Source organism: Streptomyces sp. NPDC002817, assembly GCF_053592055.1.
The window spans coordinates 1-56,988 of the sequence record NZ_JBSFUY010000004.1 but is presented as its reverse complement, the minus strand read 5'-3'; the positions used below and the strand labels follow the sequence as shown (position 1 = coordinate 56,988).

The window sequence follows — 56,988 nt, the reverse complement described above, 5'->3', positions numbered from 1 at the left end:
CCGGCCGGCGCGGTACGAGGACCGGACCAGCGGGCCGGACATCACGCCGGAGAAGCCGATCCGGTCGGCCTCCTCCTTCAGCTCCACGAACTCGTGCGGCTTGACCCAGCGCTCCACGGGGTGGTGGCGGACGCTCGGGCGCAGGTACTGCGTGATGGTGACGAGTTCGCAGCCGGCGTCGTGCAGCTGCCGGAGCGCCTCGCTGACCTCCTCGCGGGTCTCGCCCATGCCGAGGATCAGGTTCGACTTGGTCACCAGGCCGAAGTCACGGGCCTCGGTGATGACCTTCAGGGAGCGCTCGTAGCGGAAGCCGGGGCGGATGCGCTTGAAGATCCGCGGGACCGTCTCGACGTTGTGCGCGAAGACCTCGGGGCGGGACTCGAAGACCTGCTGGAGCAGCTCCGGTACGGCGTTGAAGTCGGGGGCGAGCAGCTCGACCTTGGTCTGGCCGCTCTCGCGCCCGGCGGTCTGCTGGTGGATCTGGCGGACCGTCTCGGCGTACAGCCAGGCGCCGCCGTCCTCCAGGTCGTCGCGGGCGACGCCGGTGATGGTGGCGTAGTTCAGGTCCATGGTGACCACGGACTCACCGACGCGGCGCGGCTCGTCGCGGTCGAGCGCCTCGGGCTTGCCGGTGTCGATCTGGCAGAAGTCGCAGCGCCGGGTGCACTGGTCGCCGCCGATGAGGAAGGTGGCCTCGCGGTCCTCCCAGCACTCGTAGATGTTGGGGCAACCGGCTTCCTGGCAGACCGTGTGGAGCCCCTCGCTCTTCACGAGTTTTTGCATCGCGGTGTACTCGGGACCCATTTTCGCCCGGGTCTTGATCCACTCGGGCTTGCGCTCGATGGGGGTCTGGGCGTTCCGGACCTCCAGGCGCAGCATCTTGCGTCCGTCGGGTGTGACTGCGGACACATCGGCTCCCTGTAGCTTCGATTCTTCGGCGTACACCAGGGTACGCCCCGTGTTTTGTAGGGCCCCACCGGTGAGGCCAACCTCTGGACTCCGGGCTCCATTCCCCACCTGGGGGCGCGGGGCTGTATCGATATGCGGCTCCGCCGCGTGAGCGCGACCGGCCCCACCGGCCCGCAGGTGACGACGGTCTTCCGGCGGCGCGACTACGCCGTCGCCTTCTCGATCTCCCGCGGCTTCAGATCCGCGTTCTCGAGTACGTCCCTCAGATGCCGCTCGGCAACCGGCAGCACCTCGGAGATGGCCACGTCCCGCCCGAGTTCGTCCGCCAGGGACGCGACCCCCGCGTCCCGGATCCCGCACGGGATGATGCGGTCGAACCAACGGTTGTCCGGGTTCACGTTCAGCGCGAAGCCGTGCATCGTCACGCCCTTGGCGACCCGGATGCCGATCGCCGCGATCTTGCGGTCCTCGCGGCGCTGGCCGGCGTTGGACGGGGCGTACTCGGGGCCGTTCATGCGCGGGTCGAACTCCTCGTCGTGCAGACGGGGGTCGAGGTCCAGCGACAGGCCCCCGATGGACGGGCGCCGCTCGACCGGATCGCCGAGCACCCATACGCCACTGCGGCCCTCGACCCGGCTGGTCTCCACGCCGAACTCCGCGCAGGTGCGGATGAGGGCTTCCTCAAGGCGTCGTACATGCGCCACGACGTCCACCGGACGCGGCAGCTTCTGGATGGGGTAGCCCACCAGCTGACCCGGACCGTGCCAGGTGATCTTGCCGCCGCGGTCCACGTCGACGACCGGGGTGCCGTCCAGGGGGCGTTCGCTGTCCGCCGTGCGCCGTCCGGCCGTATACACCGGCGGATGTTCGAGCAGCAGGACGGTGTCGGGGGTCTCGTCCGCGAACCGTGCCGCGTGCACCCGGCGTTGCTCGTCCCATGCCTCCTGGTACTCGACGGCGTCCGCGCCGAACCCCATACGGACGAACCGCAGCTCACTCACGGCAAGCGCCTCCCCGGAGAGTCGTAAGGCACGAAGTGTGCCTACGCCACTGTACGACTCGCCGTCTCGCGTCAGCCGTGCGGCCAATCCTCACACGATCGGATGAACGAACGTCGAAGTGTGCGATCGCCTGCTCACTCTCCGCTACATTCGCGCCGTCCTATAGAGGCCATAAGGGCTGCTCACAGGCAATCCGGGCAGGAGACACCACCCCAGATGACGGAACGACCCGCGCAGCGCACTCCCAACCGCCAGCTCGCCGCGCTCATCGCAGAAGCGGGGTTCTCCAACGCGGGGCTCGCCCGTCGGGTGGACCAGCTCGGTCTCGAACACGGGCTTGATCTGAGATACGACAAGACATCCGTGACCCGGTGGCTCCGCGGACAGCAGCCGCGGGGCACGACACCCGCTCTCATCGCCGAGGTCTTCACCCGACGGCTGGGGCGCCGGCTCTCCGCGCAGGACCTCGGGCTCGACGCCTGTGCGCCGGTGTACGCCGGTCTCGAGTTCGCAGCGACCCCCGAGGAGGCCATCGACATCGTCAGCGGGCTGTGGCGCAAGGACTCCGGCAGCCACGCCGAGCTGCGCAAGATCGCGTTCACCCCGGCGGGGCTCGTCGTGCCCAGCCGGGACTGGCTGATCGGGCGGGCCGACGACAAGGTGGCCCGCGGCGAGCCGCCCGTCCGTGTCCCCACCCAGGGCCGCCCGGCGGTGCCCCGGCAGCGCGGCGCGGAGCGCGGCCCGGGTCAGAGGGTCACCGGCGGCGACATCGCGGCGCTCCGCTCGGTCGGCGACCTGTTCCGCTCCCTGGACGACATGTACGGCGGCGGTCACGCCCGGCAGGCCCTCGTGCGGTACCTGGAGCACGAGTGCGAGCCGATGCTGCGCGGCATGTACGGCGAGCAGACCGGCCGTCGGCTGTTCTCGGCGGCGGCCGACCTCACGAGGCTCGCGGGCTGGACGTCGTACGACATCGCGGCGCACGGGCTCGCGCAGCGGTACTTCGTGCAGTCGCTGCGGCTCGCGCAGGCGGCGGGGGACCGGGCGTACGGCTCGTACGTGCTGATCACGATGAGCCGGCAGGCGGTGTACCTCGGGCACGGGCGGGAAGCGGTGCAGCTGGCGCGGGTGGCCCAGCAGGGCGTCGGCACCAGTGCCCCGCCGGTGGTCCAGGCCCTGCTGCACGCGGTCGAGGCGCGGGCGCACGGGGTGCTGGGCGAGGTGCGGGCGTGCACGGGGGCACTGGTGCGGGCCGAGCGGGCGCTGGAGGCGGCTCGGCCCGGTGACGAGGTTCCCTACTGGGCGCGGTTCTTCGACGAGGCGCAGCTGGCGGACGAGTTCGGTCATGCGCACCGGGACCTGCAGCAGTTCCGGGCGGCGGCCCAGCATGCCGAGCGGTCCCTGCAGTTGCGGGCGCCCGCGTACGCCCGCAGCCGTCTGTTCTGCCGTGTGGTGTTGGCCTCCGCCCGGCTGGGGCTGGGTGAGCTGGATCAGGCGTGTGCGTTGGGGGCGGAGGCGGCGGGGGCCGCTGTGGAGATGCGGTCGGTGCGGGCGATCGAGTATGTGCGGGACTTCGAGAAGCGGTTGGAGCCGTACAAGGACGCTGCGCCGGTGAGGGGGTATCGCGACAAGGTCGCGGCGCTGGGGTGAGAGTCTCGCCGTGACTTCGGAGGTTGTGGGGGTCTGCGCGCCGGCGCTCTGGCTGGTCGCGCAGTTCCCCGCGCCTCCAGGTGGGTTCAGGCAGCCTGCGTTGTCGGGATCGGTTCCGCCCTGTGCATCGGGGTCGCCGAGCCCAGGTCCGTCAGGATCGCCGTCGACGCCCTGTGGCCCGAGTGCAGCGCGCCCTGGACCGTGCTGGTGTCCCTGTGGTCGCCGCAGACGTACAGGCCCGCCAGCAGGCGTACCGGGCGGCGCAGGTCGTGCGGGGCCCGCATCGCCGGTACCGCTTCGGGTGTGTGGTGGACGGCGAGAGTCTCCCAGCGGGTGGTGGACGTGCCGTACAGGCGGGACAGGTGCATGCGTACGGCCGTCTCGACGTCCGGTGGGGGCGGGCCCAGGACCGTCGACGAGATCAGGGAACGGCCCGCCGGGGCGCGGGACGGGTCCACCCGGCTGACCACCGCCGTGTGGGCCACCGGGCCGCCCCGGTCCGCGTCCAGCAGCAGTGCGGCGCCCGTCTCCGGGGGCTCGTCCGTCGTGTGGTGGACCACCGTCACCGGGTGGAAGTCCGGTACGCGCAGGCCCGGGAGGAGGTCCGCCGCCGTGCGGGCGTCCGTCGCCAGCAGGACCGCCCGGCAGCGGAACTCGCCGTGCTCCGCCGTGGTCACCGAGCTCGTCGACACCGAGGTGACCCGCACCCCCGTGTGCACCGTCCCGGCCGGCAGCGAGCGCGCCAGCAGCTCCGGCAGCACCTCCGCGCCGCCCTCCGGCACACACAGCCGCCCGGCCGCGAAGGCGCGCAGCGCGAGGTCGGCGCACCGGCTGGACGTGGTCAGCTCCGGGTCGCACAACAGGGCGGCGAGCAGCGGGCGCAGGAAGCCGTCGATCGTCCGGGCGGGCAGACCGCGGGCGGCGAGGGCCTGGGCGGCGGGCGACTCGGTGCGGCACAGCAGGCGTTCGATCGGGGTGTTCGCGATCCGGGTGAGCGCGGTCCCGAGACGGGCCTGGTCGACGCCGCTGCCCAGGGGGGCGACTCCCCGTGGCGCGCTTCGCGGAACCGTCGGCCTCGGGGCGCTCGCCAGGGCGCGCACCGCGTGGAGTGCGCCCCTTGCGCCCCCTGCGCCGGGGGGCGCGCTCGCGCGATGGTGGCGCCCGTCGCTGTGCAGCAGGACGCCCGGCGCGAACGGGCGCAGGACGAGTCCGCCGAGCCCCGGTGTCCTGCGTAGTTCCGGATACGCCGTGGACAGCAGCTGTCCGATCCGGTCGAGCCGGAATCCGTCGACCTTCTCCGTCGACATACGGCCGCCCACCCCATGGGCGGCCTCCAGCACCGCGGTCGTCACTCCTGCGCTGTTCAGCCGATGCGCGGCGGAGAGCCCGGCGACCCCGGCTCCCACGATCACGACGTCCGCCTGGTACGTGGGCTCAAGCACGTGCCCCTCCTCGAGGTTGCGCGGCCGGTGGAGACGTCATGCCCCCAACTGGCTCCGGGGATACCCGAGTTCGGCTTGAGGTTAAGGCGGTAGTCGGTCAGGAACAGTCGCGCATCAACAGGGCACGGTCGCACGCCGGTCGCATACGGTCACGCGGCGGCTCGGACGGCTCCTTCGATCTCCGGGAACGCGAAGGTGAACCCCGACTCCAGCAGCCGCTTGGGCACCACCCGTTGGCTGCCCAGGACGTCTCCGGACATCTCACCGAGCACGGTCCGCAGCACGGGCGAGGGCACCGTGAAGAGTGTCGGCCGGTGCAGCACGCGCCCCATGGCGGCGGTGATCTCCTGGTTCGTGACCGGGTTCGGGGCGGTCAGGTTGAACGGCCCGGACAGCCCGTCGGTGTCGATGAGATGCCGGATCGCGGCCACCTCGTCGTGCAGCGCGATGAACGACCAGTACTGCCGCCCGTCGCCCAACCGCCCCCCGAGCCCGGCCTTGAACAGCGGGAACAGCCGCCCCCAGGCACCCCCCTTGCGCGCCACCACCAGCCCGGTCCGCGTGAACACGGTCCGTACGCCCGCCTCCTGGGCCGGCGCCGCCGCGCCTTCCCACTCCACGCACAGCTCGGGCAGGAACCCCTCCCCGGCGGGCGCGCTCTCGTCGACGACCCGGTCGCCCGTCTCGCCGTAGAAGCCCATCGCGCTGCCGTTGACGAAGACCCGCGGCGGCTTGTCCAGCGAGGCGACGGCCTCGGCGAGCGCGGAGGTGCCGAGCACCCGGCTGCACCGGATCCGCGTCTTGTACGCCTCCGTCCAGCGCCGGTCGCCGACCCCGACACCCGCGAGGTTCACGACGGCGTCGCACCCGGTGAGGCCGCCCGTGTCCACCCGCCTCCCCTCGGGGTCCCACCGGACCTCGTCCGCGTCTCTCGGCGCCCGGCGTACCAGGCGCACCACCTCGTGTCCGTCGGCGAGAAGGGACCTGACCAGGGCACCGCCGATGAGACCGGACGCGCCGGCCACCGCGATTCGGGAACGCTGCATGGCGTCAATTCTGCTCCGAATTCACGCAAAGGCCCGGTCTTGTGCGCCGTAGGGTGGCCGACATGCACATACGCCACGCCACCCTCGACGACGAGGACACGCTGGGACGCCTCGACCGCGCCACCTGGTCCACGCTGCACGCCGTCTCGCCGCGCCCCCAGCCGCCGTACGAGCCCTTCTACGGCGAGCGGTTCGGCCCGCGCGACCATCTGGTGGCCGAACTCGACGGCGTGCTCGTCGGCTACATCCGGCTCGGCTTCCCGACCCCGTTGGCCTGCAACGCGCACGTCCGCCAGATCCAGGGCCTGGTCGTCGCCGAGGAGGCGCGGGGTGCCGGAGTGGCGCGGGCGCTGCTGCGGGCGGTGCAGGAGGAGGCCAGGAAGCTGGGCGCGCGCCGCATCACGCTGCGCGTCCTCGGGCACAACGCCCCGGCCCGCAAGCTCTACGAGTCCGAGGGCTTCGTGGTGGAAGGCGTCCTGCCCGAGGAGTTCCTGCTGGACGGCGAGTACGTGGACGACGTGTTCATGGGGCGCAGTCTGTGACCTGGTCGGCCTCGGCGGCCGTACGACGCCTGCGGACGACCAGATAGAGCGCGGCCCCCGCGACGAGCAGGGAGATCAGGAAGAAGACGGGCACGGAAGCCTCCTGCGGACGAGTCGGTCGGTGAGAACACTGCCCATCCTGACGATCAAGGCGCTGATCGGCGGGCAGGCCACGTCGACGCGTTCGCAATCGCCGCCGTCAGCCCGTCAGCAGTCGCATGCCGCCCACCAGTTCCCGCAGGCACCGCACCGCCAGCTCCGCGGGTGAGCCCGGGCCGCTGGTGTCCGCGTCCGTCTCCGCCCAGGTCTCCAGCGCCACCCGGATGGCGTCCGTCGCGGCCGCGGCCGTGAGACGTACGTCGAGCGGGTCGGCGTCCGGCCCGGCCAGCCTCGCCACCACCGGGATCAGCTTCTCCTCGGACTCCTGGTTCACCCGGTACCACACGGCCCGCAGCGCCGGGTCGGCCACGGCTGCCCGCAGCAGTGCCCGCGTCTGCCGCAGGCCCTCCGCCGCGTGCGCGTCCGGCACGGACAGCGACTCCCCGATCGCCCGCTCCAGGGCCCGCGGCAGCCCGGCGGTGCCCGGCTCCGACGCGGCGAGGAGCTCGCGCCAGCGGTCGGCGCCCCGGGCCAGCAGCGGGCCGACGGCGTCCTGCTTGTTGCGGAAGTACCGGTAGAAGGTGCGCAGGGCGACCCCGGCCCGCTCGGCGATGTCCTCGGCGGTCGTGCCATCGGGTCCGTGCTCGGTGAACAACGCGGCGGCGGCGCGTGCGATGTCGAGCTGGGTCGCCGCCTTGCGGCGCTCGGTCAGTGAGAGGGGCTTGGTGCTCACCGGGGAAGCCTACGCCGGAGCTCCGACATTGGCACCTTTCGCCTTGATGGCAAAACGTGCCACCCAGGCGTACCGTGAAGGCCATGAACCGTTACGAGAACCGACGCGCCCTCATCACCGGCGGCGGCTCCGGCATCGGCCAGGCCACCGTGCTCCGGCTGCTCGCCGAGGGCGCCACCGTCGTCGCCGCCGACATCAGCGAGGCCGGCCTGAAGGACACCGTCGAAAAGGCGGGCGCCGGCGCGCGGCGGCTGACCACGGTCCTCGTCGACATCGCCGACGAGGCCTCCGTACGACAGGCCGTGGCCCTCGCCGTCGAGGCGCTGGGCGGGCTCGACGTGCTCGTCAACGCCGCCGGCATCCTGCGCTCCGCCCACACCCACGAGCAGAGCCTCGCCGACTTCAACCGGATCATCGCGGTCAACCTCACCGGCACCTTCCTGATGATCCGCGAGGCGATACCGGCGCTGCGCGAGGGCACCGGCCCCGCCGTCGTGAACTTCAGCTCGACCTCGGCGACCTTCGCCCACCCCTACATGGCGGCGTACGCGGCCAGCAAGGGCGGCATCCAGTCCATGACCCACGCGCTCGCGAGCGAGTACAGCAAGCAGGGCATCCGCTTCACCGCCGTGCAGCCCGGCTCCATCTCCTCCGGCATGACCGACGGCTCTGGCGCCAGCGGACAGAGCACCGGCCCGGGCCTTCCCGAGGACACCGACTGGGACCTCTACACCAAGCTCGCACCCGCCCTCGGCCAGGGCTTCGCGGGCCCCGAGACCGTGGCCGGCGTCGTCGCGATGCTGGCGAGCGAAGATGGCCGGTTCATCACCGGTACCGAGGTCCGCATCGACGGCGGGACGCACTTCTGACGTCGCGACCGGCTACGACGTGACCAGCTCACCCGTGTCCACCGGCGCCGTCGCCTGCGCCGCCCGCTCGGCGTCGGACGCGACCTCGTCGGCGGTCAGCACGTACCCCGTCTCGTCGTCCGACGTGGACCGGGCGAAGACGACTCCGTACACCTTGCCGTCCGTCGTCAGCAGCGGCCCGCCGGAGTTGCCCGGGCGGACCGTCGACCGGATCGAGTAGATCTCGCGGGTGACGGTCCCGTCGTTGTAGATGTTCTGGCCGTTCGCCTGGACCCGGTTGGCGACGGTGGCCGCCTGGAGGTTGAGGTCACCGTCCTGCGGATAGCCCGCGACGACCGCGGAGTCGCCACGCGTGGCGTCGTCGTCGAAGCGCAGCACCGGGGCCTCCAGGTCGGGCACGTACAGCACCGCCACGTCCTTGTCCGGATCGAAGAGCACCACACGTGCCTCGTACGACCGTCCGACCCCGCCCACCCGGACGGTCGGCTCGTCGATGCCGGCCACCACATGGGCGTTGGTCATGACGTGCTCGGTGGAGTAGACGAAGCCGCTGCCCTCGCGGCCCTGGGTGCCGGAGATGCCCTCGATCTTCACGGTGCTGCGCTTGGCCGCGTTCGTGGCGCTCGCGGTGACGCTGTCGCCGGTGGGCTTGGCGACCCGGGCCGTCGACTCGTTCTCGAACGGGTTGAAGACCTGCGGGAAGCCCGCCTCGGTGAGCGCGGACGTGGCCCGGGAGAACCAGGCCGGAGTGGTGTCCGGCATGGCGTTCTGCACGGCGCCCAGCAGCCGTGAGTCCTGGATCGCCGTGGTGAGCACCGCGGACGAGGACGCGCCCAGCACGCTCGCCGCCACCCACGCCACGATCAGCACGGCGATCGAGTTGGCTGCGGCGCCGCCGACCCCGTCGGCGACCCGCAGCGGCCCCTGGTCCAGCTCCCGGCGCAGCCGCAGCGCCAGACGCCCCGCGAGTTCGTGCCCGACGACGGCCGGGAGCAGCACCGTGAGCACCGCCGTCACCGTCGCCGAAGTGCTGCCCGGGGTCACCAGGTCCATCATCCAGGGCAGCACCCACACGCCGATGATCGCGCCGCCCACGAAACCGGCGAGTGAGACACAGCCGGCCACCAGGCCGCGCCGGTAGCCGGATGCCGCATAGGCCAGGATCACCAGCACCAGCAGGATGTCGAGCAGGTCCACGGAGCCGCCTTTCTCTTGGACCCCTTATTACGGAGGGGACGGGCCCAGTGATCAGCAGACACGCGCGTGTGACACCCGGAACCGGCCACGCGTGCGTGCACACGCTGTGCGTGCATCCGGAGAAACGCCCCGGACCAGGACGATGGTTCCACCGGGTGGCACACCACACATCGCGGACGCGGAGGATCCGGCCGAGAGTGGGACCATGCGTGTCCGAAGAGCGCGGGGGATACGACGGCGGCGAGCGGTCCGAATACGGACCGGGGCGCCGCGCCGGAGGATCCACCTGCCCACCGGAGTGCTGCTGCTGCTCGCCTGTGTCCCCGGGCTGGCGGCCGTCGTGGTCCTCGTGCTCTGCGCGCACGGCGTCGAGCGCCGGGCCGAGGCCCGTTCCGCAGACCCCCTCGCGGCCCGCCCCGCCGCACTCCACCACGCGGCGAAGCCGCGCATCGTGCCGAGGTCGGTCTGGACAACGGACACGGGCGAGGCCAACACGGCCGCCCTCACCCCGCCCCCGGCCCGTTACGACGACAAGGTCGTCGCCGTCTTCATCCACCACACCGACTCGCCCAACACCTACGACTGTGCCGACGCGCCCCGCATCATCCGCTACCTTGCCGCCGGCCAGACCGGCGCCCGAGACTGGGACGACATCGGCTACAACTTCCTCGTCGACCGCTGCGGCACGATCTACGAGGGCCGCGCGGGAGGTGTCGACCGCCCCGTCACCGGCGCCCACACCCAGGGCTTCAACCACCGCACGTCCGGCATCGCGGCCCTGGGCACCTTCACGGCGGGCGTCCCCGTACCGCAGGCGATGACGGACGCGATCGCCTCGCTGGCGGCCTGGAAACTGGGCCTCGCGGACGTGGACCCGCGCAGAACCGTGAAGCTGACATCGAGCAACGGCCTCAGCCGCTACGCCGCCGGCACCGCCGCCGCCCTCCCCGCCATCGCCGGCCACGAGGACGGCTACATGACCAGCTGCCCCGGCGCGGCCCTCTCGGCCCGCCTCCCGGAGATCAGACAGACGGCGGCGAGACTCCAGGGCAGGTACCCGCCGTCGACCTCGCCGCGGAGCGGCCTCCCGACGACGGGCGACCGGGTGGCGTTGCCGCAGCGCGGCTTCTCCGCCCCCGGCGACCGGACGATTCCGCCGTGGGGTGACGCTCCGGCGCCGGACAGCCGCGTCCCCGGGCCGCAGGCGGGCCGCCCACCGTCCGAGCAGCCGCCCCGGCCCACGCCATGAGCGGCGTCACCGACCGGCTCACCGGCGCCCGAGATACGCCCGCAAAGCCCGCTGGAGCACCTTCCCCTGGCTGCCCACGGGCCGCTCCCACTCGCCGAGGTACTCCACGGCGTAGCCGCCCGCGCCCGTCTTGAAGCGCAGGCGGCCCAGCAGCCGGTCGTCGGTGAGGGCGGGGGTGATGGACCGCAGGTCGTACGTCTCGCAGCCCGCCGACCGCGCGTCGTTCATCATCCGCCACAACAGGGCGCTGCTGGGCCGCAGTTGACGCCCCTGTCGCCCGGACGCGGCGTAGGAGTGCCATGCGCACGAGCCGACGTTGATCATGAGCGCGGCGGAGAGCACGATGCCGTCGTACTCGGCGAGATAGAGCCGTACCCGGTCGTCGTCCTCGGCGTTCAGGGCCTTCCACATACGGCGGAAGTAGTCCAGCGGCCGGGCCTTGAAGCCGTCGTGCGCGGCGGTCGAGACGTACAGCCGGTGGAAGTCGGGCAGGTCCGACGCCGAGCCCCAGGAGACCCGGACCCCGGCCCCCTCCGCCGTACTCAACGACTGCTCCCAGTGCGGGGCGAGGCCCTCCCGCAGATCGTCCGCCGTGCGCCCCTCGAGCGGGACGAGGCACCCGTAACGCGGCTGACCGAGCCCGAAGCCGTTCCCGTCGCCCTCCGCGCACCGCCGCCATCCGAGCCGCCCCAGCCGCTCGGCCGCGTCCAGCGCGTATCCGTCGATGGCGGCCGCGGGCAGGTCGTTGAGATGGCCTACGGCGGGGTCGGCGATCCCCGTCGCGACGGTCCCCGGGTCCCACTGCCGTACGACGACCGGCGGCCCGATCCGCACCGAGAACGCCCCGCGTGCCTCCAGATGGGCGACGAGCGGGTCCAGCCAGCGCTCCAGCCGGGGGTCCCGCCAGTCGATCCCGGGCCCGTCGGGGAGGTATGCCAGGAAGCGCCGCGTCCCGGGCAGCGGCCGGTACAGCACCAGTGCCGCCGCGACCAGCGCCTCGTCCTCGAACCAACCGACGCTCTCCGCCCGCCAGTCCGGCTTCGCATCGCCCCACTCGGGGATCTGGAGATGGCTCGCGTCCGGATGCAGCCGCAAGTGGGCGAGATGTTCCTCGCGCGATATCTCCCGCACGTCCGGGCTGGTCATGGGCAGGGTGCTCCTGTTCGGGGCCGCCACGGTACGCCGGGGATCACGGCACTGGTCAAGAGTTCAAAGGTGAACCTTCCGGACGCGTCCCGTGACGTCGGTCACCGGATCGCCCGCAACGCCTCGGTCAGCCGGGGGTGGACCTCCAGGTGCCGGTCGGCGGCGGTGAGGTACAGGACGCGGCGGGTGAGCGGGTGCGGGGCGACGACGAGGAGCCTGACCGTCACCGAGTCGGCGAGGTCCCGTACGTCCTCCAGTACGTCGACACCGGCCGAGGTCAGACACGGATCGCGCAGGTCGACGACGACGGTGCTCGCCTCCTGGCCACGGGCGCGCAGCAGTTGGCGTACGAGGGAGGTACGTATGTGTTCGGCGCTGGCGATGTCGATGACCTCGTCCACCCCGACCACCAGGACATGGTCGAGGGCGCGGAAGACCGGCAGTGGCACGATCGGCTCCTGAGCGGGGTTCAGCCGGGGGAACGGCCGCTGCCTGACCAGTCCTCACCACCGAAGGTAGCCGACGGGCGCCTCTCGGTGGGGCCGTTCGGCACCGAAGCCCGAGCCCGCCGACCGTGCCCCGTCCCCTGCTCCTTCGAGCCCCCGCGCGAGGCGACGGACCGTCATCCTGGGCCACCTCTTCCCCGCCGAACTGGCCGAGGGGACCTCGGTGTTCGAGGGCATCAGACCCAGGCGTACATCCCGACGGACACGACCCGCCGGCGCGTGACCGCGGTCTGAGCCTCACACGGGTCCGTCGCCCGTCAGGCCGAGGAACTGCTCCCCGGACGGATCGACGTCCACCCCGAGGCCGTTCATGAGGCCCGCCAGCATGACGTAGTAGCCGACCGTCGTGACGATCTCGACGACCTGGCGATCGGTGAAGGAGGCGCGGAGAGCCGTCAACCCGTCCTCGGACAGGGTGTGTCGGGAGACGAGCTCGAAGGCCGCCGCGACCGCCGCCGACTCCGCCGGGTCGAACTCCGGCCCGCTGGAGCGCAGTTCGGCGATGGTCGTCAACTGGGCGGCCGACACACCGGAGTTGAGCGCGATCGGCCGGTGCTGCGCGGCTTCGTACGCGCACTCCGTACCGGCGGCCACCGCCATGATCACCAGCTCGCGAAGCCGGACCGGCAGCGTCGACTCGAGCAGGACCGCCAGGCCCAGGTCGATCGCCGTGTCCGTGAGCGGCGGTGCGTGGGAGAGCATGCGGAAGGCGTTGAGCGGCACGGGAAGCTTCGCCACACCGTCGGCGGGATGTTCCGGATACGGGATTCGAGCCATGGTTCCCCCTGAAGTAGACGTCAGCCCCTGAACCGCTCCCACAGCTTCGGATACCGCTCCGACAACACCCGCTCGCTCTCGAAGTCGACCGGCGCCCCCTCCGGCTCGGGCGGCGCGGGCGGGATTCCGAGGTCGGGGGCGACGACGCCGGTGAGCTGTTCGTACGCCTCGTCGGCGGCGTACCCCAGCTCCTCCCCGTCGCCGTCGATCTCCTCGTCGAAGTCGTCCAGGAGGTCGGACAGCGAGTCGGGGGCGTGCACGGCACCCTCGTACACCTCGCGGCCCTGTCCGATCAGCCAGCAGCGGAAGAAGTCGAAGGCGTCGTCGCTGGCCCCGTCGAGCAGGACCCAGGCCGCGCCCCACAGGTCCCAGGTGTACGCACGGTTGTAGCGGGCCTCGAAGTGACGGGCGAAGTCCAGGACCATGTCGGGGTCCATCTGGAGGAGCCGGTCGATGAGAAGGTCCGCCTGCTCCTCGGGGTCGCCCTCGGCGGCCCCACGGGCGGCATCCACCAGCTCCCAGAACTCCGTCTCGTCCATCACGGGTCCAGCATCGGCCCTGGACGGGTGAGGCGCACGTGGAGTGCGGCGGATTGTTATGTCCCGTACAGACCGGCCAGACGGCGCGCGGCCTCCGCGAAACACGCCCGCAGACCCTCCGGAGCCAGCACCTCCACCTCCGGGCCCAGCGACAGCAACTGCGTACGGGCGACCTTCTCCGACTCCACGGAGACCGTCACGGTCACCCAGCCGTCCTCGTCCGGCGCCCCCGCCCGCTCCAGCGCCTCCCCGGTGGAGACCCGGTCGGCCAGGGCGTACGGCAGCCGGCGCACCCCGTCCGGTGACAGCCGTACGACGACCTCGGCCCGCAGGATCGACCGCGCGAACCGCTCCGCCTGGTCCTCCCAGAAGGCGGGGAGATCGAACTCCTCGTCGCGTTCGAAGCGGTCCGCCGAGGGCTCCACCGTCGCGAACCGGTCGATCCGGTACACCCGGAAGGAGCCGGGGTCGGGAATCCGCGCGCACAGATACCAGACCCCCGCCTTCAGTACGAGCCCGTAGGGCTCCAGCTCCCGCTCGACCTCCTCCGCCCCCTTGCGATAGCGGGCGGTGACCCGCCGGTCGTCCCACACCGCGTCGGCGATCGCGGGCAGCAACTCGGGAGTCTTCGGCTCGCTCCACCAGTTCGGGGCGTCCAGATGGAAGCGCTGGGACGCCGTCTTCGAGGCGTCCCGGAGCGAGGGGAGCAGTGCCGCGGAAACCTTCAGACGGGCGGCCGAGGCGGCGTCCTCCAGACCCATCTCGCGCAGCGCCCCGGGCACACCGGACAGGAACAGCGCCTCCGCCTCACCCCGCGCCAGCCCGGTCAGCCGGGTCCGGTACCCGCCGATCAGCCGGTAGCCCCCGGCCCGTCCCCGGTCCGCGTACACCGGAACCCCGGCCTCCGACAGCGCCTGCGCATCCCGGGTGATCGTCCGCTCGGACACCTCCAGCTCCCGCGCCAGCTCGGCGGCGGTCATGGAGGGCCGGGACTGGAGGAGCAGGACCATCTTGATGAGGCGGGCGGCACGCATACAGCCCATGATGCAACGAGGCCCCCGCCGAAGCGGGGGCCCCATCACACAACCACCACAGACCTACAGGCCGTACTTCTCGCGCGCTTCCTTCACCGCCGTCGCCTTGACCTCGCCGCGCCTGGCGAGCTGGGCCAGGGCCGCGACCACGATGGACTCGGCGTCGACGCCGAAGTGGCGACGGGCCCCCTCGCGGGTGTCCGAGAGGCCGAAGCCGTCGGCACCGAGCGACGAGTAGTCCTGCTCGACCCACTGCGCGATCTGGTCCGGGACCTGGCGCATGTAGTCGGAGACCGCCAGCACCGGGCCCTCGGCGCCGTGCAGCGTCTGACGGACGTACGGCACCCGCTCCTCGCCGCGCAGAAGAGCCGCGTCGGCCTCCAGCGCGTCGCGGCGCAGCTCGGTCCAGGAGGTCGCGGACCACACGTCGGCGGCCACACCCCACTCCTCGGCCAGCAGCTTCTGCGCCTTGAGGGCCCAGTGGATCGCCGTGCCGGAGCTCAGCAGCTGGATGCGCGGGGCGTTCGCCGCGGCCACGTCGAGGCCCGCCGACTCCGCCGTGTTGAAGCGGTACAGGCCCTTGACGATGCCCTCGTCGATGCCGGGCCCGGAGGGCTTGGCCGGCTGGGGCATGGGCTCGTTGTAGACCGTGAGGTAGTAGAAGACGTTCGGGTCCTCGCCCGGGGCCGCCTCGCCGTACATCCGGCGCAGACCGTCCTTGACGATCGCCGCGACCTCGTACGCGAACGCCGGGTCGTACGTCAGGGAGGCCGGGTTCGTCGCCGCGATCACCGGCGAGTGACCGTCCGCGTGCTGCAGACCCTCGCCCGTCAGTGTCGTACGGCCCGCCGTCGCACCCACCAGGAAGCCGCGGCCCAGCTGGTCGCCGAGCTGCCACATCTGGTCGGCCGTGCGCTGCCAGCCGAACATCGAGTAGAAGATGTAGAACGGGATCATCGCTTCGCCGTGCGTGGAGTACGCGGTGGACGCGGCGATGAAGTCGGCCATCGAACCGGCCTCGGTGATCCCCTCGTTGAGGATCTGGCCGTTCTTGGCCTCCTTGTAGTACATCAGCTGGTCACGGTCGACCGGCTCGTACGTCTGGCCCTTGGGGGAGTAGATGCCCAGGGACGGGAAGAGGCTCTCCATGCCGAAGGTGCGCGCCTCGTCGGGGACGATCGGCACCCAGCGCCTGCCCGTCTCCTTGTCGCGGACCAGGTCCTTGATCAGGCGGACGAAGGCCATGGTGGTGGCCACGTTCTGGGAGCCGGAGCCCTTGTCGAAGGAGGCGAAGGCCTTCTCGGCGGGGGCCGGCAGCGGGGCGAGCGCGTGCGTACGACGGGCCGGGGCGGGACCGCCGAGAGCGGCGCGGCGCTCCTGGAGGTAGCGGACCTCGGGGGAGTCGGAGCCCGGGTGGCCGTAGGGGACCACGCCGTCGACGAACGCGCTGTCCGAGATCGGCAGCTCCAGCAGGTCGCGCATCGTCTTGAACTCGTCCACCGAGAGCTTCTTCATCTGGTGGTTGGCGTTCTTCGACGCGAAGCCCTCGCCGAGCGTGTGGCCCTTGACGGTCTGGGCCAGGATGACGGTCGGCGCGCCCTTGAACTCCACCGCCGCCTTGTAGGCCGCGTAGACCTTGCGCGCCTCGTGGCCACCGCGGGAGAGGTGGAAGCACTCGAGGATCTTGTCGTCGCTCAGCAGCTTCGCCATCTCGGCGAGCGCCGGGTCCTTGCCGAAGAAGTCCTCGCGGATGTAGGCCGCGCCACGGGTCTGGTACGTCTGGACCTGCGCGTCCGGTACCTCGCGGAGCCGTCGTACGAGCGCACCCGTGGTGTCGAGCTGGAACAGCTCGTCCCAGGCCGTGCCCCACAGCGTCTTGATGACGTTCCAGCCGGCGCCGCGGAACTGGGCCTCCAGCTCCTGCACGATCTTGAAGTTCGCGCGGACCGGGCCGTCGAGGCGCTGGAGGTTGCAGTTGATGACGAAGGTGAGGTTGTCGAGACCCTCACGGCTCGCGAGTGCGAGTGCCGCCGTCGACTCGGGCTCGTCCATCTCGCCGTCGCCGAGGAAGGCCCAGACGTGGGAGGCGGAGACGTCCTTGATGCCGCGGTTGGTCAGGTAGCGGTTGAAGCGCGCCTGATAGATCGCGGAGAGCGGGCCCAGCCCCATGGAGACGGTCGGGAACTCCCACAGCCAGGGCAGCCGGCGCGGGTGCGGGTAGGACGGCAGACCGTTGCCCCCCGACTCCCGGCGGAAGTTGTCGAGCTGGTCCTCGTTCAGCCGGCCGTCGAGGAAGGCGCGGGCGTAGATGCCGGGAGAGGCGTGGCCCTGGATGTAGAGCTGGTCGCCGGAACCGTCGGCTTCCTTGCCCTTGAAGAAGTGGTTGAAGCCGGTCTCGTAGAGCCAGGCCGCGGAGGCGAAGGTGGCGATGTGGCCGCCGACGCCGTATTTGGAGCCACGGGTGACCATCGCGGCCGCGTTCCAGCGGTTCCACGCGGTGATCTTCCGCTCGATCTCCTCGTCACCGGGCGCCGAGGGCTCGGTGCCGGTGGGGATGGTGTTGACGTAGTCCGTCTCGAGCAGCTTGGGCAGCGCGATGCCGTTGCCCTCCGCGCGCTCCAGCGTGCGGCGCATCAGGTACGCGGCACGGTGCGGGCCGGCAGCCTTGGCGACCGCGTCCAGTGAGGCCTGCCATTCGGCGGTCTCCTCGGGGTCACGGTCCGGGAGCTGGTCGAGCTCGCTCGGCTGGATGGCGTTGGGGTCGGTCATGTCGCCGCCTTCCTCAGTCGAAGGGGGTTCCCTCATCGGTAAGGGTTCGGGGGTGTGCCCTAGGTCTTTGGCAGGACAGGGCTCAAGCCTCGGTGAAGGCCAGTCAGCCTCGGTAGAGGCCCGTCGGCGACTTTAACTCCCTGATCGATGATCGATCAAAGGGTTGAAGGGCAAAACCTCTCGATTGCGAGAAAGTAGGCACGGGGTGCCTCGGACGGAGACACCGGGTGCCGTGTTTTCTGGCGGTTTTCGCAGGTGGGGGTACGTATGAGCGGGGTCCCGCTCAGGGCTCGTGGCGCGGTGCGCAGCCCAGGACGTGGGCCTTGACGAGTTCGGCGATACGGGGATCCCGGCGCCGGAACGCCTGCACGAGCTCCTCGTGCTCCTCCGCGTACGACTGCTGGACCGTGCCCAGCCAGCGGATCGACAGGGCCGTGAAGACCTCGATGCCGAGCCCCTCCCAGGTGTGCAGGAGGACGGAGTTGCCGGCCGCGCGGACCATCTCCCGGTGGAAGCCCACCGTGTGCCGCACCTGTCCCGTGCCGTCGGACGCGCGGTCGGCCTCGTAGAGCGCGGCGACATGCGGCTCGAGCGCCGAGCAGTCCTGCGCCAGCCGCTCCGCCGCCAGCTCCGCCGCGATCGCCTCCAGACCGGCCCGGACCGGGTAGCTCTCCTCCAGGTCGGCCGCCGTCAGGTTCCGCACCCGCACGCCCTTGTTCGGCGCCGACTCGATCAGCCGCAGCGACTCCAGCTCGCGCAGCGCCTCCCGCACGGGGGTCTGACTGACCTCCAGCTCGGTGGCGATCCGTCGCTCCACGATCCGCTCGCCCGGCTTCCAGCGACCGCTGACGATCCCTTCCACGATGTGCTCGCGGATCTGTTCGCGCAGCGAGTGGACGACGGGCGCGGTCATGAGTGCTCCTTAGGGAGGGGCCGCCCATCGGCCCCGGGGGCGTTTGACGTTTAGACAATAAGGCCGCACGCGCTTTCCCGAGGGGCGCACGGGGGCGCTTTCATGCAGGTGAGACGAGACTTACACGCTCCACAGGGCGGCTCACCCTGTAAAGACCCGTACCGGGTACGGCCCGGAGCGGTCACCACCGTGTCACCACCGGAACCCTGTGAGCCCCCGCCCCGTCGCGGTCGGCGTGGGAGTGCCCGCCAGGGGCGCCCCCTGCACCAACCATCGGGGGATGGCATGAACGACCAAGGACGACGCGGAGCCCTCCGCTGGACGGCCGCGGCGGCCGTGATCGGCACGGTCCTGGGCGTGGCGGGCTGCCAGCAGACGTCCACCCGGGCGGTGGCGAAGCCCCAGGCCTCGGAAGCGATCACCGGCAAGGCGGCCTCCGGTTCCTCCGGTGGCGCCTGCGTCTTCATCAAGCCCGACGGCGCCCAGAAGTTCGGCCACGTCGGCTGGGGCTTCCGCGTCGCGGGGACCAACCGCTGGGTGTACGGCGCGGTGGAGAACCCGAGCGGCAAGCTGTACACGCCTCCCGGCGGCAACATCGGTGCGTGGCACGCGGAAGGGTCGTACGACCGCATGCTCAGCGAGATGTCCCGCGACGCCCACTACCCCGGCAACTCCGAGCACCCGTACAGCCGTTACCGCTGCACGAAGTCCTCGACGCACGACACGAACGCCGCCCGCGCGATGATCCGCACGGTCGAGTCCCGCGGCTTCCTCGTCGGCCTCGACCCGAAGACCGGTGAGCTCACCTCCCGGGACTGCCTGGACGCGACGTACGACGTCCTGAAGGCGTACCGCACGAAGGGACTCACACGCGCCGACAAGCTGTCCGTCCCGAACGTGTGGGTCGAGCTGCTGTGGGGCTGGTCGGACAAGCGGCTGACGCCCCGGTGACACGACGGTGCCCCGTCCGGAAAGCTCCGGGCGGGGCACCGTACAGGCACTGCTTCCTGAGACCTACAGGCCGAGCTCGACCTCGAACTCGCCCGCCTCCAGGATCGCCTTGACCGCGGTCAGGTAGCGGGCCGCGTCGGCGCCGTCCACCAGACGGTGGTCGTAGGAGAGGGTCAGGTAGGTCATGTCGCGGACGGCGATGACCGTACCCTCTTCGGTCTCCAGGACGGCCGGGCGCTTGACGGTGGCGCCGATGCCGAGGATCGCGACCTGGCCCGGCGGCACGATGATCGTGTCGAAGAGCGCACCGCGCGAACCGGTGTTGGAGATGGTGAAGGTCGCGCCGGACAGCTCGTCGGGCGTGATCTTGTTGGCGCGGACCTTGCCGGCCAGCTCTGCCGTGGCCTTCGCGATGCCGGCGATGTTGAGGTCGCCCGCGTGCTTGATGACCGGGGTCATCAGGCCCTTCTCGGAGTCCACCGCGATACCGATGTTCTCGGTGTCGAAGTAGGTGATCGTGCCTTCGCCCTCGTTGATCTTGGCGTTGATGGGCGCGTGCGCCTTCAGCGCCTGGGCCGCGGCCTTGACGAAGAACGGCATCGGGGAGAGCTTGACGCCCTCACGGGCGGCGAAGGAGTCCTTCGCCCGGCCGCGGAGCTTCATCAGACGCGTGACGTCGACCTCGACGACCGAGGAGAGCTGCGCCTGCTCGTGCAGCGCCTTGACCATGTTGTCGCCGATGACCTTGCGGATGCGCGGCATCTTGACGGTCTGGCCACGGAGCGGCGAGGCCTCCAGCGTCGGCGCCTTCTTGGCGGCGGAGGCGGCCGGGGCGGCAGCGGCGGGAGCCGGAGCAGCGGCGGCGGCCTTCGCGGCCTCGGCGGCGGCGATGACGTCCTGCTTGCGGATACGACCGCCGACGCCGGTGCCCTTGACGGCGGCCAGGTCGACACCGTTCTCGGCGGCGAGCTTGCGCACCAGCGGGGTCACGTAGGCGCCGTCGTCACCCGCGGTGGCGGCGGGCGCGGCCGGAGCGGCGGCGACCGGAGCCGGAGCGGCCGGCGCGGGGGCCACGGGGGCCGGAGCCGGGGCAGCGGCGACCGGGGCCGGCGGAGCCACGGGCGCGGCGGGGGCCGGAGCCGGGGCCGGCGGGGCCACGGGGGCCGGAGCCGGGGCAGCGGCGGTCGGGGTCGGGGCCGGAGCGGCGGGAGCCGGGGCAGCGGCCGGAGCCGCACCCGGGGCACCGATGACGGCCAGCTTGGCGCCGACCTCAGCGGTCTCGTCCTCGCCGACCGTGATCTCCAGCAGCACACCCGAGGTGGGCGCCGGGATCTCGGTGTCGACCTTGTCCGTGGAGACCTCGAGCAGCGGCTCGTCGGCCTCGACGGAGTCGCCGACCGACTTCAGCCAGCGGGTGACGGTGCCCTCGGTGACGGACTCGCCGAGCGCGGGCAGGACGACGTCCGTGCCCTCGGCGGAGCCGCCGCCGGTGGCGGCCTCGGCGGTGGGAGCGGGCGCCGGAGCGGCCTGCTCGGTGGAGGGGGCCGCGGCGGCCGGCTCCGGAGCCGCGGCGGGCTCGGGCTCGGCGGCGGGGGCCGGGGCGGCAGCGGGCGCGCCCGAGCCGTCGTCGATGACGGCCAGTTCGGCGCCGACCTCGACCGTCTCGTCCTCGGCGACCTTGATGGAGGCCAGGATGCCGGCGGCGGGGGAGGGGATCTCGGTGTCGACCTTGTCGGTCGAGACCTCGAGCAGCGGCTCGTCGGCCTCTACTCGCTCACCCTCGGCCTTCAGCCAGCGGGTGACAGTGCCCTCGGTGACGCTCTCGCCGAGCGCCGGAAGGGTTACGGAAACCGCCATGGTTTCGGTTGCTCCTTACGAATTGCGGAAGTCTGTGTCGTCGCGAAGTCGCTTCGTCGACCGAGGGTCAGTCGTGAGCGTGCAGCGGCTTGCCGGCCAGTGCCAGGTGGGCCTCGCCCAGCGCCTCGTTCTGCGTCGGGTGGGCGTGGATGAGCTGGGCGACCTCGGCCGGCAGCGCCTCCCAGTTGTAGATCAGCTGGGCTTCGCCGACCTGCTCGCCCATGCGGTCGCCGACCATGTGGACGCCGACCACGGCACCGTCCTTCACCTGGACGAGCTTGATCTCGCCCGCGGTGTTCAGGATCTTGCTCTTGCCGTTGCCCGCCAGGTTGTACTTCAGAGCGACGACCTTGTCCGCACCGTAGATCTCCTTGGCCTTGGCCTCGGTGATACCGACGGAGGCGACCTCCGGGTGGCAGTAGGTCACGCGGGGGACACCGTCGTAGTCGATCGGGACGGCCTTGAGACCGGCCAGACGCTCCGCCACCAGGATGCCCTCGGCGAAGCCGACGTGCGCGAGCTGGAGGGTCGGGACCAGGTCGCCGACGGCGGAGATGGTGGGGACGTTCGTCCGCATGTACTCGTCGACCAGGACATAGCCGCGGTCCATCGCGACGCCCTGCTCCTCGTAACCGAGACCGGCGGAGACCGGGCCACGGCCGACGGCGACGAGCAGGAGCTCGGCCTCGAACTCCTTGCCGTCGGCGAGGGTGACCTTGACGCCGTCGGCGGTGTACTCGGCCTTCGAGAAGAAGATGCCCAGGTTGAACTTGATGCCGCGCTTGCGGAACGCGCGCTCAAGAAGCTTGGAGGAGTTCTCGTCCTCGAGCGGGGCGAGGTGCTTGAGACCCTCGATGATCGTGATGTCGGTGCCGAAGGACTTCCAGGCGGAGGCGAACTCGACGCCGATGACACCGCCGCCGAGGACGATGGCCGACTTCGGCACGCGGTCCAGGACGAGGGCGTGGTCCGAGGAGATGATGCGGTTGCCGTCGATCTCCAGGCCCGGCAGCGACTTCGGCACGGAGCCGGTCGCGAGGAGGACGTGGCGGCCCTGGATGCGCTGGCCGTTCACGTCGACCGAGGTGGGGGAGGACAGCCGGCCCTCACCCTCGATGTACGTCACCTTGCGGGAGGCGACCAGACCCTGCAGGCCCTTGTAGAGCCCGGAGATCACGCCGTCCTTGTACTTGTGGACCCCGGCGATGTCGATGCCCTCGAAGGTGGCCTTCACGCCGAACTGCTCGCTCTCGCGGGCCTGGTCGGCGATCTCGCCCGCGTGCAGCAGGGCCTTGGTGGGGATGCACCCTCGGTGCAGGCAGGTACCGCCGACCTTGTCCTTCTCGATCAGGGCGACGTCAAGCCCCAGCTGCGCCCCGCGCAGGGCCGCGGCGTAACCGCCACTACCACCGCCGAGGATCACTAGGTCGAAAACGGTGCTGGCGTCGTTCGCCACGTCACGTCCTCCATGCATGTGCGCCGTACGCCGGTCTCCTGTGACCGCGCGGCGGCTGGTGTCCGGCCGCTCTTTCTTCGGCCCTGTGGTGGGGGCCCTGTCCTGCCGAGTGCCATCTTCGCACTTGTCGGAGGAGAACGAGACGCCGGGCCGGGGTGTGAGACACCACACGCTCACATGTGAGCAGGGGATCAGACCTCACATGCAGGCAGGCGGCACGGTGAGACACCCAAGGGGCGCGGGGAACTGCGCGACCAGCCACAACCGGTCCGCAGTCGCCCACGCCCCGAAGGCCCCGAGCCCTTAGGCGAACGTCAGCCCAGGTCACCCGCGGCCGTAAGCTCCGCCAGCCGCACCAGCGTCCGCACCGCCGTACCCGTGCCCCCCTTGGGCGTGTACCCGAACGGCCCACCCTCGTTGAACGCGGGACCCGCGATGTCCAGGTGCGCCCAGGTGATGCCCTCACCCACGAACTCCCGCAGGAAGAGCCCCGCGACCAGCCCGCCACCCATGCGCTCACCCATGTTCGCGAGATCCGCGGTCGGGGAGTCCATCCCCTTGCGGAGGTGCTCCGGCAGCGGCATCGGCCAGGAAGGCTCACCCACCTCGGCCGCGGCCTCGTACACCGCGGAGCGGAACGCGTCGTCGTTCGCCATGATCCCGAACGTCCGGTTGCCCAGCGCCAGCATCATCGCGCCGGTCAGCGTCGCCACGTCGACGATCGCGTCCGGCTTCTCCGCGGAGGCGGCCCACAGCGCGTCCGCGAGGACCAGCCGGCCCTCGGCGTCGGTGTTGAGCACCTCGACGGTCTTGCCGCTGTACATCCGCAGCACGTCACCCGGCCGCACCGCGGAACCCGACGGCATGTTCTCGGCGAGCGCCAGCCACGCGGTGACGTTCACTTCCAGACCGAGCCGCGCGACGGCCACGATGGCGGCGAAGACGGCGGCCGCACCGCTCATGTCGCACTTCATCGTCTCGTTGTGACCGGCCGGCTTCAGCGAGATGCCGCCCGAGTCGTACGTGATGCCCTTGCCGACGAGCGCGAGGTGCTTCTTCGCCTTGGCGGAGGTGTACGACAGCTTCACCAGCCGGGGCGCCGCCGCCGAACCGCCGCCGACGCCCAGGATGCCGCCGTAGCCGCCCTTGAGCAGTGCCTTCTCGTCGAGCACCTGCACCTTGATGCCGTGCTCCTTGGCCGCGGCCTGGGCGACGGCCGCGAAGGCCTCCGGGTACAGGTCGTTCGGCGGGGTGTTGACGAGGTCACGGGCGCGGTTGAGCTCCTCGGTGACCGCGAGGGCACGCTCCACGGCCGCCTTGTACGCCTTGTCGCGCGGCTTGCCGCCGAGGAGGGCGACCTCGGCGAGGGGCGCCTTGCCGTTCTTCGGGTCCTTGGCGTTCTCCTTGTAGGCGTCGAAGGAGTACGCGCCGAGGAGGGCGCCCTCGGCGACCGCGCCGGCGTCGGCGGCGTCCGTCAGCGGCAGCGCGAAGGCGGCCTTCTTGGCGCCGGTCAGCACGCGGGCGGCGGCGCCGGCGGCCCGACGGAGCGCCTCGGAGTCGAGGGAGGAGTCCTTCTCGGGCTCCGGGCCGAGCCCCACCGCCACCACGAGGGGAGTCTTGAAGCCGGACGGCGCCGGCAGCTTCGTCACCTCGCCCTCGGCGCCGGAGGCACCGAGGGTCTCCAGGACGCCGGCGAGGCTGCCGTCGTAGGCCTTGTCCACAGCTTCGGCGCCCGGGGCGACGACCGGGCCCTTCGCGCCCTTGGCGACACCGATCACGATCGCGTCGGCCCGCAGGCCGGGCGCCGCGGCGGTGCTGAGAGTGAGAGCAGTCACGGTGGTGAAATCTCGCTTCCGATGTGAAGTTCAGTTGGTCGAATGTGGGTGGGTCGACCGGGCCCGACAGCCGACCCTAGAACCGTGTCCGGGGGCGGCATCGACCGGGGCCTTCACCCCGTCGATGAACACCCGGAACGAGCCTACGCGCGTATGGCTGGTTCGCTCATTCCTACGGGCGTTCACCTGTGAGTGGCGTCATGGCCACTTCTCAATCCTTACTCCCGGTGACCTCAGTCACACTCCTCGTGTTCCGGTGAGCACCTCGCTCGCCGCTTTGCATGATTTCCACTGATCCTCCTTGGATTTACCACAAGGGGATCTTCTGGGGGAGGACACACACAATGGCGCAGAGTGCGCTCAGATGGAGAGGCGCGGCCGCAGCCCTGACCACCGCCGGGCTACTGGCGTTGGGGCTCGGAGCACCAGGTGCGTCGGCAGCGGTGACGCCGCGCATCGATCTCAAAGTACTGGTCGTGGACAACGGCGACAGCCCCGTCCAGGCCATCACCGCCCAGCTGAAGAGCACAGGCGTTCCGTACACCACCATCAACCTGAACGACGCGAACCGCCCCGCCATCACGGCCGCGTTCCTCAGCGACACGGTCAACGGCACGCCCCGGGCCAGGTACCAGGGCGTCGTCCTGCCCAACGAGGCCCCGTTCGGCGCCGGTTCGGCCGAACAGACCGCGCTGGAGACGTACGAGAAGACGTACGGCATCCCGCAGGTCGACGCCTACACCTGGGCGCACCCGGGCGTCGGCCTGGAGTACAGCAGCTACTCCGGCTCGCTGGACGGCCAGGACGCGGGCATCACGGCCGCCGGCAGGTCGGGGTACTTCGGATACCTCGACGGTGCCCTCACCTTCGAGGACAACTCCCCGTCGGTGATGGAGAGTTACGGCTACGTGGCCACCCCCGGGGCGGGCTTCACCAGCTATGTCGACACCGCCGTGCCCGGTGGTACGGGCCGCGGCAGCCTCGTCGGCGAGTACGTCCACGACGGGCGCCGCGAACTCGTCGTGACCTTCGCGTACAACCAGTACCAGCAGCAGTTCCGGGTGCTCGCCCGCGGCATCGTCGAGTGGCTGACCCAAGGAGTGCACCTGGGACAGGCGCGCAACTACTTCGCCGTGCACGTCGACGACGTCTTCGCCCCCGACAGCCGCTGGGACACCGAACACAACTGCACCCCCGGCGACTTCGACTGCGCGGGCGGTGACGGCACGGGAACCACGCCGATCCGGATGACCGCCGCCGACGCGGTCCGCGCCGCCCAGTGGCAGCAGGAGCAGGGCTTCACGCTCGACATGGTCTACAACGCCGGTTCCGGCGAGGAGTGGAAGACCGAGAACGGCGGCACGGACGCCTTCGCCACCCAGCTGCTCGCCGACAAGGCCAAGTACCGCTGGATCAACCACACGTACACGCACAAGTTCCTCGGCTGCGTCCAGGACACCTCCACGGTGCCGTGGAGCTGCGCGAAGAACGCCAGCGGCACGACCCAGTACATGAGCCGGGCCGACATCTCCGCGGAGATCCGCAACAACTACAACTGGGGCGTCACCAAGGGCCTTCCGCTGACCCGCGCCGAGCTGGTCACCGGCGAGCACTCGGGCCTGAAGACGCTGCCGCAGCAGCCGAACGACAACCCGAACCTCGCCGGCGCCCTCGCCGACAACGGCATCAAGTGGACCGCCTCCGACAACTCCCGTGAACCCGACCAGCGTTCGGTCGGCAGCGGCGCCCTGACCGTGCCCCGCTACCCGATGAACGTGTACTACAACGTCGGTACGAACGCCGAGATGGTCGACGAGTACAACTGGATCTACGCCTCGGCGGCCGACGGCGGCAGCGGCATCTGCGAGAACAACCCGTCCTCCACCTGCCTGGCCGAGCCGCTCGACCCGGCCACGGGCTACACGTCGTACATCGTCCCCCAGGAGGCCCGCACCGCCCTCGGACACGCCATCAGCAACGACCCGCGTCCGCACTACGCCCACCAGTCCAACCTGGCCGAGGACCGGACCCTCTACCCGGTCATGAACAAGGTCCTCGCGGACTACCGGGCGCTCTTCGCCGACAACACCCCGGTCCAGAACCTCGCCCAGGCCGCCATCGGCACCGAACTCCAGCGCCGCGCCACCTGGCAGGCCGCGCTGGCCTCCGGCAAGGTCACGGCATACCGGGTCGGCACGACGGTCACGATCACGGCACCGAACGGGACCCAGATCCCGGTGACCGTGCCGGAGGGGGCAAAGAAGCAACTCCTCCTCGGCACCAGCGCGTTCGGAACCCCGTACGCGGGGCGGCGCTCGGCGTGGACCACGCCGGAGGTGCTTCAGTCGGCAGTGACTCTGAAACTGCCCTAGCTTCTGGAGCCGCCTCAGCTGGGGCGCCCCTTCAGGGGCGCGGGGAACTGCGCGACCAGCCACGACGAACCCGCAGTCGCGCAGTTCCCCCCACAGATTCCGCAAACAGGGGGGAACCGCGCGGCGATGCGTTCGGGCCGTCACGTCACCATGCTCACCGAAGGCACCTATCCACATGTCCACGGCGGCGTCAGCACCTGGTGCGACCAGCTCGTCAAGGGCATGCCGGAGGTCGACTTCCACATCCTCTCGCTCACCGGAAGCGGCCGCGAACCCGTGACCTGGGAGCTGCCGCCCAACGTCTACCGCCACACCTCCGTGCCGACCTGGGGTCCACGCCCCGGCCGCAAACACGCCCCGTACGGCAGGGCGCGGCGCCGTTTCATCGACTCCTACGAGCGTTTCCTGCTCTCCTTCCTCGACCCCGAGGCCCACTGCGACTTCGGCGAGGCCCTGTACGAGCTGGCCGAACTCGCCCGCGACGGACGTCTGTCGGCCGCACTGCGCACGGAGTCGGCACTGCGTTCGCTGATGTGGATATGGACGATGCCGCACCTGGCGACGGCCGAGGCCCGTCCCACGGTCCACGACGCGCTCACCGCGACGGACCTGCTGGAACACGCTCTGCGCCCCCTGGGCGTCCGCGTCCCCGAGGACTCGGTGGCACACGCGGTGAGCAGCGGTCTGGCCACGCTGCCCGCCCTCGCCGCCCATCAACTGGACGGCGTACCGTTCCTCCTCACCGAGCACGGCATCTATCTGCGCGAGCGCTACCTCGGCTACCGCTCGGACGCTCAACGCTGGCCCGTGAAGGCGTTCATGCTCGGCTTCTACCGCGAGCTCAACTCCCTGGGCTACAGGGCCGCCGACCTCATCACCCCGTGCAACCAGTACAACCGCCGCTGGGAGGAGCGCGGCGGCGCCGACGCCGACAAGATCCGCACGGTCTACAACGGCGTCGACCCCGCCGCCTTCCCGCACGCGGGACCCGAACCCGAGGTCCCGACCCTCACCTGGTGCGGCCGCGTCGACCCCATCAAGGACCTGGAGACCCTGATCCGCTCCTACGCCATGGTCCGCGCCGAGATGCCGGAGACCAGGCTCAGACTCTTCGGCCCGGTCCCGCCCGGCGGTGAGGAGTACAAGACCCGGCTGGAGAAGCTCGCCGCCGAACTCGGCGTCACCGACGGCCTCACCTTCGAGGGCCGTATCAGCGAGGTCTGGCGGGCCTACGCGGCCGGCCACGTGGTCATGCTCTCCTCCATCTCCGAGGGCTTCCCGTTCTCCATCATCGAGGCCATGTCCTGCGGCCGTACGACGGTGTCGACGGACGTCGGGGGAGTGAGCGAGGCGGTAGGCGACACAGGTCTGGTGGTGCCCCCGCGTGAGCCGGAGAAGCTGGCGGCAGCGGCCCTGACCCTGCTCAGGGACGACGAACGGCGGCTGAAACTGGGCGAGTTGTCACGGCAGAGAGTGATCGACCGCTTCACGCTGCGCCGCTCCGTGGACAATTTCCGGACGATCTACCAGGAGCTCGCCGGTATGCCCGAGGTGTACGAGCCCACGCTCGAGACCGTCGCCGACTGGACCCTCGAACTGCGCGACCCCTGGTACGCCGCGGTCGCGACGGACGGGACCGGCTGGTGAGCGGATCCGTCTGGCTGCCCCCGGGTGCCCGCCCGGACACGCTGCCCAGCATCCCCAGGCAGCGCACCCCCAGCTGGGCCCGACCCGACCCCCTCGACGAACTCGCCGAGCGCCTCGACGACTTCGTCGCCGCGGCCGTCCACCCCGACGAGATAGCCGCGCTCCTGGAGTCCGACGGCATGTCGGACGACCAGATACGCGAGCGGTACGGCCTGAAGAACTCCTTCGCCCTCGCCGAGGAGCTCTACGAACGCGTCGAGCGCCGCTACCCCGAACCGGAAGGCCCGGTCCACGACCCGTGGCAGGTAGGCCTGTTGGGCTGCCTCCTGCGGGGAGTCGTCTTCGCCCTCCCCGGCTTCGGCTACGTACTGGGCGCCCCGCTGATGGCCGGCCCCAGAGACCTCGGCCTCCCGGCAGGAACGGTCCCCCTTCTCGCCGGCGCCCTGGTCGGCTGGACCTGGAACCAGGGCCTCGCGCACCGGGCGTACTCCTGGCTGGGCCTGGGAGACCGCACGGCGGCAAAACGCAGCCTGCTGCTGGGGGCGCCGGTGGGCGTGGTGCTGGGCGCCCTGGTCGCCCTCCTGGTCGCGGGCACGGGCGATATGACGGGGGTGGCCTTCGCCGCCGGACAGTCCCTGTACCTGGGTGCGTCGACGGTCCTGCTGGTCCTGGGCCGCGAACGCGCGTTGCTGCTGGCCCTGTTGCCGATGGCGGCGGGCGCGGGCCTGGCCTTGGTGCACCCCATGCCGGACGCGGCGAGAATCGTCCTGCTGCTGAGCTCCCTGGCGGCGGTGGCGATCCTGGGCCTACGGGAAGTCGCACCCAGGGGCGACGAACCACAAGGCACCAGCAGCCGACGAACGACAATGGGCCCCCAACTCTTCTCCTCCCTCCCCTACGCCCTGTTCGGTCTGGGCAGCGGCGTCCTCGTCCTCTACGCGGCCCTGGGTGACGCCCTCGCCGCCGTAGCCCTCACCCTCAGCATGGGCCCCGCCGAATGGGTCCTCCACCGCTTCCGCAGCGGCAGCCTCGCCGGTCTGCGCAACACCAGCACCGCAAGGGCCTTCTGGCGCACGACGGCCACCACGCTCGTGGAATGCCTGACCGTCTACCTGGTCACCCTCCTGGCCCTCAGCCTCGCCATGTCCGCGCTCTGGCCGCACGCTCCCGACGCGACCGGCGTCCGCCTGGCAGGCCTGCTCCTGCTGGGCATGGTGATGTGGACCGGCCTGCTGCTCCAGTCCTTCGGCGCGATCCTCAGCGCGACGACGGTCTGCTGCGCAGCGGCCCTGACCCAGACGCTCGCGCTGCTGACCCGCACGGGCGACCCGTACTGGGTCGGCCTGACCGTCTACGGCACGGCGGCCGCGGCCCAGGCCGCCCTCGTCTGCGCCCTGTTGGGGAGAGCGACGGCCCACCGATGAGCACTCTTCTGATCCCGTACTACGAGCACCCGTCCGTCCGCCCCGCCGAATGGGACGTGATCATCGCGGCCGCACCCCGCCTCTACGGCGTCGTCCTCAACCCGGCCAGTGGCCCCGGCGAGGCCCCCGACGAGGCCTTCGCCGAGGTCGCCGCGCGGCTGCGGGCCGCAGGCACACGGGTGTTGGGCTACGCCGACACGGACTACGCCCGCAGAGCGCCCGCCGACGTGGTCCGTGACCTCACACGCCACCGCGACTGGTACGGCACGGACGGTGCCTTCCTGGACCAAGTCACCTCGGGCCCGGAGGAGTTCGCGTACTACCGGCGGCTCGCCACCGCCGTCCGAGGCACCCTCGTCCTGAACCACGGCACCACACCGCACCCCTCCTACGCCCGCATCGCCGACGTCCTCGTCACCTTCGAGGGCACCTGGTCGACGTACCGCCGACAGCCCCCGCGACCCTGGCACGGCGGCACGGACGTACGGCTGTGCCACCTGGTGTACGGCGTCCCGGACGGCGTCGATCCGGCGGCGGAGGGGGCGGACCTGTACTGCGCGGTCCCCGGGGTGGGAGATCATCCTTGGGGTACGTTGCCCCACACCCTGGAGCCCGCTCGGTGAGACGCGTTTTCTGGCTGGTCCCCCTGTTTCTGCTGGCCGCCTGCACGACGACCCCGGACGCGAAACCGGGCCCCCGCTGGCAGCCGGCCCCCGGCCTCGACTGGCAGTGGCAGCTCAGCGGCCGGACGGTCGACACCTCCGTCGACGTCCCGGTCTACGACATCGACGGCTTCGACCAGTCCGGATCCACCGTCACCGCGTTGCACCGCAAGGGCCGCAAGGTGATCTGCTACCTCTCCACCGGCGCCTGGGAGGACTGGCGCCCCGACGCGCAGAAGTTCCCCAAGTCGGTCATCGGCCGCGGTAACGGCTGGGAGGGCGAGAAGTGGCTCGACATCCGCGAGACGGATGTCCTGGAGCCGTTGATGGCGGACCGCATGGACATGTGCCGCGAGAAGGGGTTCGACGCGGTGGAGCCCGACAACATGGACGGCTACAAGAACCGCACCGGCTTTCCCCTGAAGGCCGCCGACCAGCTCCGCTACAACCGTCTCATCGCGAAACTCGCCCACGACCGGGGCATGTCGGTGGGCTTGAAGAACGACCTGGACCAAATCCCCGAACTGGTCGACGACTTCGACTTCGCGGTCAACGAACAGTGCGCCCAGTACGACGAGTGCGAGGCCAACACGCCGTTCATCGAGGCGAAGAAGGCGGTCTTCCATGTGGAGTACGAACTGCCGACGGGCAAGTTCTGCGCGGAGTCACGGAAGCTGAAGCTGAGTTCGATGCTGAAGAAGTACGAGCTGGGGGTCTGGCGCCGGCCATGCTGAGCGCCCCGACAGGGGCGCGGGGCTGTATCGAATTTGCGGCTACCGCCGCGTGGGCGCGACCAGCCACGACGGACCCGCACTCAGCCACCCAGCGAAAGCACCACGAGCGCGGTCGTGGCCGCAGTCTCCGCAAGCCCTCCGAAGACATCCCCGGTCACCCCGCCGAAGCGCCGCGTGCAGTGCCGTAGCAGGAGTTCGGCAACGCCAGCGGCGACGACGACCGCGAGCGCCGTACGGACGATGTCGTACGGCCCGAAGAACGCCCCCGCACCTGCTGCCGCCAGGGTCACGGCAACGGCGACGATCGCCGCACCCCGTACCGGGACCACCCCGGCCACGGCCGCTCCCAAGCCCTCGGGCCGTGCCGCCGGCACCCCGCGGCGCGCCGCCAGCGTCAGCACCAGCCGGGCCGCCGTGGCCGACACGACCGCGGCCACCACACCCCGCGCCCACGACTCGCCGTACGCCTGCGCCAGCGCCGCCACCTGCGCGAGCAGCACGAAGCCGAGGGTGATGACCCCGAACGGCCCGATGTCCGACTGTTTCATGATCTTCAGCGCGTCCTCGGCCGGCTTACCGCTGCCGAGCCCGTCCGCGGTGTCGGCGAGCCCGTCGAGGTGGAGCCCCCGAGTGAGAGCGGCGGGCACGGCGGCGGTGGCGACGGCGGCGAGCAGCGGTCCCGAACCCAGGGCCAGCAGCAGGAGACCCAGCGCGGCGGCCACCGCCCCCACCACCACCCCCGCCAGCGGAGCGCACAGCATGCCCCCGCGCGCGGCGTCACGGTCCCAGCGGGTCACCTTGACCGGGAGCACGGTCAGGGTGCCGAAGGCGAAGCGGAGGCCGTCGGGCCAGGGGTTCGAAGAGGGCGCAGACACCGGAGGAGGTTATCCGGCGGTCAGGAAGTCGGCACGGCCCACCCTGGATAAAGTGCATATATGGGACATTGGCTCCAGCGGAACATCATCGAGCCGGGCAAACTGCCGCTGCTCCTCGCCCTCACCTCCTTCGTCGTCACCTTCCTGGTCACCCGGGTCATCACCCGGCTCATCCGCGCGGGCAAGGGTCCCTTCGGGAACGTCAGCTCCGGCGGGGTGCACATCCACCATGTGGTGCCCGGGGTCGCCCTGACCGTGGTCGGCGGCTTCGGTGCCGTGGGGAGTGGCCGGCACGGCTTCGGGGCGGCCGCGTGTGCGGTGATCTTCGGTGTCGGCGCGGGTCTCGTGCTGGACGAGTTCGCGCTGATCCTGCACCTGGACGACGTCTACTGGACGGAGGAGGGCCGCAAGAGCGTGGAGGTGGTCGTGCTGACCGCCGCCCTGGTGGGGCTGGTGCTGTCGGGATTCTCGCCGTTCGGCGTCAACGACCTGAGCCAGGACGAGCTCCAGGACCGGGCCAACGTGATCTCGACCGTGGTGGTCAACTTCCTGTTCGCCCTGGCCGTCCTGAGCAAGGGCAAGGCCCGTATGGCGATCTTCAGCGTCATCGTCCCGCTCGTCGGCCTGATCGGCTTCGTCCGCCTGGCCCGCCCGGGCTCACCCTGGGCCCGCCGCTTCTACCGCCGCCGCCCCCGCGCCCGCGCCAAGGCCACCCTGCGCGCCTACCACCACGACCGCCGCTGGTCGGGCCCGCGCCGCAGACTCGAGGACCTGATCGGCGGCAAGCCCGATCCCCAGGCCCTGCCGTGATGGCGCCCACGGTCCGACACCTGACACGCCCAGCCACCGGCGTGGATACCGTCCCAAGCGCTCGGCCACCGGCACCACTGTCCGCCGGACGACGCCCCCGCGGGCCGACACCTTGCCCCCCAGTCACCGGCATGGACAACCAGGGCGCCGTCCCAGGCACCCGCTCACCGACAAGGCCCGCTGCCGGGAGACGCTCCCTCGCCCCGCTCACCGGTACGGCCTGTCTGCCGGGCTGCGCCCTCGTGTCCGGCTCACGGACACGGCCGCTTGCGGGCGGCATCCCGCGTCCCGTCCACCGGCAAGGCCGTCTGCCGGGCTGCGCTCCCGTGCCCCGCTTCACGGACACGGCCGTCTGCGGGCGGTATTCAGCGTCCCGTCCACCGGCAAGGTCGTCTGCCGGGGTACGCCCCCGTGTCCCGCTCACCGACGCGGGCGCCGGCCGAGCGATGCCCGACGCGCGCAAGGTCACCGCAGCGCCACCCGGCCCGTGCGTCGCCGATGGTGCACCTCCGAGATCCCGCACAGGGCCAGGACCGCCGCGATCGCCGCCAGATGTTCCTTGCCCGCGAGGTTGTCCTTCAGCAGTACCTCGACCACCATCGCCGCGATCACCACACCTCCGGTGATGTACGCGCGATAGCGCCAGGCGAGGAACACCGCGAGGCCCACCACGGCCGCCGAGGGGCCGGTGTCGACGACCTGGGCGTCCGTGCCCGGGAGGCCGAGCGGGCTGTCGGGGCCCAGCCAGATGCCGAGGCGCGCGTAGAGCGTGCCGGCGAGGGTGGCGGCGTAGGCGATGACCAGCGTGCGCCACCAGCCCAGGCAGATCTCCGCGATGCCGAACACGATCAGGAGCTGCGCCAGCGCGCCCCACACGGGCAGGTCCAGCGCGGGTACGAACAACGACAAGGGCGTTCGCAGGAGAGCCGGCCACAGCGGATCCTCCGCCCGCACGGCCCCGACGTTCTGCACGAACTGATAGCCCCACGACTGGTTCTGCGCGAACTGCAGCGCAGCCGTCAGACACACCGCCCCGATCGCCATCGGCACCGCCCGCCACCGCCGCCGGACCAACGGGCCGCGCACCGCGATGTACAGCAGCCCCCATTCACTGCGGGCCCAGCGGGCGATCCTCTTCATCGGCGCGTCTCCAGGTACGTACGGTGTGGCCACGGGCCATGTCCGAAGACCGATCCGAACCGTGCGAAGTTGAGCCACACCTACGTGATCTGGATCTCCCGGGCCTGTTGCGTACCTTCCCGGCAGATGGGAGACATCCACACAAAGGTGTCACATTGACACCCCTGCTGCGCCTCTGCTGTCCTCTGGGCTACTCCTCTTTCTCCGGCTCCTCGGCGGCCGACGGCTCCTCGACGACCTCCGGCTTCTCGGGCAGCTCCGCGGCCAGCGCCGCCGCGGCCTGCACCAGCGGCAGCGCCAGCAGTCCGCCGGCACCCTCCCCGACCGTCACCCCGTGCTCCAGCAGCGGCTCCAGCGCCATCCGGTCCAGCGCCTTCGCCTGCCCCGGCTCCCCGCTGTTGTGTGCGGCCAGCCACCAGTCCGGCGCCCGGAAGGCGATCCGCTGCCCGACCAGCGCACAGGCGGCGACCACGACCCCGTCGAGCACGACCGGCAGCTTGCGCACCGCGCTCTGCAGCAGGAACCCGGTGATCGCCGCGAGATCGGCCCCGCCCACCGTCGCCAGCAGCTGCAGCTGATCCCCGAGCACCGGGCGGGCCCGCCGCAGAGCATCGCGGATCGCCGCGCACTTGCGCATCCAGGCGAGGTCGTCGATGGCCAGCCCGCCGCGCCCGGTCACCACGGACGCGTCGGTCCCGCACAGTGCGGCGACCAGCACACCCGCCGCCGTGGTCCCGCCGACGCTCACATCGCCGAGCACCACCAGATCCGTACCGGAGTCGGCCTCCTCGTCGGCCACCGCGACCCCGGCCCGGAACGCGGCCTCCGCCTCCTCCAGGGTCAGCGCGTCCTCGACGTCGATACGGCCGCTGCCGCGCCGCACCCGATGCCGTACGACCTCGCCGGGCAGCGACTCCGGATCGCAGTCCAGCGCCAGGTCGACGACCCGCACCGGCACCCCGAGCCGCCGCGCGAGCACGGACACCGGCCGGCCGCCCTCCAGGACCTCACGCACCAACTCCCCGGCGCTGCCCGCCGGTCGGGCCGAGACACCGAGCTCGGCGATGCCGTGGTCACCGGCGAAGAGAATCACCCGCGGCTGTTCGATCGGCCGTACCGGAACGGCGGACTGCGCCGCCGACAGCCACTCACCCAGGTCGTCCAGGCGGCCCAGCGACCCGGGCGGCGCGATCTGACGTTCCCGGCGCGCCTCGGCGTCGCGGCGCACCCCACCGTCGGGGCGCTCGATCAGATCGGTGAAGTCGTCGAGATTAAGCGAGCTCATTCGCCGAACAGTACCGGCACCGATCGAACAGGACGGCGCCACATGGTCACCACGCGCACCTGACGTCGTTGCTCCCAAGATCGAGATCCCATACGTTCCGTTTTGCAGTGGAATGTCGTATGTCTCAGGGAGCCCCCATGAAACGCCTGCGCACCCGTGTCAGCGACCTCGACCGCAGACGCCGCCACCGCTCGACGGCACGCGCGATCCTGCGGCTCCTCCCCGAACCCGAGAGCTGGCTGGACGTGGGCACGGGCGACGCCCGCTTCCCTCAGGCGGCCAAGGAGCTCTTTCCGTACACCTCCTTCGACGGCATCGACCCGACCGACCGCGTGGCACAGGCCCGTGAGGCCGACCGGGTGGAGGAGGCGTACGTCGGCAGCCTGACGGACGAGCGGATCGCGACCGGCCTGAAGGCCCGCTACGACGTCGTCACCCTCCTCCGGCCCCCGGACCCCGCCGACGAACTCCGCGCCGCACTCGCGGTCCTGCGCCCCGGCGGCTACCTCCTCCTGGAGGGCGTGGCCGCCCCCGCGGAGGAACTCCGCGCGGAACTGGAGTCCCAGGGCTGCACGATCCTCCCGCCGGGGAACCGCCGTCCCCGCCCCTGGACGACGTACCGCGTGATCGCCCACAAGGAACCCTCAGCCCCGTAGTACGACCGCCTGCCCGGCCACCACCAGCACCACGTGCTCGCACTCACCGGCGAACGCCGCGTTGAGCCGCCCGAGTTCGTCCCGGTAGCGCCGCCCGGAGGCCGTGGCCGGCACGATCCCCGATCCCACCTCGTTCGACACGGTGACGACGGTCCGCCGGGTCGCCCGCACCGCGTCCGTCAGCTCCCGCACCCGCTCCCGCAGCTCCCGCTCCCCGCCGTCGGCCCACTCCGCGTCGTCCCACGCCCCGACGGCGTCCATCGCGTCCGTCAGCCACAGCGACAGACAGTCGATCAGCAGCGGCGGCCCGTCGTCGGTGAGCAGCGGCACGAGGTCGCAGGTCTCGGCCGTACGCCAGGACCCGGGCCGCCGCTCGCGGTGCGTGGCCACGCGTGCGGCCCACTCGCCGTCCCCGTTGCGCGTCCCGCCGGTGGCGACGTACAGGACGTCAGGGAACGCCTCCAACCGCCGCTCCGCCTCCACCGACTTCCCGGACCGCGCCCCGCCCAGCACCAGCGTCCGCCGGGGCACGTCCGGTACGTCCTCGTAGACGCCGACGGCCAGCGTCGTCCCGTCGGGCACGGCCCGCGCGCCCGCCGCCGCGAGCCGTCGCCGCAACTCGGCGCCGGGCGGCACGTCGTGGTCGAGATGGACGGCGATGACATCGGTGGCCGGCCCCATCGCACCGACCGCGCGCAGCTTGGCGAGCGCGTCCGGCCGCCCCACGACATCGGCGAGCACCATGTCGTAGCTGTCCTTGCCGTTCTCCTCGAGCCCGGCCGGAGCGCCCCCGGGCGGCAGATAGAGCAGCCGCTGCCCGTCGGGGCCGGTCACCGCGTACCCGGTCCCGGGCGCGTCCATCGCCACCGCCCGCACCCGATGCCCCGTCAGCAGCGCCAACTCCCGCCCGTCCGGCACCCGCCCCGGCTGCGGCAGCCCCGCCGGCACCTCCACGGCCGGCCCGTTGTGCGGATGCGACAACAACACCTGCCGCACCTGCCCCAACGACTGCCCCGCCCGAGCCGCCGCGAACACCGCGCCGGGCGTCAGATCGAGCAGCAACGCCCCGTCGACGAGCAGCGCGGTGGCGGCCCGGGCGTCGGGACCGAGCGCGACGGCGCAGGCGGCGCAGGGGCAATTGGGGCGGGGGAGTCCTGAGGGAGCACCGGTGCCGAGGAGAGTCAGTTCCACGGCTAGATTTTCGCCGGTCGCCGCTGATCTTGCGCGCGCTGGGTTGCCTTTGGGGGTGCGGGGAACTACGCGACCAGCCACACACGACCCGCGCCCGACCGACTACCGTATGTTGATCACGGCCTAACCAGCGGAGCTAGGAGGCGTACATGGCGGCATGGACGTGGCGATTCGAGAAGGCCGACGGGACGGAGGTCCAGCCCGCGGTGCAGCCCGAGGAGTTCACCACGCAGGGGGATGCCGAGTCCTGGGTCGGTGAGTACTGGAAGGACCTCGTCGAGGGGGGCGCGGATCAAGTGCACCTGTTCGAGGACAGTACGAAGATCTACGGGCCGATGAGCCTGCACGCCGAAGAGGCGTAGGTCCTTGAGCGAAGGGGCGGCCATGGCTGTGGCCCGCCCCTTCGCCCTGCTCCTACCGCTCGCCCGGCGTCACATCCGCCGCCGGCGCCTCGGGCAGGGACGTGATTGTCGAGATGCCGGTGCACCGAGCTCGGTGATGATGTCCCCGGCCTCGATGCCGGCCTCGCCGTCCTTGACGATCTGGTCGGCCACCGTCTTCACCGTCGACGCGGGGATCGCGAACCCGATGCCCGGCGCCGCGCTGTCGCCCACGCCGGGGTCGGTCGCCGCGAGCGTCTGCGCCATGTCGGTGATCGTCACCTGGAAGGTCTTCTCGGCTCCGACGGCATGGGGGTTGGTGACGATGTGCCCTTTGCCGTCCTGGGACTTCCCGGAGGAGCCGGAGTCGGAACATCCGTGAACGAGCGCGCGGGAACACGCGAGCGCGGCGACGGGCCACGACGAGAGTCTCTCCACGGGGTGAATATCCGGCTTGTGCCGCTCACCCGAACGAGCGCACGTTCAGCCCCGCACTCCGCACAGGTGCAGCAGTGCCGCGACCCGCCGGTAGGGGTCCGTCCGCCCGGCCCGCTCCTCGGCGGCCAGCAGCGTCTCCACGTCGTCCGGGATCTCCACCCCGTCCGCCGCCGTGTCCGTGAACACCCGCACTCCGAACCAGGCGTGCAGCGGTGCCCCGATTCCGGCCAGCGTCGCGGTCAGCGTCTCCAGGCGGTCGGCCCGCACGTCGAGCCCGAGCCGGTTGGTGTACGACACGGTGTCGAAGGCCCCGAGCGCACCGGCCCAGTCGCCCGACAGGCCCGGCCGCATCGCCAGCGCGTCCGCGTTCCGCACGAGCAGCGACAGCAGTCCGCCCGGTGCGAGCATCCGCGCCAGCCCCGCCAGCAGGGGATCCGGCTCCTCGACGTACATGAGTACGCCGTGGCACAGCACGACGTCGAAACTGCCCGGCAGGAAGTGGACCCCGGTGTCCCGGCCGTCCCCCTCGATGATCCGCATCCGCTCCCGGATGCCCTCGGGCTCGGCGCACAGGGACTCCCGGGCCGCCGCGACCATCGTGGCGTCCTGCTCGAGCCCGGTCACCTGATGCCCGGCCCGGGCCAGACGCAGCGCCTGGGTGCCCTGGCCCATCCCGACGTCGAGCACACGCAGCCGCTGACCCACCGGGAAGCGCCCGGCTATCTGCTCGTCGAGCTGCCGGGCCACCAGCTCCTGTCGTACGACATCCCGCAGCCCGCCCAGCCTGCTCAGCCAGGCATCCGCCGCGCCCCCGGTGAACGACGTAGTGCTCAGGGCCGCTCTCCGCGCTTGACCTGCGGCTTGGGCAGCCGGAGCCGACGCATCTGGAGGGAACGCATGAGGGCGTAGGCGACCGCGCCCTTCTTGGACTGGTCCGGGAAGCGCTCGGCGAGCCGCTTCTTCAGACGCATGCCCGTGAGGATCGAGTCGAGCACGATGAGAACGATCACGACGAGCCACAGCAGGAGCGCGATGCTCTGCAGCGCGCCCACCTGCACCATGCTCAGCACGAGGATGATCACGGCCATCGGCAGGAAGAACTCCGCCACGTTGAACCGCGAGTCGATGAAGTCGCGGGCGAACTTGCGGACCGGGCCCTTGTCGCGGGCCGGCAGGTACCGCTCGTCGCCCCCGGCCAGCGCCTGGCGCTGCTTCTCCAGCTGCGCACGACGCTCGTCGCGCTGGCGCTTGGAGGCGTCCTTGCGCGTCATCGACGTATTGGCCACGCTGCGACGCTGCGACTGGGCCTCACTCCGCTTGGGAGTGGGGCGGCCCTTCTTCGCCTCGGGGTGGCGGATCTGACTGGAGTCGGTCACCTGCGCCTTGTCGGCGGGGGTGGCCTTCTCGTCCTTGGTGGAACGGCTACGGAACACAAAACCCAAGGGTAAGGGGTGCCCGGGGTTGGACCCCAGCCCGGTGGGGAACGATCCGGCAACACCAGTCGTCATCTAGGGGGACAGAGGGGACGTCCGGTGACCGACTGCTCACCCTGAAGGTCACCTACTCCTTACGCCGGAGCAAGGCCTTGGTCAGTCGTCCTTGGGGAGGAGCGCATCCGTCCCCGAACAGTGCGTCAATGGATGCAGGGCCCGTACTGTGGGTTCTGTCGCAGAGCTGAAGCTGGACTCGGTCAGAAGGGGGCGCGCGAAGCCCATGAGCGGTGTCATGAAGCGTATGGGGATGATCTTCCGCGCGAAGGCGAACAAGGCCCTTGACCGGGCCGAGGACCCGCGCGAAACCCTCGATTACTCGTACCAGAAACAGCTGGAGCTGCTCCAGAAGGTGCGCCGAGGCGTGGCGGACGTCGCCACGTCCCGCAAGCGCCTGGAGCTTCAGCTCAACCAGCTGCAGTCGCAGTCGTCCAAGCTGGAGGACCAGGGCCGCAAGGCGCTCGCGCTGGGCCGTGAGGACCTGGCCCGCGAGGCGCTCTCCCGCCGTGCCGCCCTCCAGCAGCAGGTGACGGACCTCGAGACACAGCACTCCACGCTCCAGGGCGAGGAGGAGAAGCTCACCCTGGCGGCCCAGCGGCTCCAGGCCAAGGTCGACGCCTTCCGTACGAAGAAGGAGACGATCAAGGCGACGTACACCGCGGCCCAGGCGCAGACCCGCATCGGCGAGGCCTTCTCCGGCATCTCCGAGGAGATGGGCGACGTCGGCATGGCGATCCAGCGTGCCGAGGACAAGACGGCGCAGCTCCAGGCGCGGGCCGGCGCGATCGACGAGCTGCTGGCCTCCGGCGCCCTCGACGACCAGTCCGGCATGCACAAGGACGACATCCAGGCCGAGCTGGACCGGCTCTCCGGTGGTACGGATGTAGAGCTGGAACTGCAGCGCATGAAGGCGGAGCTGGCCGGCGGTACGAGCGGTCAGCAGGCCATCGAGGGCGGCACGAGCCAGTCGCAGTCCCAGCAGCAGCCGCAGGACACCCCACGCTTCGACAAGCAGTAGGGCCCACGCCTTAGGAGGGCGACATGATCGTCAGGATCATGGGGGAGGGGCAGGTGAGACTGGCCGACAGCCACCTCACCGAGCTGAACAAACTGGACGACGAGTTGCTGGCCGAGATGGAGAACGGCGACGGCCCCGGCTTCCGCCGCACCTTCGAGGCCCTGCTCGCCAAGGTCCGCGAGCTGGGCGAGCCGCTGCCGGACGACGCCCTGGAACCCTCGGACCTGATCCTCCCGTCCCCGGACGCCACCCTGGAACAGGTCCAGGAACTGCTCAGCGACGACGGCCTGATCCCGGGCTGACACCGGCCCGGGCGGTCTCCCCGGCAAGGGCACCCCCCGCACTCGGCAAGTACACAGGAAACCTACAGCCGGCCCCCGTTCCAAGCCCCGCAGGTCACCCGTACCGTTGGCAGACGTGAGCACCCTCGAGCGCGTCAGGCAGCAGCTGAAGGCGCACCCCATGGCGCTGGACGCCGTACTCGCGACCGGCGTCCTCGGCTGCATGGTGGCCGGCTCCTTCGTGGACCCGCACGGACCGGACGGTGTCACCTGGGGCTTCCGCACCCCGGACCTGCTCAGCCTGGTTCTCATCGGCCTCAGCGCCGCGGCCCTCGTCTTCCGCCGCCGCGCCCCGATGACGGTGCTGGCCCTCACCGGCAGCTTCTCGATCGTCGAGTGCGTCACCGGCGACCCCCGCGCCCCCGTCGCCATGTCCGCGGTGATCGCCCTGTTCACCGTAGCCTCGGCCACCGACCGCCCCACCGCCTGGCGGGTCGGCCTGCTCACGATGACCGTCCTCACCGCCGCCGCCATGCTCGGCGGCCCACTCCCGTGGTACGCCCAGGAGAATCTCGGCATCTTCGCCTGGACCGGCATCGGCGCCACCGCCGGCGACGCCGTCCGCAGCCGCCGCGCCTTCGTGCAGGCGATCCGGGACCGCGCCGAGAAGGCGGAACGCACCCGCGAGGAGGAGGCCCGCCGCCGCGTCGCCGAGGAACGCCTGCGTATCGCCCGCGATCTGCACGACGTCGTCGCCCACCACATCGCCCTGGTCAACGTGCAGGCGGGCGTCGCCGCGCACGTCATGGACAAGCGCCCCGACCAGGCCAAGGAAGCCCTGTCCCACGTACGCGAGGCCAGCCGCTCGGCGCTCAACGAACTCCGTGCCACCGTCGGCCTGCTCAGACAGTCCGGCGACCCCGAGGCACCGACCGAGCCCGCCCCCGGCCTGGACCGCCTCGACGAACTCGTCGGCACCTTCCGCAGCGCCGGCCAGCATGTCGAGGTGGCCCGCGCCGACGGTGACACCAAACTCCCCGCCGCCGTCGACCTCGCCGCCTACCGGGTCATCCAGGAAGCCCTCACCAACGTCCAGAAGCACGCCGGTACGGAGGCGAAGGCCGAGGTCAGCGTCGTCCGGGTGGGGCCGAACATCGAGATCACCGTCCTCGACAACGGCGCCGGGGACGACGACGACCCGGCCGACGGCGGTGGCCACGGACTCCTCGGCATGCGCGAGCGGGTCACCGCCCTGCGCGGCACCCTCACCACCGGTCCCCGCTACGGCGGCGGCTTCCGCGTCCATGCGATCCTGCCGGTCAAGACCCGCAGCCGCGCCGCCGACGACGCCGTATGACCCACTCGCGGAACTCATGCGCACCCCGCGGTAGTTGTCGTGGCACCGAGCCCCCTGCCGCAGAGGACCCCGAATGACCATCCGCGTCCTGCTCGCCGACGACCAGGCACTGCTGCGCAGCGCCTTCCGCGTGCTCGTCGACTCCGAGCCCGACATGGAGGTCGTCGGCGAGGCCTCCGACGGGGCGGAGGCGGTGCGGCTGGCCAAGGAGGAGCGGGCCGACGTCGTGCTGATGGACATCCGGATGCCCGGCACCGACGGTCTCGCCGCCACCCGCATGATCAGCGAGGACCCGTCCCTCGCCCAGGTCAGGGTGGTCATCCTGACGACCTTCGAGGTCGACGACTACGTCGTGCAGTCGCTGCGGGCCGGCGCCTCCGGCTTCCTCGGCAAGGGCAGCGAACCCGATGAGCTGCTCAGCGCCATCCGGATCGCGGCGGGCGGCGAGGCCCTGCTCTCCCCGGCCGCCACCAAGGGCCTGATCGCCCGCTTCCTCGCCCAGGGCGACATGGACGATCCCGCCGACCCCGCCCGCGCCGCCCGCCTCGACGCGCTCACCGTCCGCGAGCGCGAGGTCCTCGTCCAGGTCGCCGGCGGACACTCCAACGACGAGATCGCCGAGCGCCTCGAAGTCAGCCCGCTCACCGTGAAGACGCACGTCAACCGGGCCATGGCCAAGCTGGGCGCGCGGGACCGGGCACAGCTCGTGGTGATCGCGTACGAGTCCGGGCTGGTACGTCCGAGGGTGGAGTGAGCTCCACCCGCCGTACTGCGGCCGGAGTATGCGCCGCATAAGGAAATGGACCTGGGAGCTACGGATCACCGTCCCCGGAGGGCACAGGGTGTAGGGGCCACTTCTGCCGCTCACAGAATCGAGACCCCCGACCCATGTCCTGGCTGTCGAGATTCAGCCTCGCGCAGCGGGCCCTCATAGGCCTGATGCCGATCATCGTGCTCGCCTTCGGGGCGATCGCGATACCCCAGCTCAAGCAGCAGCTGCTGCCCTCCATCGAACTGCCGATGGTGTCCGTGCTGGCCCCCTACCAGGGCGCTTCACCGGACGTCGTCGAGAAGCAGGTCGTCGAGCCCATCGAGAACAGCCTCGAAGCGGTCGACGGCATCGAGGGAGTCACCTCCACGGCCAGTGAGGGCAACGCCGTCATCATGGCGTCCTTCGACTACGGCAGCGGCACCAAGCAGCTCGTCGCCGACGTCCAGCAGGCCGTCAACCGGGCCCGTGCCCAGCTGCCGGACGACGTCGACCCGCAGGTCGTCGCCGGCTCCACGGACGACATGCCGACCGTCGTGCTCGCCGTCACCTCCGACAAGGACCAGCAGGCGCTGGCCGACCAGCTCGACCGGACCGTCGTGCCGGACCTGAAGGCCATCGACGGCGTCGGCCAGGTCACCGTCGACGGCGTCCGTGACCTCCAGGTCACCGTCACCCCGGTCGACACGAAGCTCACGAAGGCGGGCCTCACCTCGGCCGCCCTCGCCCAGGCCCTCCAGGCGGGCGGCGCGACCGTCCCGGCCGGCTCCTTCGACGAGGACGGCGCCAACCGCACCGTCCAGGTCGGCGGCGGCTTCACCTCGGTCGGGCAGATCCAGGACCTGATGGTCACCGGCCAGGCCGGAAAGAAGCCCGTCCGCCTCGGTGACGTGGCCACGGTCGAGCAGGAGCAGGCCGCGGCCGACTCCCTCACCCGCACCGACGGCAGGCCCAGCCTCGCGGTCATGGTGACGATGGACCAGGACGGCAGCGCGGTCTCCATCTCCGACGCGGTCGAGGACAAGCTCGCCGACATGCGCAAGGACCTCGGCTCCGCCGCGACGGTCACCGTCGTCAGCGACCAGGGCCCCGCGGTCGCGAAGGCCATCGACGGCCTGACCACCGAGGGTGCGCTCGGCCTGCTCTTCGCGGTCCTCGTCATCCTGGTCTTCCTGGCGTCGGTCCGCTCGACGCTGGTCACGGCGGTGTCCATCCCGCTGTCGGTGGTCCTCGCCCTGATCGTGCTCTGGACCCGCGACCTCTCGCTCAACATGCTGACGCTGGGCGCGCTGACCATCGCCATCGGCAGGGTCGTCGACGACTCGATCGTGGTCCTGGAGAACATCAAGCGGCACCTCGGCTACGGCGAGGAGCGCGAGCCCGCGATCCTGAACGCCGTCCGTGAGGTGGCCGGAGCGGTCACCTCCTCCACCCTCACCACGGTCGCCGTCTTCCTGCCGATCGGTCTGGTCGGCGGCATGGTGGGCGAGCTGTTCGGCTCCTTCAGCCTGACGGTCACGGCCGCCCTGCTGGCATCGCTGCTGGTGTCCCTGACGGTCGTCCCGGTCCTGTCGTACTGGTTCCTGCGCGCCCCCAAGGGCACCCCGGCCGACGCCGAGGAAGCCCGCCGCCTGGCGGAGGAGAAGGAGGCGAGGAGCAGGCTCCAGCGTCTCTACGTCCCCGTCCTGCGGTTCGCGACCCGCCGGCGCCTGACCAGCGTGCTGATCGCCGTGGTGATCCTCATCGGCACGTTCGGCATGTCCGGACTGCTGAAGACCAACTTCTTCGACCAGGGCGAGCAGGAAGTCCTCACCGTCAAGCAGGAGTTGAAGCCCGGCACCAGCCTGGCGGCCACCGACGAGCAGGCCAGGAAGGTCGAGGGGCTGCTCGACGGCACCAAGGGCGTCAAGGACTACCAGGTCACCATCGGCTCGTCCGGCTTCATGGCGGCCTTCGGCGGCGGCACGGACACCAACCAGGCCTCGTACCAGGTGATGCTGGACGACTCGTCCTCGTACGAGGACGTGCAGGACCGCATCGAGGCGGGCCTGAAGAAGCTCGACGGCATCGGTACGACGACCATCGCGGCCGGCGACGGCTTCGGCAGCCAGGACCTCAGCGTGGTCGTGAAGGCGGCCGACGCGGACGTCCTGCGCGAGGCGTCGGAGGAGGTCCGCAAGACGGTCGCGGGCCTGGACGACGTCACCGACGTGACGAGCGACCTGGCACAGAGCGTGCCGCGCATCTCGGTGAAGGCCAACGACAAGGCCGCCGCGGCGGGCTTCAACGACCAGACCCTGGGCGCGGCCGTCGCCCAGGCGGTCAAGGGCACCATGGCCGCCAAGGCGATCCTGGACGACACCGAGCGCGACGTCGTCATCAAGTCGGCGAAGCCGGCGCGGACCCTGGACGAGCTGAAGAACCTGAAGCTCGGCTCGGTCGAGCTGGGCGACATCGCCACGGTGACGCTGGCGGACGGCCCGGTCTCGATGACGAGGATCGACGGCCGGCGCGCGGCGACCATCACCGCCAAGCCGACGGGCGACAACACGGGCGCCGTGAGCCAGGACCTCACGTCCAAGCTCGACGCCCTGAAGCTCCCCGAGGGCGCCACGGCCTCGATCGGCGGCGTCACCTCGGACCAGGACAGCGCGTTCAAGAACCTGGGCCTGGCGATGCTCGCGGCGATCGCGATCGTCTTCATGCTGCTGGTCGCGACGTTCCGTTCGCTGGCCCAGCCGCTGATCCTGCTGGTCTCCATCCCGTTCGCCGCGACCGGCGCCATCGGCCTCCTCATCATCACGGACACCCCGATGGGCGTCCCCGCGATGATCGGCATGCTGATGCTCATCGGCATCGTGGTGACGAACGCGATCGTGCTGATCGACCTCATCAACCAGTACCGCAAGCAGGGCTACTCGACGGTGGACGCCGTCATCGAGGGCGGCCGCCACCGGCTCCGCCCGATCCTGATGACGGCCCTGGCGACGATCTTCGCCCTGCTCCCGATGGCCCTCGGGGTCACCGGCGAGGGCGGCTTCATCGCCCAGCCGCTGGCGGTGGTCGTGATCGGCGGCCTGATCACGTCGACGCTGCTGACCCTCCTCCTGGTCCCGACGCTCTACACGATGCTGGAGCTCCGCAAGGAGCGCCGCGCGAAGAAGCGGGCGGCCAAGAAGGCGAAGAAGGCAGAGAAGGCAAAGAAGGCGGAGGTACCGGCCCAGCCGGAACCCGCGGGCGTGTGACGGCGGCGACGGCCGGGTTCTGGACGACGACAGTCCGGGACCCGGCCGTCGGCGTTTCGGCGTTTCGACGTTCTGTATCTTGTGGCTCGAACTGCTTTACGGTGAAGGGGATCCCGGTCGTGCCACTGCACAAGGACGACCCGAAATCGGTCGGCGGATACAAGCTGGTCGACCGGCTCGGCTCCGGAGGCATGGGGGTCGTCTACTGGGGCAGATCGCGCTCGGGCCGTGACGTCGCCGTCAAGGTGGTGCACGCCCAGTACGCGGAGGACAAGGTCTTCCGCGCCCGCTTCCGGCACGAGATCGAGTCCGTCCGCAAGGTCAGTGGCGCCTTCACCGCGCCCGTGGTGGACGCCGACCCGGAGGCGATACGGCCCTGGATGGCGACCCAGTACGTCCCCGGCAGCTCCCTCGCCGAACGGATCCGCGACCACGGAGCCCTCAAGGGCGCCGAACTGCGGCGACTGGCCCTGGGGTTGGTGGAGGCGCTGGAGGACATCCACCGGGCCGGAGTGGTGCACCGGGACCTCAAGCCGGCCAACGTCCTGATGGCCGAGGACGGCCCCCGTGTCATCGACTTCGGTATCTCCCGCGCCGCCGAGAACCACCAGACCCTCACCGAGACCGGCCAGATGATCGGCACCCCGCCCTTCATGTCACCGGAACAGTTCACCGACGCCCGCACGGTCGGACCCGCCTCGGACGTCTTCTCGCTCGCCGCCCTCCTGGTCTTCTCGGCCACCGGACGCGGCCCCTTCGACGCCGACAGCCCCTATCTGACCGCGTTCCGGGTCGTCCACGAGGCGCCCGGACTGGACGGTGTGCCGCAGCCGTTGCGCACGGTCCTGGAGCGCTGCCTGGTCAAGGAGGCCGCCGACCGGCCTCAACTGGACGTACTGGCCAAGGAGTTCGCCGAGGCCCTGCCCGAGCCGGACCCCATGGACCCGGACACCACGACCCTGCGTCTGGCCGACCTGAGGACCGTCGAGGACACCTACGGCGACGCCGACCCGGCGGCGGTGACCGGCCTGCCGAAGCCCCGCGGCCGGGCCCGGAGGGGCCGCCGCCCCCTGCTGGTGACCGTCGGCACGCTGGGCGCGGTGAGCCTCGGCCTGCTCGGGTACATACGCTTCGGCCCGGGATTCTCGGACACCCCCCAGGAGACGAGCTCGGTCGCCACGTCCGGGGCCACCCGCTGGTCGGCGGTGCCCACGGGCTGGCAGGCCTGGCAGACGACGATGTTCGAGACCGCGCAGTCGGGCGAGGTCAACCCGCTGGCCAAGGCCGGCGAGGACACGAGCGACGCCACCTGCCAGCCGTACGAGAACGCGGTCTACTGCGCGGGCAACACCGTCCTCCCGGTCCGCCTGGACGGCCGTACCGGCGCCACCGTCTGGCGCTCCGCCCTCGCGACCTCCGCCGAGGGCACGGACTCGGCGGGGAACAACTTCGCACTCCTCGGGGTGCGGGACGACGCGATGATCCTGCAGCACGACGTCTACGCGGCCGACGGGAGCACCAGGTCGAGCATCGTCGCCCTCGACACCGGGACCGGCGACGAGCTGTGGGCCCGGGACCGGGGAGGGCCGAGCGCCGACCAGCTCATGGCCGGCGACCTCGTCATGACCCCCGACACCAGCGGCCGGCTGGTGACGGCCCGTTCCCCGCGCACCGGCACCGACCGCTGGACCACCCAGCTGCCGGCCGGCGACTACTGCACCTTCGAGACGGCGGACTCCCGCCTGTACGCGTACTGCTTCCCGGACGACGAGTCCAAGGACGCCGTACTCCTGGAACTGGACAAGTCCGACGGAACAGTGCGCCGACGTCTGAGCACCCCGAACGAGAGCGGTCTGCTCGGCACCGTCGACGGCCGCCTCGCCGTCGCTGTCTCGGTCGACGGCGGCTCCGGCCCGGTCCGCCTCGACCAGAAGAACAATTTCGGCGAGATCCGGCTCCTCGACCCGGACACCGGCGCCACCACCACGACACAACTCACGAAGACCTACACGGGCTCGATCCGTCTTGCCGCCGGCACCGTCTGGATCACCGGAGCCAACGGCCAGGTGACCGCGGTCTCCCCGCTGACCGGCAAACAGCTCTGGCAGACCCGGACCAGCGTCGAGGACTCGGGCCGGCCCACCTACGACCCCACCACCCGCACGCTCTACCTGGCCAGCATCAGCGGCCGCGTCGCCGCCCTCGACTCCCGCGAGGGCAGGCTGCTCTGGGAGACCGGCGCCCAGGCCGACCAACTCGCCAGCGGTGACACGATCAAGTCCAAGGTGCTGCTGTACGGCGGCGCGCTGGTCGTGAACACCCCGGACGGTACGGTCTTCAGCCTGGACCCCGCTCACCCCGAGGGGTGAGCGGGCGGGGCAGGAGTCCTACGGCAGCGCCAGCATCCGCTCCAGCGCCAGCTTCGCGAACGCCTCGGTCTCCTTGTCGACCTCGATGCGGTTGACGAGGTTGCCCTCGGCGAGGGACTCCAGGGTCCAGACGAGGTGGGGGAGGTCGATGCGGTTCATCGTCGAGCAGAAGCAGACCGTCTTGTCGAGGAAGACGATCTCCTTGCCCTCGGGCGCGAAACGGTTCGCGAGCCGTCGTACGAGATTCAGCTCGGTCCCGATGGCCCACTTGGAGCCGGCCGGAGCGGCCTCCAGGGCCTTGATGATGTACTCGGTCGAACCGACGTGGTCCGCCGCGGCCACGACCTCGTGCTTGCACTCGGGGTGCACCAGGACGTTCACGCCCGGGATCCGCTCGCGCACGTCCCGCACCGACTCCAGGCTGAAGCGGCCGTGCACCGAGCAGTGCCCCCGCCACAGGATCATCTTCGCGGCCCGCAGCTCCTCGGCCGTCAGCCCGCCGTTCGGCTTGTGCGGGTTGTAGAGGACGCAGTCCTCCAGCGTCATCCCCATGTCCCGCACGGCCGTGTTCCGGCCGAGGTGCTGGTCGGGGAGGAAGAGAACCTTCTCGCCCTGCTCGAAGGCCCACTCAAGAGCCTTCTTGGCGTTCGACGAGGTGCAGATCGTGCCGCCGTGCTTGCCCGTGAACGCCTTGATGTCCGCGGAGGAGTTCATGTACGAGACGGGCACGACCTGCTCGGCTATCCCGGCCTCGGTCAGCACGTCCCAGCACTCGGCGACCTGCTCGGCGGTGGCCATGTCGGCCATCGAGCACCCGGCGGCCAGGTCCGGGAGGACGACCTTCTGGTCGTCGCCGGTCAGGATGTCCGCGGACTCCGCCATGAAGTGCACACCGCAGAACACGATGTACTCGGCCTCCGGGCGCGCGGCCGCGTCCCGGGCCAGCTTGAAGGAGTCACCCGTGACGTCGGCGAACTGGATGACCTCGTCGCGCTGGTAGTGGTGGCCGAGCACGAAGACCTTGTCCCCGAGCTTCTCCTTGGCCGCGCGGGCACGCTCCACCAGGTCCGGGTCGGACGGCGAGGGCAGGTCGCCGGGGCACTCGACACCCCGCTCGCTCTTCGGGTCGGCCTCACGGCCGAGGAGCAGCAGGGCGAGAGGAGTCGGCTGTACGTCGAGCTCCGTGGTCTGGGCGGTGGTCACGGCACGCACCCTTTCTACTTTTCGTCGATCTGACGTTATCTATCATAACCCGGTTCACGTCACTTTGACGATCGTCATAACGTCGATGTGACATGAATCCCGGTGCCGCACCGGCGGGTGATCTTCGGGCCGCTGTTCGCTTCGTCGCGGGTGTGCGAGCATGAAAGAACAGGCGAAAAGACAAGTCGCTCGGCCCGGAATGAATCCGCGGCCCAGACGGTTGCAACCGTCGGCAAGCAGTCTCCGTACAACCCGGGAGAGATGTAGATGTCCGTATCGGACGAGAAGACCACTGTCAGCGACGGCATCCTCCTGTCCGACGCCGCCGCGGCGAAGGTCAAGGCCCTGCTCGACCAGGAAGGCCGTGAGGACCTGGCCCTGCGCGTGGCCGTTCAGCCCGGTGGCTGCTCGGGCCTGCGCTACCAGCTCTTCTTCGACGAGCGCTCCCTCGACGGCGATGTCGTCAAGGACTTCGGCGGAGTCAAGGTCGTCACCGACCGCATGAGCGCTCCCTATCTCGGCGGCGCGTCGATCGACTTCGTCGACACCATCGAGAAGCAGGGCTTCACGATCGACAACCCGAACGCGACGGGCTCCTGCGCCTGCGGCGACTCGTTCAACTAAATCCGTACGCCGGCTGCATCCACGAGATCCAGCCGAATCCGTACGACGGTGAAGGCGGCGGCCCCCTCCGACAGGGCCGCCGCCTTCATGTGTTCCGGAGCGTGAGGACTACCGCGCCCCGGACGTCTCCGGCAGCCGTGCCCCCGCCTTCTCCAGCGGGACCTCCTTGCCGTCCGAGCCCACGACCTCGCGGTCGCCCAGCGGCGCCTCGAGCCGCAGTGTCTCTTGGTAGACCTTCGCGATCAGGATGCAGACCTTGTCCGGCATGGGCGTCGCGGTCACCCGGACCGTCACCTTGCCGGAGCCCTCCACCACCGACGCCTTGTAGTCGGCGCAGACCCCGCCCGTGTACGTCACGGTCAGCTCGTCGCCCTCGGCGGTGTAGCCCTCCACCTTCACATCATGTTCGGCCGGAGCCGCGGTCGGCTCGTCGGGGTCGGGACCGGTCGGCCGCGGGCTCGGCTGCCCCGTCGGTTCGTCGGTGGGCCCCGAGGACGGTGTGGCCGACGCCAGGTACTTCGGGTCGATCGCGGGATACGTCACCGTGAAGCCGTCCTGCGCGCCGGACGCCCGCACCTCGAACAGCCACGACGGCACCAGCGCCTGCCGGGCGTCCACGTAGTGCGAGGCCAGCCCGAACACGGCCTTCTCGACGGTGATCGTCTCCTGCTTCGGCGTACTCGTCCCCTCCGACCCGCAGGGCGCCTCGAGGCGGTCCTCGAGCGGTACGGAGGTGGCGCAGCCGCCGATGCCCATGCGGTGGTCGGTCGCCGGCACGGTGTTCAACAGGTCCAGCGCCTTCTCGGCGCTCACGACGGGGTACGTGTCGCTCTTCGCCGGAGTCCTCAACTGACCGCTGCCGCCGACCACTTCGCCCTGCGCGTTGACGGTGACCCCGGTCGTCCAGCCGTGCGTCGGCAGCCCGCCGACCACCGGATCGGCGTTCACCACCCGCTGGGCGCCCATGACCTGGCTCGCGTCGACCTTCGCGTCGTCCTGCCCGACCGCCTTCAGCACCGGCGCCGCAGCCTTCTCCGCGGCCTGCTCGCTCACCGGGTCACCGGCCGGTGCGGCGGGGTCGCTCGCACACACGGTCTCGCTCCGGCAGTCGTCGGTGCCCGGCGCGTACCGGTGGAACGTCCACGCCCCCGGCGCCTGCTGGTTCACCTGGAGACTCGGCCCGGCCGCCTCCTGCCCGCCGACCTTCCAGGCCTTGCCCTCCAGGACGGGCGTCCCGTCCACCCCGAGCGCCTTCGCCAGCCGGGCCACGTCGTCCTTGGTGACCTCGCCGGTCGCCCGGTACACGGGGGCCTCGCCGGGGCCGTCCGGCAGCGTGCCGTCGGCCTGATAGGTGACGCCGTACGGGTTGGGCTCACCCGGCGCGATGCCGGTCGTGCCGCCGTCGCCCCCGGTGTACCCGTCGAGATCGAGCAGCGGGGGAGTGTCGTCGCCGTTCGCCCCGGACGTCGTACCGCCACCGCCCGACCCGCCGGCGGCCGAGGTGGCCAGATACGCCCCACCGCCCCCGACGAGCAGCACGGCGGCCGCGACGGAGGCGACGAGCACGGGGGAGCGGCGCCGGGCGGAGTGCGGGGCCTCGGGCTCGCCGTCCCGTGGAATCTCCTGCCCGGAAGCCTCGGGCCCGGAAGCCCCGGAGGCCTCGAAAGCTCCGGCGGGCTCGTGAACCTCGGAAGCTCCGGAGGGTTCGGAAATCTCGTTGGCCTCGGAAGCCCCGGCGGACTCGGGAATCTCGTCGGGCTCGGGAGCCTCGGAAGGCTCGCCGGCCTCGGCGGTTTCGTCCGCTTCGGAAGTCTCAGCGACCCCGGAGGCCTCGGAAGCTCCGGAGGGTTCGGAAATCTCGTTGGCCTCGGAAGCCCCGGCGGACTCGGGAATCTCGTCGGGCTCGGGAGCCTCGGAAGGCTCGCCGGCCTCGGCGGTTTCGTCCGCTACGGAAGTCTCAGCGGCCCCGGAAGCCGCGGACGCCTTCGCGGCGTCCTCCTGGGGAGCCTCCCCCGGGGCCTCCGTCTCCGGGGCCCCCTCCGCCGCCGTACCGCCGTCCTCGTCGGCGATCTCGGCGACCCCGGCACCCTCATCGGCGCCCGTGGCCTTGCCGACCTCGGCGTCGTCGTCGTTGTCGGGTCGCTCGGTGTTCACCGCATCGCTCCTTCGGCCGCGCGTCTGTCCCTATGACCCTGACCCGGCCCTGTCAAAACGGCCGGCTGGAGGGTCGTATCCCACATCCCCTTTACGGGGGACAGCGATGGGACGCAGCGGGGGAGCGCATGGTTCCCCGGAAGGCGCTGTTTCAGTCGCCGTAGTCCGACATCGCGTCCAGCAACCGGGCGGACTCGGTCGGAACGGTCACGCCGTGGATGAGTGAGGGGGAGACGGGAAGGGCAGCGACCCGGTCGGGAGCCAGCCAGTGCGGGGCCATCCGGGCACAGTCGCCGAGCAGCGCCGCGAGATCGCCGTCCAGGTCGGCCGGAACGGGGGCGTGGACCTTGAGGTTCGTCATGACGGCACCGTATGCAGGTCGGAGCCCGCGAAGAAAGATCTACTATCGGGTAGTTTTAGCGGCTTCAGAGCCCCGTGCCGACCGGGTAGCGTGAACTGTCAATAAACCCTCCCCTCAGGAGAGTCCTCGCCGTGCGCATCGCAGTCACCGGCTCCATCGCCACCGACCACCTCATGACCTTCCCCGGCCGCTTCGCCGACCAGCTCGTCGCGGACCAGTTGCACACGGTCTCGCTCTCCTTCCTGGTCGACAACCTGGACGTACGCCGGGGCGGCGTAGGCGCGAACATCGCCTTCGGTATGGGCCAGCTCGGCACCGCGCCGATCCTGGTCGGCGCCGCGGGTTTCGACTTCGACGAGTACCGGGCCTGGCTGGACCGCCATGGCGTCGACACCGCGTCCGTCCGTATCTCCGAGACGCTGCACACCGCGCGCTTCGTCTGCACCACCGACGCCGACCACAACCAGATCGGCTCCTTCTACACCGGTGCGATGAGCGAGGCCCGCCTCATCGAGCTGAAGACCGTCGCCGACCGCGTGGGCGGCCTCGACCTGGTCCTCATCGGCGCCGACGACCCCGAGGGGATGCTCCGGCACACGGAGGAGTGCCGTTCGCGCGGCATTCCGTTCGCCGCGGACTTCTCCCAGCAGATCGCCCGTATGAACGGCGACGAGATCCGGATACTGCTGGAGGGCGCGACGTACCTGTTCTCCAACGAGTACGAGAAGGGCCTCATCGAGTCGAAGACCGGCTGGTCGGACGAGCAGATCCTCGCCAAGGTCGGCCACCGGGTCACGACGCTGGGCTCGCGCGGTGTCCGTGTCGAGAAGGTCGGTCAGGACCCGATCGAGGTCGGCTGCGCGGAGGAGGAGCGCAAGGCCGATCCCACGGGCGTGGGTGACGCGTTCCGTGCGGGGTTCCTGTCGGGACTGGCGTGGGGGGTCTCGCTGGAGCGTGCGGCGCAGGTCGGCTGCATGCTGGCGACGCTGGTGATCGAGACCGTGGGTACGCAGGAGTACCAGCTGCGTCGGGGGCACTTCATGGAGCGGTTCACCAAGGCGTACGGGCATGAGGCCGCGGCCGAGGTTCAGGGCTATCTGGGCTGAGTCTGCCGTCTGCGGAGGCGTGGGGGCTGGTCGCGCACACGCGGCGGTAGCCGCGTATCGACACAGCCCCGCGCCCCTTCGGTGGGTCAGCTGAGCCGGCGGATCAAGTACGCCGTTCCTTTTTCCGCCGGTTCCTCGCCCACGTACTCCTGCTCACGCATCTCGCACCACGCGGGGATGTCGAGCCGTGCGGCCTCGTCATCCGACAGGACCCGGACCAGTCCGCCCACCGGAACGTCCCCGATGACCTTCGCGAGCTCGATCACGGGGATCGGGCACCGCTTGCCCAGGGCGTCGACGACGAGCTCGTCCTCCTTCATGACCGCCACCGGCGTCGGCGCGCCCAGGTTCTCCCGTACCCCCGACACCGCCCCCGGCAGCACGGCCAGGAACCTCTCCACATCCTCCGCCGTCGTCCCTCGTGGCAACGAGACCCGCACATTCCCCTCACTCAGCACCCCCATCGCCTTCAGCACATGGCTGGGCGTCAGCGTGCTGCTCGTACAGGAAGAGCCGGACGAAACGGAGAAACCCTCCCGGTCCAGCTCGTGCAGCAGTGTCTCCCCGTCGACATAGAGACAGGAGAAGGTGACGATCCCGGGCAACCGCCGCTCCGGATCCCCCACCACCTCCACATCCGGCACCAGCCGCGGCACCCGCACCCGGATCCGCTCCGTCAGCTCCCGCAGCCGCACCGCCTCGTGGGCCGCCTCGGCCCGCACGGCCCGCAGCGAGGCCGCCGCCGCGACGATGCCCGGCAGATTCTCGAATCCCGGCGCCCGCCCCGACTCCCGCTCGTCCACGGGCCCTTGAGCGGCGAACCGCACGCCCTTCCGTACGACGAGCAGTCCGACCCCGGACGGCCCACCCCACTTGTGCGCACTGGCCGCCAGCAACGACCAGCCACCCTCGACCGTCCCCCACCCGAGCGACTGAGCCGCGTCGACGAACAACGGCACCCCGGCCGCCCGGCAGGCCTCGGCCACGGCGGCGACCGGCTGCTCCGTCCCCACCTCGTGGTTGGCCGACTGGAGACAGGCCAGCGCGGTGTCCTGCCGGAGCAGAGCCGCGTAGGCCGAGGCCTCCACCCTGCCCGACCGCTCGACCGTCACCCGATCGACCGAACCGCCCTCCCTCTCGTGCACTTCGGCCGAATGGAGCACGGAAGAATGTTCAACCGCTGACACGATCAGGTGACGCCCGACGCGCCGCCGCGCAGCCAGAACACCCGCGATTCCGGTGTGCACAGCCCGTGTGCCGGACGAGGTGAAGGTCAGCTCATCAGGACGACACCCGACAGCCTCGGCAGCGGCTTCCCTGGCGGCGTCCAGCAGCAACCGCGCCCGTCGGCCCTCCCGGTACAACCGCGCGGGATCAGCCCACCCCTCGTCCAGGGCGGCCAACAGCGCCTGACGAGCGACGGGATGAAGGGGAGCACTGGAAGCAGCGTCGAAGTAGGACACGCGCCAACGCTAACGCCGCCAGGGGCGCGGGGAACTGCGCGATCAACCACAAACAACCCGCAGCCGCCATTCCAGCGAACCGCCCAACCCACTAGGCCCCCCTCCCCGCGAACCCCCAGAACGCGTCGGCTAGGGTTTGGTCCGCATAAACATCCAAACCCCTGCCCGACGCAGGGCGGCGACCGACCACCGAGTAAGGCAGGCCGCAGCCAATACGCGCGGGCGAGACTCTCGGGAAGGCGCTACGTGAGTCCCAACGGCTCCGACCGCTCGCCGCGGCGCCCGATGCGGCGGAAGCTGCTGCAGGCAATGACCGCGGGCCTGGTCCTGGCGACCGCGACCGGTTGCACATACAAGGACTTCCCCCGCCTTGGTATGCCCACCCCCACCACCGAAGAGGCTCCGCGGATCCTCTCCCTGTGGCAGGGCTCGTGGGCGGCCGCGCTCGCCACCGGCGTGCTGGTCTGGGGCCTGATCCTGTGGAGCGCCATGTTCCACCGGCGCAGCCGCACCAAGGTCGAGGTTCCTCCGCAGACCCGGTACAACATGCCCATCGAGGCGCTGTACACGGTGGTCCCCCTCATCATCGTCTCGGTGCTCTTCTACTTCACGGCTCGTGACGAGTCGAAGATCCTGAGCCTCGACAAGAAGCCCGACGTCACAGTCAACGTCGTCGGCTTCCAGTGGAGCTGGGGCTTCAACTACATCGAGAACGTCGACGGTTCCACCGGTGACGCGAAGACCGACAAGAATCTGGACGCGATCCCGCAGCGGTTCAAGGACCAGTTCCCGGCCGCCGCCGGCGGTGTCTACGATGTCGGTACGCCCGGCACGCGGAACCCGCAGACCAACAACCCGGGCCCGACCCTCTGGCTCCCCAAGGGCAAGACGGTCCGCTTCATCCTCACCTCGCGTGACGTCATCCACTCCTTCTGGGTGGTGCCGTTCCTGATGAAGCAGGACGTCATCCCGGGGCACACCAACTCCTTCCAGGTGACCCCCAACAAGGAGGGCACCTTCCTGGGCAAGTGTGCCGAGCTCTGCGGCGTCGACCACTCCCGAATGCTGTTCAACGTGAAGGTCGTCTCTCCCGAGCGCTACGAGCAGCACCTCAAGGAACTCGCCGAGAAGGGGCAGACCGGTTACGTTCCCGCGGGCATCGAGCAGACCGCCCACGAGAAGAACCGGGAGACGAACAACCTGTGAGCATCCTCAACGAACCCCAGGGTGCCGCGGCAGAGTCCCACTACGCGGACGAACTGCCGGTCCGGCGCAAGCAGCCCGGCAACGTCGTGATCAAGTGGCTCACCACCACTGACCACAAGACGATCGGAACGCTGTATCTGGTCACGTCGTTCGCGTTCTTCTGCATCGGTGGTCTGCTGGCGCTGTTCATGCGCGCCGAGCTGGCCCG

The 56,988-nt window shown here is 70.8% G+C and carries 47 protein-coding genes and 3 pseudogenes (1 of these 50 only partly in view); 23 read left to right on the top strand and 27 right to left on the bottom strand.

Translation table 11 applies throughout. The features are described 5' to 3' along the window. A protein-coding gene (gene lipA, locus ACWD3I_RS09220; RefSeq protein WP_365402816.1) for a lipoyl synthase crosses the window boundary here: on the bottom strand, positions 1-909 show its 5' portion. 81 nt of this gene lie to the left of the window's left edge; 909 of the gene's 990 nt are visible here — the first part of the coding sequence; the start codon lies at positions 907-909; the stop codon falls past the left edge of the window. A gap of 203 nt (positions 910-1,112) precedes the next feature. Further along, on the bottom strand, positions 1,113-1,910 hold the full coding sequence (gene lipB / locus ACWD3I_RS09215; RefSeq protein ID WP_365402813.1) for a lipoyl(octanoyl) transferase LipB: 798 nt from the start codon (positions 1,908-1,910) through the stop codon (positions 1,113-1,115). Positions 1,911-2,126: 216 nt separating this feature from the next. Here lipB and ACWD3I_RS09210 point away from each other — a divergent pair, with 216 nt between their 5' ends. Continuing rightward, a complete protein-coding gene (locus ACWD3I_RS09210) occupies positions 2,127-3,560 on the top strand; it encodes a regulator (RefSeq protein WP_365402810.1) in 1,434 nt (477 codons plus the stop codon). Between the two features lie 86 nt (positions 3,561-3,646). Here the strand turns inward: ACWD3I_RS09210 and ACWD3I_RS09205 are convergent, their stop codons facing one another. Continuing rightward, positions 3,647-5,002, bottom strand: a complete 1,356-nt coding sequence (locus ACWD3I_RS09205; protein ID WP_365402807.1) for an NAD(P)/FAD-dependent oxidoreductase — start codon at positions 5,000-5,002, stop codon at positions 3,647-3,649. 149 nt (positions 5,003-5,151) lie between these two features. Continuing rightward, positions 5,152-6,048 carry a TIGR01777 family oxidoreductase gene (locus ACWD3I_RS09200; protein WP_365402804.1) on the bottom strand — a complete coding sequence of 299 codons (897 nt, stop codon included), beginning with the start codon at positions 6,046-6,048 and terminating at the stop codon, positions 5,152-5,154. Positions 6,049-6,110: 62 nt separating this feature from the next. Here ACWD3I_RS09200 and ACWD3I_RS09195 point away from each other — a divergent pair, with 62 nt between their 5' ends. Next, on the top strand, positions 6,111-6,590 hold the full coding sequence (locus ACWD3I_RS09195; RefSeq protein WP_266893425.1) for a GNAT family N-acetyltransferase: 480 nt from the start codon (positions 6,111-6,113) through the stop codon (positions 6,588-6,590). A gap of 199 nt (positions 6,591-6,789) precedes the next feature. Here the strand turns inward: ACWD3I_RS09195 and ACWD3I_RS09190 are convergent, their stop codons facing one another. Continuing rightward, a complete protein-coding gene (locus ACWD3I_RS09190) occupies positions 6,790-7,422 on the bottom strand; it encodes a TetR family transcriptional regulator (RefSeq protein WP_266893426.1) in 633 nt (210 codons plus the stop codon). An 83-nt stretch (positions 7,423-7,505) separates the two neighbouring features. On the opposite strand from ACWD3I_RS09190, the gene ACWD3I_RS09185 reads away from it, so the two are divergent. Then, a complete protein-coding gene (locus ACWD3I_RS09185; RefSeq protein ID WP_365402801.1) occupies positions 7,506-8,291 on the top strand; it encodes an SDR family NAD(P)-dependent oxidoreductase in 786 nt (261 codons plus the stop codon). Between the two features lie 12 nt (positions 8,292-8,303). On the opposite strand, the gene ACWD3I_RS09180 is transcribed toward ACWD3I_RS09185, so the two are convergent. Continuing rightward, complete coding sequence (locus tag ACWD3I_RS09180) at positions 8,304-9,488, bottom strand: MarP family serine protease (protein WP_365402798.1); 1,185 nt, start codon at positions 9,486-9,488, stop codon at positions 8,304-8,306. A 142-nt stretch (positions 9,489-9,630) separates the two neighbouring features. Between ACWD3I_RS09180 and ACWD3I_RS09175 the strand changes: the two are divergent. Then, positions 9,631-10,542, top strand: a pseudogene (locus ACWD3I_RS09175) (peptidoglycan recognition protein family protein); the annotation flags it as partial. A 213-nt stretch (positions 10,543-10,755) separates the two neighbouring features. Here the strand turns inward: ACWD3I_RS09175 and ACWD3I_RS09170 are convergent. The 7 genes from ACWD3I_RS09170 to ACWD3I_RS09140 all read right to left on the bottom strand — a co-directional run bounded on the left by ACWD3I_RS09170 (position 10,756) and on the right by ACWD3I_RS09140 (position 18,421). Next, positions 10,756-11,883 (bottom strand): lipid II:glycine glycyltransferase FemX, encoded by a 1,128-nt coding sequence (locus ACWD3I_RS09170; protein WP_365402795.1) that lies wholly within the window; start codon positions 11,881-11,883, stop codon positions 10,756-10,758. Between the two features lie 101 nt (positions 11,884-11,984). Beyond that, complete coding sequence (locus ACWD3I_RS09165; protein ID WP_365402791.1) at positions 11,985-12,332, bottom strand: STAS domain-containing protein; 348 nt, start codon at positions 12,330-12,332, stop codon at positions 11,985-11,987. 294 nt (positions 12,333-12,626) lie between these two features. Continuing rightward, positions 12,627-13,166 carry a carboxymuconolactone decarboxylase family protein gene (locus tag ACWD3I_RS09160; protein WP_365402788.1) on the bottom strand — a complete coding sequence of 180 codons (540 nt, stop codon included), beginning with the start codon at positions 13,164-13,166 and terminating at the stop codon, positions 12,627-12,629. A gap of 20 nt (positions 13,167-13,186) precedes the next feature. Next, the gene (locus tag ACWD3I_RS09155) at positions 13,187-13,705 is read right to left on the bottom strand and encodes a DUF4240 domain-containing protein (protein WP_365402844.1); all 519 of its coding nucleotides are present in this window, start codon (positions 13,703-13,705) and stop codon (positions 13,187-13,189) included. A gap of 56 nt (positions 13,706-13,761) precedes the next feature. Beyond that, positions 13,762-14,739, bottom strand: a complete 978-nt coding sequence (locus ACWD3I_RS09150; RefSeq protein ID WP_365402785.1) for a helix-turn-helix transcriptional regulator — start codon at positions 14,737-14,739, stop codon at positions 13,762-13,764. Between the two features lie 63 nt (positions 14,740-14,802). After that, entirely contained in the window at positions 14,803-17,508 is a 2,706-nt protein-coding gene (aceE, locus tag ACWD3I_RS09145) for a pyruvate dehydrogenase (acetyl-transferring), homodimeric type (protein WP_365402782.1), read from the bottom strand. A gap of 283 nt (positions 17,509-17,791) precedes the next feature. After that, on the bottom strand, positions 17,792-18,421 hold the full coding sequence (locus ACWD3I_RS09140; protein WP_365402779.1) for a GntR family transcriptional regulator: 630 nt from the start codon (positions 18,419-18,421) through the stop codon (positions 17,792-17,794). A gap of 285 nt (positions 18,422-18,706) precedes the next feature. Here ACWD3I_RS09140 and ACWD3I_RS09135 point away from each other — a divergent pair, with 285 nt between their 5' ends. Further along, the gene (locus ACWD3I_RS09135; RefSeq protein WP_365402776.1) at positions 18,707-19,372 is read left to right on the top strand and encodes a hypothetical protein; all 666 of its coding nucleotides are present in this window, start codon (positions 18,707-18,709) and stop codon (positions 19,370-19,372) included. A 63-nt stretch (positions 19,373-19,435) separates the two neighbouring features. Here ACWD3I_RS09135 and sucB read toward each other — a convergent pair whose 3' ends face one another. The 3 genes from sucB to ACWD3I_RS09120 form a co-directional block, all read right to left on the bottom strand. Then, complete coding sequence (gene sucB, locus ACWD3I_RS09130) at positions 19,436-21,229, bottom strand: 2-oxoglutarate dehydrogenase, E2 component, dihydrolipoamide succinyltransferase (protein WP_365402773.1); 1,794 nt, start codon at positions 21,227-21,229, stop codon at positions 19,436-19,438. A 67-nt stretch (positions 21,230-21,296) separates the two neighbouring features. Further along, the gene (lpdA, locus tag ACWD3I_RS09125; RefSeq protein ID WP_365402770.1) at positions 21,297-22,685 is read right to left on the bottom strand and encodes a dihydrolipoyl dehydrogenase; all 1,389 of its coding nucleotides are present in this window, start codon (positions 22,683-22,685) and stop codon (positions 21,297-21,299) included. Positions 22,686-22,999: 314 nt separating this feature from the next. Further along, positions 23,000-24,520: a leucyl aminopeptidase gene (locus ACWD3I_RS09120; RefSeq protein ID WP_365402767.1), complete on the bottom strand. Its 1,521-nt coding sequence runs from the start codon at positions 24,518-24,520 to the stop codon at positions 23,000-23,002. Positions 24,521-24,864: 344 nt separating this feature from the next. On the opposite strand from ACWD3I_RS09120, the gene ACWD3I_RS09115 reads away from it, so the two are divergent. The 5 genes from ACWD3I_RS09115 (at position 24,865) to ACWD3I_RS09095 (ending at position 31,359) form a co-directional block, all read left to right on the top strand. Further along, entirely contained in the window at positions 24,865-26,892 is a 2,028-nt protein-coding gene (locus ACWD3I_RS09115) for a hypothetical protein (protein ID WP_365402764.1), read from the top strand. Positions 26,893-27,018: 126 nt separating this feature from the next. Continuing rightward, on the top strand, positions 27,019-28,539 hold the full coding sequence (gene pelF / locus ACWD3I_RS09110) for a GT4 family glycosyltransferase PelF (protein WP_365402761.1): 1,521 nt from the start codon (positions 27,019-27,021) through the stop codon (positions 28,537-28,539). Beyond that, positions 28,536-29,963 carry a hypothetical protein gene (locus tag ACWD3I_RS09105; RefSeq protein ID WP_365402758.1) on the top strand — a complete coding sequence of 476 codons (1,428 nt, stop codon included), beginning with the start codon at positions 28,536-28,538 and terminating at the stop codon, positions 29,961-29,963. The genes pelF and ACWD3I_RS09105 overlap by 4 nt, the downstream gene beginning before the upstream one ends. Further along, on the top strand, positions 29,960-30,586 hold the full coding sequence (locus ACWD3I_RS09100; protein ID WP_365402756.1) for a spherulation-specific family 4 protein: 627 nt from the start codon (positions 29,960-29,962) through the stop codon (positions 30,584-30,586). Before ACWD3I_RS09105 ends, ACWD3I_RS09100 begins: the two co-directional genes overlap by 4 nt. Then, positions 30,583-31,359: an endo alpha-1,4 polygalactosaminidase gene (locus ACWD3I_RS09095; protein ID WP_365402753.1), complete on the top strand. Its 777-nt coding sequence runs from the start codon at positions 30,583-30,585 to the stop codon at positions 31,357-31,359. The genes ACWD3I_RS09100 and ACWD3I_RS09095 overlap by 4 nt, the downstream gene beginning before the upstream one ends. An 80-nt stretch (positions 31,360-31,439) precedes the next feature. On the opposite strand, the gene ACWD3I_RS09090 is transcribed toward ACWD3I_RS09095, so the two are convergent. Further along, the gene (locus ACWD3I_RS09090; RefSeq protein WP_365402750.1) at positions 31,440-32,234 is read right to left on the bottom strand and encodes an adenosylcobinamide-GDP ribazoletransferase; all 795 of its coding nucleotides are present in this window, start codon (positions 32,232-32,234) and stop codon (positions 31,440-31,442) included. 60 nt (positions 32,235-32,294) lie between these two features. Between ACWD3I_RS09090 and ACWD3I_RS09085 the strand changes: the two genes are divergently transcribed. Beyond that, positions 32,295-33,044, top strand: coding sequence for a hypothetical protein (locus tag ACWD3I_RS09085; RefSeq protein WP_365402747.1), 750 nt, complete (start codon positions 32,295-32,297; stop codon positions 33,042-33,044). Between the two features lie 465 nt (positions 33,045-33,509). On the opposite strand, the gene ACWD3I_RS09080 is transcribed toward ACWD3I_RS09085, so the two are convergent. Then, positions 33,510-34,184 carry a hypothetical protein gene (locus ACWD3I_RS09080; protein WP_365402744.1) on the bottom strand — a complete coding sequence of 225 codons (675 nt, stop codon included), beginning with the start codon at positions 34,182-34,184 and terminating at the stop codon, positions 33,510-33,512. Between the two features lie 190 nt (positions 34,185-34,374). Further along, positions 34,375-35,469: a nicotinate-nucleotide--dimethylbenzimidazole phosphoribosyltransferase gene (gene cobT, locus ACWD3I_RS09075; RefSeq protein ID WP_365402741.1), complete on the bottom strand. Its 1,095-nt coding sequence runs from the start codon at positions 35,467-35,469 to the stop codon at positions 34,375-34,377. A gap of 137 nt (positions 35,470-35,606) precedes the next feature. Between cobT and ACWD3I_RS09070 the strand changes: the two genes are divergently transcribed. Further along, positions 35,607-36,125: a methyltransferase domain-containing protein gene (locus ACWD3I_RS09070; RefSeq protein WP_365402738.1), complete on the top strand. Its 519-nt coding sequence runs from the start codon at positions 35,607-35,609 to the stop codon at positions 36,123-36,125. Here the strand turns inward: ACWD3I_RS09070 and ACWD3I_RS09065 are convergent. Next, positions 36,114-37,316: a bifunctional adenosylcobinamide kinase/adenosylcobinamide-phosphate guanylyltransferase gene (locus ACWD3I_RS09065; protein WP_365402735.1), complete on the bottom strand. Its 1,203-nt coding sequence runs from the start codon at positions 37,314-37,316 to the stop codon at positions 36,114-36,116. The two genes, ACWD3I_RS09070 and ACWD3I_RS09065, sit on opposite strands and share 12 nt — an antisense overlap. Positions 37,317-37,465: 149 nt before the next feature. On the opposite strand from ACWD3I_RS09065, the gene ACWD3I_RS09060 reads away from it, so the two are divergent. Next, positions 37,466-37,678 carry a hypothetical protein gene (locus ACWD3I_RS09060; RefSeq protein ID WP_365402732.1) on the top strand — a complete coding sequence of 71 codons (213 nt, stop codon included), beginning with the start codon at positions 37,466-37,468 and terminating at the stop codon, positions 37,676-37,678. 52 nt (positions 37,679-37,730) lie between these two features. On the opposite strand, the pseudogene ACWD3I_RS09055 reads toward ACWD3I_RS09060, so the two are convergent. The 3 genes and pseudogenes from ACWD3I_RS09055 to ACWD3I_RS09045 form a co-directional block, all read right to left on the bottom strand. Then, positions 37,731-37,954, bottom strand: a pseudogene (locus ACWD3I_RS09055) (signal protein PDZ); the annotation flags it as partial. Positions 37,955-38,179: 225 nt separating this feature from the next. Further along, complete coding sequence (locus ACWD3I_RS09050; RefSeq protein ID WP_365402729.1) at positions 38,180-38,881, bottom strand: methyltransferase domain-containing protein; 702 nt, start codon at positions 38,879-38,881, stop codon at positions 38,180-38,182. Positions 38,882-38,964: 83 nt separating this feature from the next. Beyond that, a complete protein-coding gene (locus ACWD3I_RS09045) occupies positions 38,965-39,642 on the bottom strand; it encodes a DUF3043 domain-containing protein (RefSeq protein WP_365402726.1) in 678 nt (225 codons plus the stop codon). A 205-nt stretch (positions 39,643-39,847) separates the two neighbouring features. Here ACWD3I_RS09045 and ACWD3I_RS09040 point away from each other — a divergent pair, with 205 nt between their 5' ends. From ACWD3I_RS09040 to ACWD3I_RS09015, 6 genes are all read left to right on the top strand, one after another. Beyond that, positions 39,848-40,642 carry a PspA/IM30 family protein gene (locus ACWD3I_RS09040; protein ID WP_365402723.1) on the top strand — a complete coding sequence of 265 codons (795 nt, stop codon included), beginning with the start codon at positions 39,848-39,850 and terminating at the stop codon, positions 40,640-40,642. A 23-nt stretch (positions 40,643-40,665) separates the two neighbouring features. Next, positions 40,666-40,944, top strand: a complete 279-nt coding sequence (gene pspAA, locus ACWD3I_RS09035) for a PspA-associated protein PspAA (RefSeq protein WP_365402720.1) — start codon at positions 40,666-40,668, stop codon at positions 40,942-40,944. Between the two features lie 115 nt (positions 40,945-41,059). Continuing rightward, positions 41,060-42,280, top strand: a complete 1,221-nt coding sequence (locus ACWD3I_RS09030) for a sensor histidine kinase (protein ID WP_365402718.1) — start codon at positions 41,060-41,062, stop codon at positions 42,278-42,280. A 73-nt stretch (positions 42,281-42,353) separates the two neighbouring features. Beyond that, positions 42,354-43,034 carry a response regulator transcription factor gene (locus tag ACWD3I_RS09025; protein ID WP_365402715.1) on the top strand — a complete coding sequence of 227 codons (681 nt, stop codon included), beginning with the start codon at positions 42,354-42,356 and terminating at the stop codon, positions 43,032-43,034. Between the two features lie 134 nt (positions 43,035-43,168). After that, positions 43,169-46,294, top strand: a complete 3,126-nt coding sequence (locus tag ACWD3I_RS09020; protein WP_365402712.1) for an efflux RND transporter permease subunit — start codon at positions 43,169-43,171, stop codon at positions 46,292-46,294. A 119-nt stretch (positions 46,295-46,413) separates the two neighbouring features. Then, a complete protein-coding gene (locus ACWD3I_RS09015; protein WP_365402709.1) occupies positions 46,414-48,663 on the top strand; it encodes a serine/threonine-protein kinase in 2,250 nt (749 codons plus the stop codon). Between the two features lie 18 nt (positions 48,664-48,681). On the opposite strand, the gene nadA is transcribed toward ACWD3I_RS09015, so the two are convergent. Beyond that, a complete protein-coding gene (gene nadA, locus ACWD3I_RS09010; protein WP_365402706.1) occupies positions 48,682-49,866 on the bottom strand; it encodes a quinolinate synthase NadA in 1,185 nt (394 codons plus the stop codon). Positions 49,867-50,133: 267 nt separating this feature from the next. Here nadA and ACWD3I_RS09005 point away from each other — a divergent pair, with 267 nt between their 5' ends. After that, positions 50,134-50,490 (top strand): iron-sulfur cluster assembly accessory protein, encoded by a 357-nt coding sequence (locus ACWD3I_RS09005; RefSeq protein ID WP_266893491.1) that lies wholly within the window; start codon positions 50,134-50,136, stop codon positions 50,488-50,490. Between the two features lie 108 nt (positions 50,491-50,598). Here the strand turns inward: ACWD3I_RS09005 and ACWD3I_RS09000 are convergent, their stop codons facing one another. Next, positions 50,599-52,644 (bottom strand): hypothetical protein, encoded by a 2,046-nt coding sequence (locus ACWD3I_RS09000; RefSeq protein ID WP_451084055.1) that lies wholly within the window; start codon positions 52,642-52,644, stop codon positions 50,599-50,601. 151 nt (positions 52,645-52,795) lie between these two features. Continuing rightward, positions 52,796-53,005 carry a hypothetical protein gene (locus ACWD3I_RS08995; RefSeq protein ID WP_046262616.1) on the bottom strand — a complete coding sequence of 70 codons (210 nt, stop codon included), beginning with the start codon at positions 53,003-53,005 and terminating at the stop codon, positions 52,796-52,798. 131 nt (positions 53,006-53,136) lie between these two features. On the opposite strand from ACWD3I_RS08995, the gene ACWD3I_RS08990 reads away from it, so the two are divergent. Continuing rightward, positions 53,137-54,111, top strand: coding sequence for a carbohydrate kinase family protein (locus ACWD3I_RS08990; RefSeq protein ID WP_365402700.1), 975 nt, complete (start codon positions 53,137-53,139; stop codon positions 54,109-54,111). Positions 54,112-54,197: 86 nt separating this feature from the next. Here the strand turns inward: ACWD3I_RS08990 and ACWD3I_RS08985 are convergent, their stop codons facing one another. Beyond that, positions 54,198-55,574 (bottom strand): cysteine desulfurase/sulfurtransferase TusA family protein, encoded by a 1,377-nt coding sequence (locus tag ACWD3I_RS08985; RefSeq protein ID WP_365402697.1) that lies wholly within the window; start codon positions 55,572-55,574, stop codon positions 54,198-54,200. Positions 55,575-55,820: 246 nt separating this feature from the next. Here ACWD3I_RS08985 and ctaC point away from each other — a divergent pair, with 246 nt between their 5' ends. Together ctaC and ACWD3I_RS08975 are read left to right on the top strand one after the other, a co-directional pair. Continuing rightward, positions 55,821-56,780 (top strand): aa3-type cytochrome oxidase subunit II, encoded by a 960-nt coding sequence (ctaC, locus tag ACWD3I_RS08980; RefSeq protein WP_361538801.1) that lies wholly within the window; start codon positions 55,821-55,823, stop codon positions 56,778-56,780. Next, a pseudogene (locus ACWD3I_RS08975) lies at positions 56,777-56,988 on the top strand (cytochrome ubiquinol oxidase subunit I); the annotation flags it as partial. The gene ctaC and the pseudogene ACWD3I_RS08975, both read left to right, overlap by 4 nt.

Bases quoted from the DNA above. Each gene is read 5' to 3' on its own strand.
- ACWD3I_RS09210 (WP_365402810.1), top strand. From the start codon at position 2,127: ATGACGGAACGACCCGCGCAGCGCACTCCCAACCGCCAGCTCGCCGCG.
- ACWD3I_RS09200 (WP_365402804.1), bottom strand. From the start codon at position 6,048: ATGCAGCGTTCCCGAATCGCGGTGGCCGGCGCGTCCGGTCTCATCGGC.
- ACWD3I_RS09195 (WP_266893425.1), top strand. From the start codon at position 6,111: ATGCACATACGCCACGCCACCCTCGACGACGAGGACACGCTGGGACGC.
- ACWD3I_RS09185 (WP_365402801.1), top strand. From the start codon at position 7,506: ATGAACCGTTACGAGAACCGACGCGCCCTCATCACCGGCGGCGGCTCC.
- ACWD3I_RS09170 (WP_365402795.1), bottom strand. From the start codon at position 11,883: ATGACCAGCCCGGACGTGCGGGAGATATCGCGCGAGGAACATCTCGCC.
- ACWD3I_RS09160 (WP_365402788.1), bottom strand. From the start codon at position 13,166: ATGGCTCGAATCCCGTATCCGGAACATCCCGCCGACGGTGTGGCGAAG.
- ACWD3I_RS09155 (WP_365402844.1), bottom strand. From the start codon at position 13,705: ATGGACGAGACGGAGTTCTGGGAGCTGGTGGATGCCGCCCGTGGGGCC.
- ACWD3I_RS09150 (WP_365402785.1), bottom strand. From the start codon at position 14,739: ATGCGTGCCGCCCGCCTCATCAAGATGGTCCTGCTCCTCCAGTCCCGG.
- aceE (WP_365402782.1), bottom strand. From the start codon at position 17,508: ATGACCGACCCCAACGCCATCCAGCCGAGCGAGCTCGACCAGCTCCCG.
- ACWD3I_RS09140 (WP_365402779.1), bottom strand. From the start codon at position 18,421: ATGACCGCGCCCGTCGTCCACTCGCTGCGCGAACAGATCCGCGAGCAC.
- ACWD3I_RS09135 (WP_365402776.1), top strand. From the start codon at position 18,707: ATGAACGACCAAGGACGACGCGGAGCCCTCCGCTGGACGGCCGCGGCG.
- sucB (WP_365402773.1), bottom strand. From the start codon at position 21,229: ATGGCGGTTTCCGTAACCCTTCCGGCGCTCGGCGAGAGCGTCACCGAG.
- ACWD3I_RS09115 (WP_365402764.1), top strand. From the start codon at position 24,865: ATGGCGCAGAGTGCGCTCAGATGGAGAGGCGCGGCCGCAGCCCTGACC.
- pelF (WP_365402761.1), top strand. From the start codon at position 27,019: ATGCGTTCGGGCCGTCACGTCACCATGCTCACCGAAGGCACCTATCCA.
- ACWD3I_RS09100 (WP_365402756.1), top strand. From the start codon at position 29,960: ATGAGCACTCTTCTGATCCCGTACTACGAGCACCCGTCCGTCCGCCCC.
- ACWD3I_RS09085 (WP_365402747.1), top strand. From the start codon at position 32,295: ATGGGACATTGGCTCCAGCGGAACATCATCGAGCCGGGCAAACTGCCG.
- ACWD3I_RS09080 (WP_365402744.1), bottom strand. From the start codon at position 34,184: ATGAAGAGGATCGCCCGCTGGGCCCGCAGTGAATGGGGGCTGCTGTAC.
- cobT (WP_365402741.1), bottom strand. From the start codon at position 35,469: ATGAGCTCGCTTAATCTCGACGACTTCACCGATCTGATCGAGCGCCCC.
- ACWD3I_RS09070 (WP_365402738.1), top strand. From the start codon at position 35,607: ATGAAACGCCTGCGCACCCGTGTCAGCGACCTCGACCGCAGACGCCGC.
- ACWD3I_RS09060 (WP_365402732.1), top strand. From the start codon at position 37,466: ATGGCGGCATGGACGTGGCGATTCGAGAAGGCCGACGGGACGGAGGTC.
- ACWD3I_RS09045 (WP_365402726.1), bottom strand. From the start codon at position 39,642: ATGACGACTGGTGTTGCCGGATCGTTCCCCACCGGGCTGGGGTCCAAC.
- ACWD3I_RS09040 (WP_365402723.1), top strand. From the start codon at position 39,848: ATGAGCGGTGTCATGAAGCGTATGGGGATGATCTTCCGCGCGAAGGCG.
- pspAA (WP_365402720.1), top strand. From the start codon at position 40,666: ATGATCGTCAGGATCATGGGGGAGGGGCAGGTGAGACTGGCCGACAGC.
- ACWD3I_RS09025 (WP_365402715.1), top strand. From the start codon at position 42,354: ATGACCATCCGCGTCCTGCTCGCCGACGACCAGGCACTGCTGCGCAGC.
- ACWD3I_RS09020 (WP_365402712.1), top strand. From the start codon at position 43,169: ATGTCCTGGCTGTCGAGATTCAGCCTCGCGCAGCGGGCCCTCATAGGC.
- ACWD3I_RS09005 (WP_266893491.1), top strand. From the start codon at position 50,134: ATGTCCGTATCGGACGAGAAGACCACTGTCAGCGACGGCATCCTCCTG.
- ACWD3I_RS08995 (WP_046262616.1), bottom strand. From the start codon at position 53,005: ATGACGAACCTCAAGGTCCACGCCCCCGTTCCGGCCGACCTGGACGGC.